The sequence below is a fragment of the uncultured Nocardioides sp. genome (genome assembly GCF_947488025.1).
Classification (GTDB): domain Bacteria; phylum Actinomycetota; class Actinomycetes; order Propionibacteriales; family Nocardioidaceae; genus Nocardioides.
Map to the genome: position 1 here is coordinate 1 of NZ_CANKYS010000012.1, position 57063 is coordinate 57063.

At 72.8% G+C, this 57063-nt stretch carries 52 protein-coding genes (1 of these 52 only partly in view); 23 read left to right on the forward strand and 29 right to left on the reverse strand.

Going from position 1 to position 57063, the window contains the following annotated elements; genetic code table 11:
* The first annotated feature begins 96 nt into the window (after positions 1-96).
* Positions 97-855 carry a VTT domain-containing protein gene (locus tag Q1B24_RS17495; RefSeq protein ID WP_299931295.1) on the forward strand — a complete coding sequence of 253 codons (759 nt, stop codon included), beginning with the start codon at positions 97-99 and terminating at the stop codon, positions 853-855.
* A 164-nt stretch (positions 856-1019) separates the two neighbouring features.
* On the opposite strand, the gene pyrE is transcribed toward Q1B24_RS17495, so the two are convergent.
* Positions 1020-1550, reverse strand: coding sequence for an orotate phosphoribosyltransferase (gene pyrE / locus Q1B24_RS17500; RefSeq protein ID WP_299931296.1), 531 nt, complete (start codon positions 1548-1550; stop codon positions 1020-1022).
* Positions 1551-1604: 54 nt separating this feature from the next.
* Here pyrE and Q1B24_RS17505 point away from each other — a divergent pair, with 54 nt between their 5' ends.
* Positions 1605-2816, forward strand: a complete 1212-nt coding sequence (locus tag Q1B24_RS17505) for a pyridoxal phosphate-dependent aminotransferase (RefSeq protein ID WP_299931297.1) — start codon at positions 1605-1607, stop codon at positions 2814-2816.
* Between the two features lie 19 nt (positions 2817-2835).
* Here the strand turns inward: Q1B24_RS17505 and Q1B24_RS17510 are convergent, their stop codons facing one another.
* Positions 2836-3666 (reverse strand): hypothetical protein, encoded by an 831-nt coding sequence (locus Q1B24_RS17510; RefSeq protein WP_299931298.1) that lies wholly within the window; start codon positions 3664-3666, stop codon positions 2836-2838.
* 35 nt (positions 3667-3701) lie between these two features.
* Positions 3702-4886 carry a hypothetical protein gene (locus tag Q1B24_RS17515; protein ID WP_299931299.1) on the reverse strand — a complete coding sequence of 395 codons (1185 nt, stop codon included), beginning with the start codon at positions 4884-4886 and terminating at the stop codon, positions 3702-3704.
* A gap of 156 nt (positions 4887-5042) precedes the next feature.
* On the opposite strand from Q1B24_RS17515, the gene Q1B24_RS17520 reads away from it, so the two are divergent.
* From Q1B24_RS17520 to Q1B24_RS17535, 4 genes are all read left to right on the forward strand, one after another.
* Positions 5043-5948 (forward strand): ATP-binding cassette domain-containing protein, encoded by a 906-nt coding sequence (locus tag Q1B24_RS17520; RefSeq protein WP_299931300.1) that lies wholly within the window; start codon positions 5043-5045, stop codon positions 5946-5948.
* On the forward strand, positions 5945-6781 hold the full coding sequence (locus Q1B24_RS17525; protein ID WP_299931301.1) for an ABC transporter permease subunit: 837 nt from the start codon (positions 5945-5947) through the stop codon (positions 6779-6781). The genes Q1B24_RS17520 and Q1B24_RS17525 overlap by 4 nt, the downstream gene beginning before the upstream one ends.
* Positions 6782-6865: 84 nt before the next feature.
* On the forward strand, positions 6866-7408 hold the full coding sequence (locus tag Q1B24_RS17530; protein ID WP_299931302.1) for an isochorismatase family protein: 543 nt from the start codon (positions 6866-6868) through the stop codon (positions 7406-7408).
* A 5-nt stretch (positions 7409-7413) separates the two neighbouring features.
* Positions 7414-8343, forward strand: a complete 930-nt coding sequence (locus Q1B24_RS17535; RefSeq protein ID WP_299931431.1) for a PfkB family carbohydrate kinase — start codon at positions 7414-7416, stop codon at positions 8341-8343.
* Positions 8344-8508: 165 nt separating this feature from the next.
* Here the strand turns inward: Q1B24_RS17535 and Q1B24_RS17540 are convergent, their stop codons facing one another.
* Positions 8509-9594 carry a YihY/virulence factor BrkB family protein gene (locus tag Q1B24_RS17540; protein ID WP_299931303.1) on the reverse strand — a complete coding sequence of 362 codons (1086 nt, stop codon included), beginning with the start codon at positions 9592-9594 and terminating at the stop codon, positions 8509-8511.
* 92 nt (positions 9595-9686) lie between these two features.
* Here Q1B24_RS17540 and Q1B24_RS17545 point away from each other — a divergent pair, with 92 nt between their 5' ends.
* The gene (locus Q1B24_RS17545; RefSeq protein ID WP_299931304.1) at positions 9687-10505 is read left to right on the forward strand and encodes a hypothetical protein; all 819 of its coding nucleotides are present in this window, start codon (positions 9687-9689) and stop codon (positions 10503-10505) included.
* 133 nt (positions 10506-10638) lie between these two features.
* Here the strand turns inward: Q1B24_RS17545 and Q1B24_RS17550 are convergent, their stop codons facing one another.
* Positions 10639-11559, reverse strand: coding sequence for a glucose 1-dehydrogenase (locus Q1B24_RS17550; protein ID WP_299931305.1), 921 nt, complete (start codon positions 11557-11559; stop codon positions 10639-10641).
* 226 nt (positions 11560-11785) lie between these two features.
* Positions 11786-13159 (reverse strand): pyridine nucleotide-disulfide oxidoreductase, encoded by a 1374-nt coding sequence (locus Q1B24_RS17555; RefSeq protein WP_299931306.1) that lies wholly within the window; start codon positions 13157-13159, stop codon positions 11786-11788.
* 132 nt (positions 13160-13291) lie between these two features.
* Between Q1B24_RS17555 and Q1B24_RS17560 the strand changes: the two genes are divergently transcribed.
* Complete coding sequence (locus Q1B24_RS17560) at positions 13292-13756, forward strand: GNAT family N-acetyltransferase (RefSeq protein WP_299931307.1); 465 nt, start codon at positions 13292-13294, stop codon at positions 13754-13756.
* On the opposite strand, the gene Q1B24_RS17565 is transcribed toward Q1B24_RS17560, so the two are convergent.
* Positions 13728-15533, reverse strand: coding sequence for a cell wall metabolism sensor histidine kinase WalK (locus tag Q1B24_RS17565; RefSeq protein WP_299931308.1), 1806 nt, complete (start codon positions 15531-15533; stop codon positions 13728-13730). The two genes, Q1B24_RS17560 and Q1B24_RS17565, sit on opposite strands and share 29 nt — an antisense overlap.
* A gap of 117 nt (positions 15534-15650) precedes the next feature.
* The gene (locus tag Q1B24_RS17570; protein ID WP_299931309.1) at positions 15651-16583 is read right to left on the reverse strand and encodes a 2-hydroxyacid dehydrogenase; all 933 of its coding nucleotides are present in this window, start codon (positions 16581-16583) and stop codon (positions 15651-15653) included.
* A 77-nt stretch (positions 16584-16660) separates the two neighbouring features.
* On the opposite strand from Q1B24_RS17570, the gene Q1B24_RS17575 reads away from it, so the two are divergent.
* The 4 genes from Q1B24_RS17575 to Q1B24_RS17590 all read left to right on the forward strand — a co-directional run bounded on the left by Q1B24_RS17575 (position 16661) and on the right by Q1B24_RS17590 (position 21473).
* Entirely contained in the window at positions 16661-17572 is a 912-nt protein-coding gene (locus tag Q1B24_RS17575; protein WP_299931310.1) for an AEC family transporter, read from the forward strand.
* Between the two features lie 53 nt (positions 17573-17625).
* Positions 17626-19068 (forward strand): FAD-binding oxidoreductase, encoded by a 1443-nt coding sequence (locus Q1B24_RS17580; protein ID WP_299931311.1) that lies wholly within the window; start codon positions 17626-17628, stop codon positions 19066-19068.
* A 10-nt stretch (positions 19069-19078) separates the two neighbouring features.
* Entirely contained in the window at positions 19079-19516 is a 438-nt protein-coding gene (locus Q1B24_RS17585; protein ID WP_299931312.1) for a hypothetical protein, read from the forward strand.
* Between the two features lie 67 nt (positions 19517-19583).
* Complete coding sequence (locus Q1B24_RS17590) at positions 19584-21473, forward strand: M12 family metallo-peptidase (RefSeq protein ID WP_299931313.1); 1890 nt, start codon at positions 19584-19586, stop codon at positions 21471-21473.
* A 31-nt stretch (positions 21474-21504) separates the two neighbouring features.
* Here the strand turns inward: Q1B24_RS17590 and Q1B24_RS17595 are convergent, their stop codons facing one another.
* The 7 genes from Q1B24_RS17595 to Q1B24_RS17625 form a co-directional block, all read right to left on the reverse strand.
* Positions 21505-22338 (reverse strand): CPBP family intramembrane glutamic endopeptidase, encoded by an 834-nt coding sequence (locus tag Q1B24_RS17595; protein WP_299931314.1) that lies wholly within the window; start codon positions 22336-22338, stop codon positions 21505-21507.
* Positions 22339-22473: 135 nt separating this feature from the next.
* Positions 22474-25056: an ATP-dependent chaperone ClpB gene (gene clpB, locus Q1B24_RS17600; RefSeq protein WP_299931315.1), complete on the reverse strand. Its 2583-nt coding sequence runs from the start codon at positions 25054-25056 to the stop codon at positions 22474-22476.
* 112 nt (positions 25057-25168) lie between these two features.
* Positions 25169-25669, reverse strand: coding sequence for a general stress protein (locus Q1B24_RS17605; protein WP_299931316.1), 501 nt, complete (start codon positions 25667-25669; stop codon positions 25169-25171).
* Between the two features lie 86 nt (positions 25670-25755).
* Positions 25756-27135: a UDP-glucose/GDP-mannose dehydrogenase family protein gene (locus Q1B24_RS17610; protein WP_299931317.1), complete on the reverse strand. Its 1380-nt coding sequence runs from the start codon at positions 27133-27135 to the stop codon at positions 25756-25758.
* A 113-nt stretch (positions 27136-27248) separates the two neighbouring features.
* On the reverse strand, positions 27249-28472 hold the full coding sequence (locus Q1B24_RS17615) for a NosD domain-containing protein (protein WP_299931318.1): 1224 nt from the start codon (positions 28470-28472) through the stop codon (positions 27249-27251).
* The gene (locus Q1B24_RS17620) at positions 28469-30343 is read right to left on the reverse strand and encodes a right-handed parallel beta-helix repeat-containing protein (protein WP_299931319.1); all 1875 of its coding nucleotides are present in this window, start codon (positions 30341-30343) and stop codon (positions 28469-28471) included. The genes Q1B24_RS17615 and Q1B24_RS17620 overlap by 4 nt, the downstream gene beginning before the upstream one ends.
* Positions 30340-31656: a glycosyltransferase gene (locus Q1B24_RS17625; protein ID WP_299931320.1), complete on the reverse strand. Its 1317-nt coding sequence runs from the start codon at positions 31654-31656 to the stop codon at positions 30340-30342. Before Q1B24_RS17625 ends, Q1B24_RS17620 begins: the two co-directional genes overlap by 4 nt.
* Before the next feature lie 208 nt (positions 31657-31864).
* On the opposite strand from Q1B24_RS17625, the gene Q1B24_RS17630 reads away from it, so the two are divergent.
* From Q1B24_RS17630 to Q1B24_RS17650, 5 genes are all read left to right on the forward strand, one after another.
* Positions 31865-32965 carry an OmpA family protein gene (locus Q1B24_RS17630; protein ID WP_299931321.1) on the forward strand — a complete coding sequence of 367 codons (1101 nt, stop codon included), beginning with the start codon at positions 31865-31867 and terminating at the stop codon, positions 32963-32965.
* Entirely contained in the window at positions 32962-34620 is a 1659-nt protein-coding gene (locus Q1B24_RS17635; protein WP_299931322.1) for a right-handed parallel beta-helix repeat-containing protein, read from the forward strand. The genes Q1B24_RS17630 and Q1B24_RS17635 overlap by 4 nt, the downstream gene beginning before the upstream one ends.
* A 276-nt stretch (positions 34621-34896) precedes the next feature.
* A complete protein-coding gene (locus Q1B24_RS17640; RefSeq protein WP_299931323.1) occupies positions 34897-35628 on the forward strand; it encodes a pentapeptide repeat-containing protein in 732 nt (243 codons plus the stop codon).
* 41 nt (positions 35629-35669) lie between these two features.
* A complete protein-coding gene (locus tag Q1B24_RS17645; RefSeq protein ID WP_299931324.1) occupies positions 35670-36515 on the forward strand; it encodes an aldo/keto reductase in 846 nt (281 codons plus the stop codon).
* A gap of 221 nt (positions 36516-36736) precedes the next feature.
* Positions 36737-37504: a lysophospholipid acyltransferase family protein gene (locus Q1B24_RS17650; RefSeq protein ID WP_299931325.1), complete on the forward strand. Its 768-nt coding sequence runs from the start codon at positions 36737-36739 to the stop codon at positions 37502-37504.
* A gap of 16 nt (positions 37505-37520) precedes the next feature.
* Here Q1B24_RS17650 and Q1B24_RS17655 read toward each other — a convergent pair whose 3' ends face one another.
* The 5 genes from Q1B24_RS17655 to dnaK all read right to left on the reverse strand — a co-directional run bounded on the left by Q1B24_RS17655 (position 37521) and on the right by dnaK (position 42110).
* Positions 37521-37790, reverse strand: a complete 270-nt coding sequence (locus tag Q1B24_RS17655) for a hypothetical protein (RefSeq protein ID WP_299931326.1) — start codon at positions 37788-37790, stop codon at positions 37521-37523.
* A gap of 117 nt (positions 37791-37907) precedes the next feature.
* The gene (locus tag Q1B24_RS17660; protein ID WP_299931327.1) at positions 37908-38321 is read right to left on the reverse strand and encodes a MerR family transcriptional regulator; all 414 of its coding nucleotides are present in this window, start codon (positions 38319-38321) and stop codon (positions 37908-37910) included.
* Positions 38321-39508 (reverse strand): molecular chaperone DnaJ, encoded by a 1188-nt coding sequence (gene dnaJ, locus Q1B24_RS17665; RefSeq protein ID WP_299931328.1) that lies wholly within the window; start codon positions 39506-39508, stop codon positions 38321-38323. The genes Q1B24_RS17660 and dnaJ overlap by 1 nt, the downstream gene beginning before the upstream one ends.
* A 44-nt stretch (positions 39509-39552) precedes the next feature.
* On the reverse strand, positions 39553-40233 hold the full coding sequence (gene grpE / locus Q1B24_RS17670) for a nucleotide exchange factor GrpE (RefSeq protein WP_299931329.1): 681 nt from the start codon (positions 40231-40233) through the stop codon (positions 39553-39555).
* Positions 40230-42110 carry a molecular chaperone DnaK gene (gene dnaK, locus Q1B24_RS17675; RefSeq protein WP_299931330.1) on the reverse strand — a complete coding sequence of 627 codons (1881 nt, stop codon included), beginning with the start codon at positions 42108-42110 and terminating at the stop codon, positions 40230-40232. The genes grpE and dnaK overlap by 4 nt, the downstream gene beginning before the upstream one ends.
* 199 nt (positions 42111-42309) lie before the next feature.
* Between dnaK and Q1B24_RS17680 the strand changes: the two genes are divergently transcribed.
* Positions 42310-42600 carry a Dabb family protein gene (locus Q1B24_RS17680; RefSeq protein WP_299931331.1) on the forward strand — a complete coding sequence of 97 codons (291 nt, stop codon included), beginning with the start codon at positions 42310-42312 and terminating at the stop codon, positions 42598-42600.
* A gap of 25 nt (positions 42601-42625) precedes the next feature.
* Here the strand turns inward: Q1B24_RS17680 and Q1B24_RS17685 are convergent, their stop codons facing one another.
* Positions 42626-43426 carry a GNAT family N-acetyltransferase gene (locus Q1B24_RS17685; RefSeq protein ID WP_299931332.1) on the reverse strand — a complete coding sequence of 267 codons (801 nt, stop codon included), beginning with the start codon at positions 43424-43426 and terminating at the stop codon, positions 42626-42628.
* A gap of 85 nt (positions 43427-43511) precedes the next feature.
* Between Q1B24_RS17685 and Q1B24_RS17690 the strand changes: the two genes are divergently transcribed.
* Positions 43512-44222: an SGNH/GDSL hydrolase family protein gene (locus tag Q1B24_RS17690; RefSeq protein WP_299931333.1), complete on the forward strand. Its 711-nt coding sequence runs from the start codon at positions 43512-43514 to the stop codon at positions 44220-44222.
* 106 nt (positions 44223-44328) lie between these two features.
* On the opposite strand, the gene Q1B24_RS17695 is transcribed toward Q1B24_RS17690, so the two are convergent.
* Positions 44329-46281, reverse strand: coding sequence for a M3 family metallopeptidase (locus tag Q1B24_RS17695; protein WP_299931334.1), 1953 nt, complete (start codon positions 46279-46281; stop codon positions 44329-44331).
* 68 nt (positions 46282-46349) lie between these two features.
* Here Q1B24_RS17695 and Q1B24_RS17700 point away from each other — a divergent pair, with 68 nt between their 5' ends.
* Complete coding sequence (locus Q1B24_RS17700) at positions 46350-47561, forward strand: MFS transporter (RefSeq protein ID WP_299931335.1); 1212 nt, start codon at positions 46350-46352, stop codon at positions 47559-47561.
* On the opposite strand, the gene Q1B24_RS17705 is transcribed toward Q1B24_RS17700, so the two are convergent.
* Complete coding sequence (locus tag Q1B24_RS17705; protein WP_299931336.1) at positions 47548-48078, reverse strand: hypothetical protein; 531 nt, start codon at positions 48076-48078, stop codon at positions 47548-47550. The genes Q1B24_RS17700 and Q1B24_RS17705 overlap by 14 nt on opposite strands.
* Positions 48079-48204: 126 nt before the next feature.
* On the opposite strand from Q1B24_RS17705, the gene Q1B24_RS17710 reads away from it, so the two are divergent.
* The 3 genes from Q1B24_RS17710 to Q1B24_RS17720 all read left to right on the forward strand — a co-directional run bounded on the left by Q1B24_RS17710 (position 48205) and on the right by Q1B24_RS17720 (position 50430).
* Positions 48205-48993: a hypothetical protein gene (locus Q1B24_RS17710; protein WP_299931337.1), complete on the forward strand. Its 789-nt coding sequence runs from the start codon at positions 48205-48207 to the stop codon at positions 48991-48993.
* 133 nt (positions 48994-49126) lie between these two features.
* The gene (locus Q1B24_RS17715) at positions 49127-49426 is read left to right on the forward strand and encodes a hypothetical protein (RefSeq protein ID WP_299931338.1); all 300 of its coding nucleotides are present in this window, start codon (positions 49127-49129) and stop codon (positions 49424-49426) included.
* Positions 49423-50430 (forward strand): hypothetical protein, encoded by a 1008-nt coding sequence (locus Q1B24_RS17720; protein WP_299931339.1) that lies wholly within the window; start codon positions 49423-49425, stop codon positions 50428-50430. Before Q1B24_RS17715 ends, Q1B24_RS17720 begins: the two co-directional genes overlap by 4 nt.
* An 11-nt stretch (positions 50431-50441) precedes the next feature.
* Here the strand turns inward: Q1B24_RS17720 and Q1B24_RS17725 are convergent, their stop codons facing one another.
* The 6 genes from Q1B24_RS17725 to Q1B24_RS17750 form a co-directional block, all read right to left on the reverse strand.
* Positions 50442-51734 carry an MFS transporter gene (locus Q1B24_RS17725; protein ID WP_299931340.1) on the reverse strand — a complete coding sequence of 431 codons (1293 nt, stop codon included), beginning with the start codon at positions 51732-51734 and terminating at the stop codon, positions 50442-50444.
* Positions 51735-51779: 45 nt separating this feature from the next.
* Positions 51780-52682, reverse strand: a complete 903-nt coding sequence (locus tag Q1B24_RS17730; RefSeq protein WP_299931341.1) for a sucrase ferredoxin — start codon at positions 52680-52682, stop codon at positions 51780-51782.
* Positions 52679-53695 (reverse strand): cupin domain-containing protein, encoded by a 1017-nt coding sequence (locus Q1B24_RS17735; protein ID WP_366916535.1) that lies wholly within the window; start codon positions 53693-53695, stop codon positions 52679-52681. The genes Q1B24_RS17730 and Q1B24_RS17735 overlap by 4 nt, the downstream gene beginning before the upstream one ends.
* A gap of 101 nt (positions 53696-53796) precedes the next feature.
* Positions 53797-54057, reverse strand: coding sequence for a hypothetical protein (locus Q1B24_RS17740; protein WP_299931342.1), 261 nt, complete (start codon positions 54055-54057; stop codon positions 53797-53799).
* Positions 54058-54154: 97 nt separating this feature from the next.
* Complete coding sequence (locus tag Q1B24_RS17745; RefSeq protein ID WP_299931343.1) at positions 54155-54925, reverse strand: sucrase ferredoxin; 771 nt, start codon at positions 54923-54925, stop codon at positions 54155-54157.
* 45 nt (positions 54926-54970) lie between these two features.
* A protein-coding gene (locus Q1B24_RS17750; RefSeq protein ID WP_299931344.1) for a helix-turn-helix transcriptional regulator crosses the window boundary here: on the reverse strand, positions 54971-57063 show its 3' portion. 823 nt of this gene lie beyond the right edge of the window; only the last 2093 of its 2916 coding nucleotides appear in the window; its start codon lies beyond the right edge, outside the window; the stop codon is at positions 54971-54973.

The following is a 57063-nucleotide window of genomic DNA, read 5'->3' on the forward strand; positions in this document are numbered from 1 at the left end:
TTCAACACGGCAGAACGCGACATGCGTCAACAATCCCGGCCATCCCCGCCGATCTTTGGGAGACACGCCCTAGGTGCGCGTTCTAGGGTGGCGCGCGTGAGCGCCTTGTGGGACCTGCAGACCATCGCTGCCTCGGGCTTCGATCCGATGCTGCTCGGCATCGAGTGGATGGACCCCAACTGGCTGCTCGACCGCTTCGGCACCGCGCTGTTCTGGATCAGCATGGTCATCGTCTTCGTCGAGTGCGGGCTGTTCTTCCCGATCCTCCCCGGCGACACGCTCCTGTTCGCCCTGGGCCTCTTCATCGCCACGGGCCAGCTCGACCTGTTCCCGGGCCCGCCCATCGTCGAGCTGATGATCGCGATGGCCGCGCTGATGGTCGCCGCCTTCCTCGGCAACGTGGTCGGCTACGAGATCGGGCGCAAGATCGGCCCGCCGCTCTACGAGCGCGACGGCCGCATCGTCAAGCGCAAGTACTTCGACCAGACCACCGCCTTCTTCGACCGCCACGGCAACAAGGCGCTCGTCATCGGCCGGTTCGTGCCGTTCGTGCGGACCTACATCACCGTCGTGGCCGGCGTGACCCGGATGGAGCGGCACCGGTTCTTCCTGTGGAGCCTGGTCGGCGCCGTGCTGTGGGTGATGTCGATCTGCCTGCTCGGCTTCTTCCTCGGCGACGCGTTCCCCACCCTCGGCGAGAGCATCGACAAGCTGATCATCGTGATCGTGGCGTTCTCGGTGATCCCGATCGTCGTCGAGTGGTGGCGCCACAAGCGCACCAACGCCCCCGGCGCCGAGGTCGGCCCGCAGGACGGTGGGCCCGACCGCGACATCACGGGCCGCGACCTCGACTGAGCGACGTACGCCGCCGGGGCGGTGCGTGAGGCAGGTTCCGGCGGCTCAGAACCTGCGTGGCTCACCCCCCGTCGTACGACCCCCGCCGGGGCGGTGCGTGAGGCAGGTTCCGGCGGCTCAGAACCTGCGTGGCTCACCCCCCGTCGTACGACCTCCGCAACGGGTCAGCCGCGTACGGCGTCCAGCTCGGCGCGGGTCAGCACGGAGCGGACCTCGAGCCCGACGTCGGCCAGCGGGTCCTCACCCTCGGGCGAGCGGTCGATCGCGCACACCACGACCTCCACGACGGCCCCGAGCTCGCGCAGGGCCCGGGTCGCGTCGCGGACCGCGCCGCCCGTGGTGATGACGTCCTCGATGATCGTGACCCGGCGACCGGCGACGTCGGGGCCCTCGGCGAGCTTGGCGGTGCCGTACTCCTTGGCCTGCTTGCGCACGAAGAGCGCCGGCAGACCGGTCCGCGCCGACACCATGGTCGCGATCGGGATGCCGCCGAGCTCGAGCCCGCCGAGGAGCTCGGTGCCCTCGGGGAGCAGGTCGACCATCTGCGCGGCCACGCGGTCGAGCAGGGCCGGCTGCGCCTCGAAGAGGTACTTGTCGAAGTAGGTGTCGGCCACCTGCCCCGAGCGGAGGGTGAACTCCCCCGTGAGGCGGCAGGTCGCGTCGATGTCGGCGGCGAGGGTCGCGTCGGTGGTCACGGCACCGACCCTAGTGGGACGCCGCCGGCCGGGCCCTCTGGGTAGCGTGGGCGGGTGCCCACCGCGAAGCCCCTCGATCTCTCCCTGGCCGCCCGGCTCGCCCACATCCCGCCGACCGTCTTCAGCGAGATGTCGGCGCTCGCGATCCGGACCGGCGCCCTCAACCTCGGCCAGGGGTTCCCCGACGTCGACGGTCCGGCCTCGGTGGTCGCCGCGGCGGAGGCGGCGCTGGAGTCCGGTGCCAACCAGTACGCCCCCGGCATCGGCGTACCCGCCCTCCGGGCCGCCATCTCGCGGCACCAGCAGCGCCACTACGGCCTCGAGCCCGATCCGGACCGCGAGGTCGTCGTGACGACCGGGTGCACCGAGGCCATCGCCGCCGCGCTGCTCGCGCTCGTCGACCCGGGCGACGAGGTCGTCGTGCTCGAGCCCTACTACGACTCCTACGTCGCGATGCTCGACATGTGCGGCGCCCGCCGGCGGCCGGTGACGCTGCGCGCGCCCGCCGGCTCGAGGACAACACCGCGGCCCGACCTCGACGAGCTGCGTGCCGCGGTCACCGGCGACACCCGGCTGATCCTGCTCAACACGCCGCACAACCCCACCGGCACCGTGCTCACGCGCGAGGAGCTGCAGGTCGTCGCCGACCTCGCGATCGAGCACGACGTGATCGTGGTGACCGACGAGGTCTACGAGCACCTGGTCTTCGACGACGCGCGCTCCGCCGAGGGACACGTGCCGATCGCGACCCTGCCGGGCATGTGGGAGCGCACGCTCACGCTCTCGAGCGCCGGCAAGTCCTACAGCTTCACCGGCTGGAAGGTCGGCTGGGCCACCGGGCCCGAGCCCCTCGTGCAGGCCGTCCTCGCCGCCAAGCAGTGGCTCACCTTCACGTCCGGCTCCCCGCTCCAGCCCGCGGTCGCGCACGCGCTCGACCACGAGCCCGACTGGCCACGCGCGCTCGCGCGCGACCTGCAGGGACGCCGCGACCTGCTCTGCGACGGGCTCGCCGCCGCCGGCCTGGTGCCGCGGGTCCCGGAGGGCACCTACTTCGCCACCACCGACGTCAGCCACCTCGGCTGGCCGGACGGCCGCGCGTTCTGCCTGGCGCTGCCCGAGCTGGCCGGCGTGGTCGCCATCCCCACACAGGGGTTCTACGACGACCGCGAGGCGGGCCGACAGCTCGTGCGATGGGCGTTCTGCAAGGAGCCCGACGTGATCAGCGAGGGCGTACGACGCCTCGCCGCCGCCGACCTGTCGCGCTGACCGACCGCCGGGGCTGGGCTCAGCGGCCGGGGTAGTCCCGCGGCGGATGCTCGGAGCCGTCCTCGTCGCCGGTGGGCCGCGGCTGGCCGTAGGGGTTGTCCTGGCTCCCCGGGCCGTAGGCGTCACCCTGGCCGTAGGGCGTGCTGCTCGGCGGCGGCGGGTACTGCGGCGAGGACTGCTGGCCGGGCTGCTGGCCGGACTGGCCGTAGGCGTTGCCGTACGGGTCGCTCGGCTGGGCGCCGTACTGACTGCCGCTGTCGCCGCCGTACTGGCCGCCGTAGGCGGGGTAACCGCCCGCGCCACCGGACGGGACGCCCTTGAACCACTCACCCGCACCGCCCACGAAGAGCAGCACGATGACGGCGATCGCGGCGATGAGCGTGACGGCCGAGACGCCGCTGGTGACGCCGAGCAGCGAGAACAGCGCGACGACCGCGCTGGAGATGACGAGCAGGATCCGGGAGACGTTGGAGCGTCGCATCACGAGGACGGCGAGCACGATCGCGACGATCGCCCACACGACGAGGCCGAGGACGACGGCGAGGATCACCCCCACGGCGGCGTCGGCGTCGATGTTGGCGTCCTGGAACTCGGGGACGCGCTCGATCTCGGTGATCACCTGGTCGCGGGCGACGAGCAGGGCGAGGCCGGTGAGGCCGAACAGCACGGCGGTGAGGGCGGAGAAGACGATGGTGATCCAGGCGGCCGCGGTCACCGTGCCGGGGCGCCGGTCGCCTGCCGGCTGCTGGCCGTAGGACGGCTGCTGGCCGTAGGGGTAGGGCTGTCCACCCGGCTGCTGACCGTAGGGGTCCTGGCCGTAGGGCTGGTGCGTCGGTCCGGGATCACTCATGCGTCTATCTCACCACGTCGGCGGTTGGCGACGCGTCAGCGCGGGTCGAGCTGGAACCAGCGGCGTACGTCGCCGCGCCGCAGGCAGACGACGGTCGCCAGGGCGGCCGCGGCCGGGATCAGGACGAGCGGGGTGTTGAGGACCAGGGCGAAGCAGGCGCCGGCGCTGAAGGCGGCGCTCACCATCAGGCCGCGGCGCGCCCACTCGCGACGCGCCATCGCGAAGCCGGCGAGCACCAGCGCGACCAGGCACCAGACGACGAAGGCCCCCGCGAGCGCGAACACGGTCGTGCGCACCTGCTCCAGGCTCAGCCCGTCGTCGAGCATCTCCGGCTGCTGCTGCTCCAGGACGCTCTGCAGGAAGTCGGGCGAGAAGCCCGCGATCGCGAGCCACAGGAGCGACAGCGTGAGGAGCCCTCCGGCCGTGACGACGGTGATGACGAACGCCGCCACCATCGCGCCGGGCCGTGCGTTGAGGAGCTGGCGACGCTGCCAGTCCGTCGCGGGAGGGGCGTACGACGCCGGCTGCTGGGACGGGGGCTGCGGCTGCTGGAGGGGCTGGCCGTACGGCGACTCGGCGGGGCGGTCGACCGGGTGCGGCGCGTGCGGGCCGGGCTCGCCGAAGGGCCTGCTGGCCGGCGGCGGGGTGTCGGCCCCACCGGCGTCGGCGGGCGGACGCGCCCACGGGTCGGCGGGTCCGGAGGCACCGGGGGCGTCCCACGGCGTGCGACCCGACGCATCGCGGTCGGCGCGCCCGGAGTCCTTCGCGGGTGCCGGGTCGGGCGGCGTCCAACGGCCGGTGGCGAACCACTCGCGCGCGGGCTGCATCCACAGCATCGCCGCTCCTGCGGCCACGAACGAGCCCGCCAGCCCGCCGGCCGGGATGCCGGTGAGGAACACGACGACCGCGAACAGGGTGAGGGCCAGGCGCGAGGAGCGGTCGGGCTTGCGGACGTACCACCCGAGGATCGCGGTGGCGCAGGCCGCGGCCGCCGCGACCATGCACGAGATTCGCAGGAGGTCGGTGGTGCTCGAGACGGTCAGGCCGAGGGAGGAGAACGGCGCGCCGGCGAGGACGTCGCGGATGGCCTCCTGCGTCTCGAGCGAGCGGAGCGAGGTGACCCGCTCCCACGCGGTGAGGAGCACCACCACCGAGGAGAACATGACGATGCCCGAGGCCAGGCTGACCTGGGGCGGGCGGTTCTTGGTGGGCTGGCTCACCCGTCCAGTGTCCCAAGTCCGGCCCAACTCTCCCCATCCGCGGCCCGACCCGGTGCTCCTTGCCCTCCGTGCGGGATTTCTCAGGGTCGTCCTCAGGGACCGGAGGGGTGCCGTCCCCGATGCGCGGAGGGGCCCCGCGCGGCGAGGGTTGGACCCATGATCAGCGTCGAGCACCTCACCAAGCAGTACGGCCCGTTCACGGCCGTCGACAGCGTCTCCTTCACGGCCGCGACCGGTCGCGTGACCGGCTTCCTCGGTCCCAACGGCGCCGGCAAGTCCACGACCATGCGCATGATGGTCGGGCTCACCCGGCCCAGCGCCGGGCAGGTCACGATCGCCGGCCGCGACTACCACGAGCTGGTCAACCCCGGCCTCGAGGTCGGCGTCCTGCTGGACGCCTCCGCCCAGCACGCCGGACGCACCGGTCGCGAGATCCTCGCGATCGCCGCGCAGACGATGGGCCTCCCGAGGTCGAGCGTCGCCGCGACCCTGGCCCGCGTCGGCCTCACCGAGTCCGAGGCCGAGCGTCGGGTCCGCAACTACTCCCTCGGCATGCGCCAGCGCCTCGGCATCGCGACCGCCCTCATCGGCGACCCGCAGGTGCTGGTCCTCGACGAGCCCGCCAACGGCCTCGACCCGGCCGGCATCCGCTGGATGCGCGACCTGCTCCGCGGCTTCGCCGACCAGGGCGGCACCGTGCTGCTGTCCTCGCACCTGCTCCACGAGATCGAGGTCATCGCCGACGACCTCGTCGTCATCGGCCAGGGCCGCATCGTGGCGCAGGGCAGCAAGGCCGAGCTGCTCGCCGCGGCCGGCACCCTCGTTCGCACCGCCGACCCCGCCCAGCAGGACCACCTCGCCCGTGCCCTGCACGAGGCGTCGGTCGTCACCAACCCGATCGACGGTGGCCTGCGCGCCGACGCCGATCCCGAGCTCGTGGGAGCGGCGGCACACCGTGCCGGCGTCGTCCTGCGCGAGCTGCGCGCCGCCGACGGCGCCGGCCTGGAGGAGATGTTCCTCGAGCTCACCGCCGAGACCGCTCGCGAAGGAGCAGCAGCATGACCACCCAGATCCAGCCCGCGACCCGCACTCCCGCGGTCGCCACCCCGCCCACGCCCGCGGCACCCGCCGCGCGCCGCGTCGTACGACCCATCCCGATGACGCGCCTGGTGGGCGTCGAGCTGCGCAAGATGTTCGACACCCGTGCGGGCTTCTGGCTGATGGCCAGCGTCGGCATCGTCTCGGTGCTCGCCACCGCCGCCGTGATCATCTGGGCGCCGGACTCCGCGATCGACCAGGAGACGTTCTCCAGCGCCATCGGCTTCCCGTTGTCGGTGATCCTGCCCATCATCGGGCTGCTGTCGGTCACCAGCGAGTACAGCCAGCGGACCGGCCTCACGACCTACACGCTCGTCCCTTGGCGGGGCCGGGTGATCACGGCCAAGATGCTCGTCACGCTCACCATCGGTGTCGCCTCGATGTTCCTCGCGCTGGCCGTGGGTGCGGTCGGCAACCTCGTCGGCTCGGCGATCACCGGTCTCGACCCGGTCTGGAACGTCACGCTCGCCGAGTTCGGGCAGATCGTGCTGGCGAACGTCCTCGGGATGCTCATCGGCTTCACCCTCGGGGTCCTGATGCGCAGCTCGGCCGCCGCGATCGTGGGCTACTTCGTCTACTCGCTCGTCCTGCCCGCCGCTCTCGGAGCACTGGCCGCGTTCCAGGAGTGGTTCCGCGACCTGCAGCCGTGGGTCGACGTCAACTTCGCCATCACCCGGCTCTTCGACCAGTCGATGACCACCGAGTACTGGCAGCAGCTCGGCGTCACCACCCTCGTGTGGCTCTGGATCCCGCTGGCCATCGGCCTGCGCGCGATCCTGCGTGCCGAGGTGAAGTAGATCCCCTCTACTCACCTCGTGCCCATCAGCGGCTGCCGGTCGGGGGACCGGCGGCCGCTGATGTTTCTCTGACAGGGTGACGGCATGCATCCCGACGCCTGGCTGGTCGTGATCGACCCGCAGCGGATCTTCGCCTCCCCGGACAGCGCGTGGGGCTCGCCGATGTTCCCCGACATCGTGGAGCCCGTACGACGACTCGCGTCCGCCGCGGGCCAGCGCACCGTGGTCACGCGCTGGGTGCCCGACCGTGACGCGCATGGCAGCTGGCGGGCCTACCTCGACGCCTGGCCGTTCGCCGACGTGCCCCACGACGACCCGCTGCTCGACCTCGTGCCCGAGGCTCAGGGGCTGGCGGACACGGTGGTCTCGCTCCCGACCTTCGGCAAGTGGGGGCCCGAGCTGGCGGCGGTCACCGGGCCGCTCCCCCACCTGGTGCTCGCCGGGGTGAGCACCGACTGCTGCGTCGTGTCGACGGCGCTGGCGGCCGCCGACGCCGGAGCGACCATCACGGTCGTCACCGACGCGTGTGCCGGCTCGACGCCCGAGAACCACGAGGCAGCGATGAAGGTCATGTCGCTCTACCCGCCGCAGATCACGCTGGCCACGACGGAAGACGTGCTCCGTTGAGCCGGGTGATCCACACCGGCCAGGCCCTCGTCGACGTGGTCGTCGAGGTCCCCGACCTGCCGGACCGCGGACAGAACGTGATGGCCGCCTCCGCCACCGACTACGCGGGCGGGACGGTCACGGTGCTGCTGGCAGCGGCCCGGTTCGGCGCGGAGTGCGTGCAGGCCGGCGCCATCGGCACCGGGCCCCACGGCGACCTGATCCGCGCAGCACTCAGCGCCGCCGGGATCGGGGTGTCGGCCCCGCCTGTCGAGGACCTCGACACCGGCATCTGCGTGGTGATGGTCGAGCCGAGCGCCGAACGGACGTTCGTCACGACGCTGGGCGCCGAGCGCCGGATCAGCGTCGAGTCGCTCGGCACCTCCGCGCCCGGCCCGGGCGACCTCGTGTGCGTCACCGGCTTCTCCCTCGCCCTCGACAGCACCCGCGACCCGCTGCTCGCGTGGCTGCCGACGCTGCACCCCGACGTGGTCGTGGTGCTCGACCCGGGGGCGGCGTTCGCCGGCCTCGACGAGGCCGTGCGTGCCGCGATGCTCGAGGTGACCGACGTCTGGTCGAGCAACGCCGAGGAGGCCGAGGACCTCCTGCGGGTCGTCGGCCAGGACGCGCCCCGCGATCTCGCCGCCCTCACCGCTGCGATCGCTCCCCTGCTGCGCGGCGACGCGGTCGCGATCGTCCGCGACGGGCCGGAGGGCTGCGCCGTCCACGTCGCCGGGGAGACGACGTACGTCCCGGGGTTCCCGCAGACGCCCGTCGACACCAACGGCGCCGGCGACACCCACACCGGCGCGCTGCTGGCGGAGGTGGCCGCCGGTACGCCGTGGGACGAGGGCTGCCGACGCGCCAACGCGGCTGCCGCCATCAAGGTCACCCGCCGCGGGCCGGAGTCCGCCCCGACCGCGGCGGAGGTCGACGCCTTCCTGGCCGGCCGCTGAGCCTAGGAGTCGCACTCGGCCCGCCCGATGAACTTCCACCCGTTCGCGCGGAAGTTCAGGCTCTCGTCCCCTTCCTCACGCTCGCTGTCCGATGAACTTCCACCCGTACGCGTGGAAGTTCAGGTTGCGCGGGGGCGGGAGGCGGGCGGCGGGGCGGCGTACGACTCAGGACGAGGAGTCGCGCCCCTGCGACTCGCGGAGCCGGCGGCCCCGCTCGATGTCCTCCTGCTCCTTGGCGGCAGCCTTGTCGGACTTGCGGGTGTCGCGCGGAGGCAGCTGCAGCTCCTCCTCGGCGGCGATGCCGGCCTGGAGCTGGCGGCCACGCTCGAGCTCGGCGTCGAGCTCGGCGCCGAAGAGCAGGGCCAGGTTGGTGATCCACAGCCACAGCAGGAACGCAATGACGCCGGCGAGGGAGCCGTAGGTCTTGTCGTAGCTGGAGAAGTTGGCGACGTAGAAGCCGAACGCGGCCGAGGCGATGACCCACACCACGATGGCCACGATCGCGCCGACGCTGATCCAGCGGAACTTCGGCTGCTTCACGTTGGGGGTGGCGTAGTAGAGGAGCGCCACGATGAGCACGACGACCGCGAGCAGCACCGGCCACTTGGCGATGCTCCACACCGTCACGGCGGCCGACTCCAGCCCGATCGCACTGCCCACCGCCTCGGCGGCGGGGCCGGTCAGCACGAGCCCGACGGCGACGACGGCGACGAGCACCACCGTCACGAGGGTGATCAGCAACATCACCGGGCGGAGCTTCCAGATCGGTCGCCCCTCGTCGATCTCGTAGATCCGGTTCATGCCGCGACTGAAGGCGTTGACGTAGCCCGAGGCCGACCAGAGGGCCGTCGCAAGACCGATGACGAGCGCCAGGCCGCCGCCCTGGCTCCCGGCGAGGTCGTTCAGGGGGCCCTCGAGGGTGCTGGCGGCCGACGAGGCGCCGATGTCGCGCAGGATCTGCAGGAGCGTGTCCACCGTCTGCTGCTGCTGGCCCACGAGGCTCACGAGCGAGAGGAGCGCGATCGCTGCGGGGAACAACGCCAGGACGGCGTAGTAGGTCAGCGCCGCGGCCAGGTCGGTGCACTGGTCGTCCATGAACTCGCGGACGGTCTTGCGCAGGGAGTAGCCCCAGGTGGGCCTCACCAGGTCGGCGGGCGAGTCGGGCTTGCGGGACGCGTCGGGCGCGGGGGCGGTCTGCTCCCGCTCGCTGCTCGTGGACTCGCTGTCTGTGGTGGTCGATCGGTCGCTCATGCCACCCAGTGCCCGCACCGGGCCGGCCCATACTTCGACGGCCCGAGCGGTCAGGACACGTCGGCGCGCACTGCGCTCGCTACGGTGGCCGGATGACCCCGGACGTGCTCCTCGTCGGTGCCGGCGACCTCGGCGCCGCCGTCGGCCTGCGCCTGGCCGACCTCGACCACGGCGTGCTGGCCCTGCGCCGCAACGCCTCGCTGGTGCCGACGCCGCTGGTCGGCCGCTCGGTCGACCTCACGGCTGAGGCGCCCGACCTGTCCGACGTACGCCCTCGTCTGCTCGTCGTCGCGCTGACCGCGCGGCCGCGGACCGAGGAGTCCTACCGGTCGACGTACGTCGACGGGATGACGCGGGCGCTCGACGCGCTGGCCGAGCCGCCCGAGCGGGCGGTGCTCGTCTCGTCGACCGCGGTGCACGGCAGCCGCGACCTGCCGGACCTCGAGGACGAGACGGCGCCGCCGGCTCCTTCCGACGGTCCCGGCCGGATGCTCGTCGCCGCGGAGGAGGCCTTCCACGACCGCATCCCGCACGGCTCGGTCCTGCGGCTGTCCGGCTTGTACGGCGGCAGCAGCACGCGGCTGCTCGACCAGGTCCGCGAGGGCCGGATCGACGACCCCCACCGCTGGACCAACCGGATCCACCGCACCGACGCCGCCGAGGCCGTCGTGCACCTGCTGACGATGCCCGCCCAGCCCGAGCGGCTCTACCTCGGCACCGACGACGAGCCCGCGCAGCTCGGCGACGTCGCGGCCTTCCTCGCCGACCGCCTCGGCGCCCCCGCTCCCCCGCAGGCCGACCCGGCCCGGGGCCACGGCAAGCGCCTCTCGAACGCGCGGTTGCGCGCGACGGGCTGGGCGCCGACGTACCCGTCCTACCGCGAGGGCTACGCGGCCGTCGGGACGACATGACGGCGTACCTGGCGGGCAAGTCCGTCACTTGTCGGGGGTTGCACAGGCCTCGAAGTGGCGGACTCCCCGCTCGAGCGGGGAGTCCCCGGCAGGGCCCCGCTGGCCACCCGGAGCCAGTGGCGGGGCCCAGTACTCACATGGTGACCGGATTGCCCCCGGTCACGGCGATGACCTCACCGGTGATGTAGCTCGACTCCGGCGAGGCGAGGAAGACGAAGGCGGTCGCCACCTCGGCCGGCTGCCCGGCTCGCCCGAGCGGCGTGTCCTGACCGAACGACGCGACCTTGTCGTCGGGCATCGTCGCGGGGATGAGCGGCGTCCAGATCGGGCCGGGTGCGACGGAGTTGACCCGGATGCCCTGCTCCGCCACCGCTCGGGCGAGCCCGCGGGTGAAGTTCACGATCGCCGCCTTGGTCGAGGCGTAGTCGAGGAGGGCCGGCGAGGGCTGCGACGACTGGATCGAAGAGGTGTTGATGATCGTCGAGCCACGCCTCATGTGCGGCAGCGCCATCCTGCACAGCCAGAACATCGCGTAGACGTTGGTCCTCATCACCCGGTCGAGCTGCTCGGTCGTGATGTCCGCGATCCCGCCGGGCTGGGCCATCTGGTAGGCGGCGTTGTTGACGAGGATGTCGATGCGGCCGAGCTCGTCGACGGCCGTGTCGACCAGGGCCTGACATGCCGACTCCTCGACGAGGTCGGTCGGCACCAGCACGGCCCGGCGGCCGGCGTCCTCGACCAGGCGGGCGGTCTCGCGCGCGTCGTCGTGCTCGCCCTCGAGGAAGGCGATCACCACGTCGGCGCCCTCGCGGGCGAAGGCGAGCGCGACGGCGCGGCCGATGCCGGAGTCGCCGCCGGTGATCACCGCCACCTGGTCGAGCAGCCGGTCGTGGCCGACGTACGTCTCTTCACCATGGTCGGGCTTCTCGCCCATCTCGCCGGTGACCGAGTCCTCGTCGCCGGGCTTCGGCAGCCGCTCCCCCTCGGTCTCCGGCTGGTCGTGCAGCTCGGTGGGGTCCTGCCGGGTCTGGTCGGCCTGTCCGTCGTTGCTCATCGTCGTCCTCCTCGCAGGTGCATGGTCCGTCCCGGCGGTACCCGGCACACGACGGTCGATGCGGGGCACCGATCCTCATGACCGCGAAGGACGCCGTGGTCGCCCGGAAGCCGTCGAAGCGGACCAGCCCGCGACCCCGCGACACGCAGCGGGTCTTCCTGCCCGCCGACTGATCGGGGACAGCCCCCGCTGGTCGAGGAAGGCGACCTCCTCGACCAGCGGGGACTCAGCCGGTCGCCATCAGCCGGGTCAGGGCCTCGAGGCCGGGGCCGGTGCTCGCCGCCAGCCGTTCCCGGACGCGGCCTAGCTCCTCGGAGGCGGCGTACGCCGGTGGGACCCGCGCCGGATTGATCGCGACGGTGTTCGCCCAGGCGGCGATGTCGGGCTCGCCGGCGAGGACCATGGTGGCCCGGGCGCCGCGGACGTTCATGTCGGCCCACTGCACGAGCGAGTTGCCGAAGCGCGAGGGCGGGCACAGCCGGTTCTTCTCCGCGTCGTCGTGCCGGGTGGCCTCGACGTAGCCGGTGACCGCCGCTCCGAAGCACGGGAACCCCGCACGGACCGGCTGGATGGTGATGTCCTCGGGCCGCCAGGCCGGCACGAGCGGCGGGTTCTTGAGTCCTTCGGCCGCGCAGTGCACGACCACCGCGTCGTCCGCGACCCGCACGGTCGTGCCGTCCGCCATCTCGAGGCGACCGCGCTCGACGTGGCGCAGGTGCCCGTGACGTACGACGTCCTGGATCGAGCGCAGCAGGTCGAGCTCCCACACTCCGAGCGTCGGGGTCTTCGCCATGGTGGGCGTGATCGAGCGGTCGATGCGCAGCATCACGCCGGCGTCCTCGAGCCGCAGGAACATCTCGTCGAGGGACGCCGAGGCCGTGGCCTCCTCGAACGTGGTCGCCGCCACCCCGAGGTAGACCGCCGGGTCTGGCTGGATGAGGGCGCGGTCGAGCATCCATGGCTCGCGGGGTCGCACCCAGCAGATCGCGTCGGGGTCGACACCCTGCCCCAGGAGCCACACGCAGGCGTCGGTCGCCGTCTTGCCCGAGCCGACGACGACGTACTGGCTCGGCGCCTCCTCGAGCCGGACCACGTCGTTGACCGTCACCACGCGCGCGTCGTCGGCGACCGAGAAGGGAGCCGACGACTCGGCGGGGATGCTGGGCGAGAGGTAGTGGGCGTTGACGACGCGGCACGACGACGGCACCTCCCAGGTCCGCCCCGAGATGCGCGAGACGACCGTGCGCCCGACGACATCGCACCCGGTCAGCACCTCGACCCGACCCGTGGCGCGGAGCCGCTCGAGCGCGCGGGCGTAGTAGTCGACGATCTCCGGCTGTGAGGCCCGCACGTGCAGCCCCGCCTCGGGCCCCTGCTCCTGGACCTGGCCGCCGAGGACCGTCGAGGCCACGCCGTAGAACGTCGAGGCCTGGTGCAGCCGGACGAACGGGTAGTCCTCTAGCCAGTGCCCGCCGGCCCCGTGGCGGCGGTCGACGATCGCGACGCGCGCGTCGGAGTGGTCGACCAGCGCGTCGGTGAAGCCCATGCCCATCGCGCCGGCACCCACCACCAGGTAGTCGACGTCCAGTGTGCGAGTCATGGACACACGCTGGCACACCTCCGGGCGTCCGCGCCCGCCTCAGCGGACAGGATCGCGGATCCTCGGGACAGTGCGGTGGCTGTGGTCCAGCGGATGGACCACAGCCACCGCGCTCTGCGCCAGACTGACGCCGTGCAGATCTCCCGCGCCGACTTCGCCGACCCGCGGCTGGAGGCCTTCCTGCAGGCCCATCTCGACGACATGGAGCCGACGGCGCCGCCGGAGAGCCGGCACGCGCTCGACCTGGCCGCGCTGCAGGCTGACGGCGTACGACTCTGGGTGGGCGTCGACGCAGACACGATCCTCGGCACGGTCGCGCTGGCGGCGGTCGCGGACGGACACGAGGAGCTCAAGAGCATGCGGACCGAGCCGCGCCTGCGCGGCACGGGGGTGGCGACCCGGCTGCTGGCCCACGCGCTGGACGACGCCCGGGCGCGCGGAGTGTCACGGGTGTCGCTGGAGACGGGGAGCATGGCGTTCTTCGAGCCCGCGCGGCGGTTCTACGCACGGGCCGGCTTCGTGCCGTGCCCGCCGTTCGGGTCCTACGCCGAGGACCCGAACAGCACCTTCATGACCCTGACGACGGCTCCGCGCTGACGTCGTCGTCGTACGCCGGCAGGGTCAGGGTCGCGGTCGTGCCGCGGCCGCGCTCGGAGGCGATGTCGACCGAGCCGCCGTGGCGGGCGGCGATCCGGGCGACGATGGCCAGGCCCAGGCCGGTGCCGGGCCGGGTCAGCGCAGCCGGGTTGGTGGAGCGGAAGTACTCGCGGAAGAGCTGCTCCTGGTCGGCCGGGGAGATGCCGATGCCCGTGTCGGCCACCGTGGCGACGACGCTGTCCCCCTCGGTGCCGACGCGGACCGTCACCCGGCCGCCGGGGTCGGTGTACTTGATCGCGTTGGAGGTGAGGTTGGTGAGCAGGCGGTGCAGCTCCTCGGGCTCGCCGGGCACCAGCACCGGCTCGTCGGGCAGCTCGGCCTCGCAGGTGACGTCGCCGGCCGTCGCCGCGGCGTTGCACTCGTCGCACACGTCGTGCACCACCCGGCGCAGGTCGACCGGGATCGGGTCGAACTCGCGGTGCGGGTCGGAGACCTGCGCCATCGTGAGCATGTCGTCGATGACGGCGCGCATCCGGGCGGCCCCACGGGCGGCGGCCGCGACGGAGCTGCGGGCGTCGTCGTCGAGGGCGCCGGTGTCGAGGAGCTCGAGGTTGGCGCTCATCGAGAAGAGCGGGTTGCGCAGCTCGTGGCCCATCGTGGTGACCACCTCGACGCGATAGCTGTCGAGCTTGCGGAGCCGGTCGGCGATGGCGCGCTCGAGCTCGAGCTGGCGCGCCTTGCCGACGGCGAGGCCCAGGTCACGACCGATGTCGCGCGCCGCATCGATCTCGATGTCGGTCCAGCGGCGGGCGTCGGAGACGCGGGTCAGGACCAGGAAGCCCACGCACTCCGGGCCGACCCCCAGCGGGACGAAGAGCACCGCGCCGAGACCGATCCGTTCGAGGAAGGCCAGCAGCCGCTCCGCGTCGTCGCGGGCCAGGCCCGGCTGGTCGAGGCTGTCACGGGAGAACGGCGCGACGTACTGGTCGGCCCAGTAGCGGTGCGCCAGCCGCACCACCACGTCGTCGATCTCGGCGAACGGCGGCGCGTCGTAGGCGTTGCCGACGGCGTACGACGTCGTGGTGGAGCCGACCCCGTCGGGGTTGAAGGCGGTCAGCCACATGCCCACCGCGTCGAAGCACGACACGACCGCGGACCGACAGGCCTCCAGCACCAGCTCGAGCGTCGGCTCGCCGAGGGCCTGGCGCACGATCGCCCGCGCCTCGGTCGCCATCCGCACCTGCTCGCTCAGCTCCTCGCGCTCGAGGGCGAGGAGGACGAGCGTGCGCGCGAGACCGGCGTAGCGCGTCAGCACCTCCATCTTCTGCGGCGACGGCAGGCGCCCGTCGTCGGGGATGTCGACCGACAGCAGGCCGAGCAGCCGGCCCTGGTCGTCGTGGAGGGGGGCGGCGAGGAGGTCGAGCGGGTGCCACGCGTCCTCCCCCTCGAGGGGTGTCACGTCCGGGATGTGGCTGTAGGCCAGCGCCTCCTCGCTCGCGCGGTCGTGCGGGACGAAGCGCCACACGCCCCACTCGTCGGCGTCGGCGAGCTCGTCCTCGATCGACCCGGCCGGCACCTGGGTGCCGACGAAGCCGTCCTCGACCCCGGCCGCGGCGACGACCTCGAAGTGGCCGTCGCGGCGCAGCGTCAGCGACGACTGCGCGAAGCCGGCGAGGGTGGCCACGCCCTCGACCAGGACCTGGAGGTGCTGGCGCGTCTGCTCGTCGAGCCACGGCGACGCGGAATGGCGTCGCCCCCGGTCCGTCTCGTCGTGCATCACACCTCCTCGTCGCGGCGCGCCCCGCGGCACCCCGACCCTAAGCCTCCGGGCCTGACGGGCGCAGGGATTCCTTGACGCTGGTGGTCAGCCGGGCGCAGCGGTCACGACGTCGGGTCAGCCGACCGGGGTCACCAGCTCGCCGCGCTCGAGGAAGGCGTCGACGTTGTCGAGCACGAGCCGGCCCATCGCCTCGCGCGTCTCGACGGTCGCGCTGCCGACGTGGGGCAGCAGCACCACGTCGTCGCGCCGCAGCAGCGCCTCGGGCACGTGCGGCTCGTCGGCGAAGACGTCCAGCCCGGCCCCGGCGATGCGGCCGGCCTCCAGCGCCGCGACCAGCGCGTCCTCGTCCACGACCGAGCCACGGGCGACGTTGACGAGGTAGCCGTCGGGACCCAGCGCGTCGAGGACGGCTGCGTCCACCAGGCCGTCGGTGCCTGCACCGCCGGGGGTGAGCACCACGAGCACGTCGCTCGCCGCGGCCAGCGCGACCGGGCTGTCGTGGTAGGTCCACGCGACGTCCTTGGGGCTGCGCGAGTGGTAGTGCACCTCGGCGCCGAAGGCCTCGAGTCGCTGCGCCGCGGCGGTCCCGATGCGCCCCAGCCCGAGCACGCCGACGACCGCGCCCCGCACGTCGCGGGTCAGCGGCATCTTCTCACCGCGGGACCACGCACCGCTGCGCACGAACCGGTCGGCCGCGGTGATGCCGCGCAGGACGTCGACGACCAGGAACGCCGCCAGGTCGGCCACCGCGTCGGTCAGCACGTCGGGGGTGTTCGAGACGACGATGCCACGGCCCCGCGCCTCGGCCACGTCGACGTTGTCGTAGCCGACGCCGAAGTTCACGATCGCCCGAAGGCCGGGAAGGGCGTCCATCTCGGCCGCCCCGGCCTTGGCGCCACCGCCGACGACCGCCACCACCACGCCGGCCGGGTCCTCGAGGTCCGCAAGCTCCGGGGCGGCGTACCGCTCGCTGAGCCACTCACGGACGAAGGGCATCAGTCCTCCGAGCTGGACGACGCGGGCCGGGTGCTGGGTGTCGGTGGTCACCACGCCATCCTTGCCGGGGCCCGGGCGCGACGTCCAAGACGACATCGCTATCGCACGATGCACGGGAAGGGGGACCCATGGGGCTGCTGATCGGCTTCACCACGATCCTGGTCGTCATCGCCGCCGGTGCCGCGCTCGCCCACGTGGGCGTGCTCGACCGCCGCTCCCAGCGCACCCTCGGCGAGATCGCGTTCTTCGTGGCCTCGCCCGCCCTCATGGTCGTCACCATCAGCCAGGTGCACCTCGAGGCCGCGGCCGCGAACCTCGTCGCCTCGAGCGTCTCGCTCGCCGCCTGCTTCGTCGCGTACGTCGTCATCGCGCGGCTGCGCTGGCGCCTCGACACCGGCGCCCTGCTGATCGGCGCGCTGTCGTCGTCGTACGTCAACGCCGGCAACCTCGGCATCGCCATCGCGGCCTACGTCGTCGGCGACATCACCGTGGTCGTGCCGACGCTCCTCGTGCAGATGCTGCTCGTGCAGCCGGCGGCCCTCATCGTGCTCGACCGCATCACCGGCCGCGGCGAGGGCGTGGCGCCCGCCATCCGGCGGCTGGTCACCAACCCGCTCACGATCGCCGCGGTCCTCGGCCTGGTCCTCGCGACCACCGGCTGGCGGCTGCCGGCGCCGCTGCTGTCGCCGCTGGAGATGCTCGCCGGCGCCGCGATCCCGCTGATGCTGATGTCGTACGGCGCCGCGCTGAGGCTGAGCCCGCCGATCGGCCGGGCCGGCCACAACGGCGAGGTCGTCGTCGCGACCGTCCTCAAGATGACCGTCATGCCAGTGGTCGCCTGGGGAGTGGGCGTCGGCCTCGGCCTGGACGACCGCGTCCTCCTCGGCGTCGTCATCACCGCGGCCCTGCCGACCGCGCAGAACATCTTCCTGCACGCCACCCGCTACCGCGTGGGGGAGGATGTGGCCCGGGAGACCATCCTGGTGACCACCCTCGCCTCGCTGCCCGCGGCGCTGATCGTCGCGGTGCTGCTGGGCTGACCTACGCCCGCGACTCCCAGACGACACCCCCAGACGAACCCCCGAGGAGAACCATGGACGACCTGCTCGACCGGCTGCGCACCAGCATCGGCGCCGACCACGTCCTGACCGAGGACGCCGACGTCGCGGCGTACGTCGTCGACTGGACCGGCACGCGCGCCGGCCGGGCCCTCGCGGTGGTGCGGCCGAGCTCGACCGAGGAGGTGGCGGCCGTGGTCGCGGCCTGCGCCGGGGCGGGCGTGCCGGTCGTCCCGCAGGGCGGCAACACCGGGCTGGTCGGCGGCGGGGTGCCGGACGCGTCGGGCAACCAGGTCGTGCTCTCGCTGGGCCGGATGCGCCGGGTTCGCGAGGTCGACCCGGTCGCTGGCACGGTCACGGTCGACGCGGGTGTCGTCCTCGCCGACGTGCAGGCCGCGGCCGAGAAGGTCGACCGTCTCTTCCCGATGTCGCTGGGCTCCGAGGGCAGCTGCACGATCGGCGGCAACCTCTCCACCAACGCCGGCGGCACCGCCGTGCTGCGCTACGGCATGACGCGCGAGCTCGTGCTCGGCCTCGAGGTCGTGCTGCCCGACGGCCGGGTCTGGGACGGGCTGCGCGGACTGCGCAAGGACAACACCGGCTACGACCTCACCCAGCTGTTCGTCGGCGCCGAGGGCACCCTCGGCGTCATCACGGGCGCCGTGCTGCGGCTCTTCCCGGCCACGCCGCGGCACGCCACGGCCTGGGTCGCCGTGCCGTCCGTCGACGCCGCGGTCTCCCTGCTCGGCCTGGCCCAGCAGCACGCCGGCGTGCACCTGTCGACGTTCGAGATCGCCAACCGCCAGGCCATCGACCTCGTCCTCGCCCACCTGCCCGGAGCCAGCGACCCGCTGGGCGAGCCGAGCGACTGGTACGTCCTGGTCGAGCTCGCCGGGTCCGCCTCCGACGACGGGCTGGACGAGACCCTGGAGTCGCTGCTCGGCGAGGCCGTCGAGGCCGGCTGCGCCACCGACGCGGCCCTGGCCGGCAGCCCCTCCCAGCGGTCGGCGCTGTGGGCCCTGCGCGAGGGCATCTCCGAGGCGCAGAAGGTCGAGGGCGCGACGCTCAAGCACGACGTCACTCTCCCGATCGCCCGGCTCGCGGAGTGGACGGACACGATGGGACCGCGGCTGCAGGAGGTCTGTCCCGGCGTCCGGCTGGTGACCTACGGCCACGTCGGCGACGGCAACCTGCACTACAACCTCAACGCACCGCTCACCGACGACGGCCGCAGCGACGACGACGCGCTGCGCGCCGCGGCCGCCGACCTGACCACGGCCATCTACGACTCGGTGGCCCGCGAGGCGGGGTCGATCAGCGCGGAGCACGGCCTCGGGCGCACCAAGGCGGCGGCAGCGGCGTCGTACAAGTCCGACGTGGAGGTCGACCTGATGCGCGCGGTCAAGCAGGCGCTCGACCCCGCGGGCCTGATGAACCCCGGCGTCCTCGTGCCGCCCGCCCCTGGGGCCTCGGCCTAGGCTGCACGGCATGAAGGCACAGACCCTCGGCCGCGTCGTGCTCGGCGGCTTCATGGTGACCGCCGGCGTGCTCCACCTGACCACGCAGCGCGAGGAGTTCCGCGCCCAGGTGCCCGACTGGTTCCCGGTCGACGAGGACCTCACGGTGCTCGGCTCCGGGGTCGTGGAGGTGGCCCTCGGCGGGGCGTTCGTCGCGCTGCCGCGTCACCGGCGCACCATCGGTGCGCTGCTGGCCGCGTTCTTCGTGGCGATCTTCCCCGGCAACATCGCGCAGTACGTCGAGGGCACCGACGCGTTCGGGCTCGACACCGACCGTGCCCGGCTCGTCCGGCTGTTCTTCCAGCCGGTGCTGGTCCTGTGGGCGCTCTGGGCGGGCGGCCTGCTGACCCGTCGCCGTCCGGCGATCGCCGAGGAGCAGCAGCGCGAAGAGGTCGAGACGGGCGAGTAGCCCGGCCCGTCCGGGTTTGGGCGGCGCCACCCGGGGCAGAGGGGTCCCCAGAGAGAAGGGGGACTCCATGTCCATCACCGTGCCCACCAGGAGCACCAGCAGGACACTCGTCGGCGTCGCCGGCCTGTGCGTCCTCGCACTGGCCGCCACCACGGCGCCCGTCACCACGGCGACCGCGTCGCAGGACGACCGCCGACCCGTCGAGCTGCTCAGCCCGGCCACGGCCGGCCGGGCGGCCACCGACGCCGAGGGCGCCGACAGCGAGCGCTCGCGTGCCGTCGACGTCGACGCGGCCGCGCTCGACGCCGTACGCACCGGCGACCGGATCAGCCTCGCGCTGTTCGACGACACGACGGTCACCGCCGCCGTGGACCAGCGCACCGACGCCGCCGGGGTCACGTCGTGGTCCGGCGGCATCATCGGCGAGAAGGGCACCGTCACCGGCGTCGTGGTCGGTGGGGTCACCCACATCAACGTCGCCTCCGTCGAGCACGGCACCTACGAGGTGCACAGCACGCCCGAGGGCGACTACGTCGTCGACGAGGCCGGCGACCCGCCGGCCGGCGACGACGTCGTGATGCCCGGCCGCCCGGGCCGCTCCGACGGCTCCGGGGCGCACGACCACGGCACCCAGCCGCGCACCCAGCGCGACACCGCGGGCACTGCGGGCACCAACCGCGCCCCTGTCGCCGCCGCCGACGCGCCCGACACGGTCGACATCGCCATCGTCTACCCCGCCCAGCTGGTCGCCCAGATGGGTCAGGCGCCGATGGAGGCCCAGTTCGCGCTGGGCATCGCCCAGACCAACGAGGCCTTCGCCAGCTCCGGCGTGGCCACCCGGGTGCGCCTCGTGGGCATCCGGCAGGTCGCCGCGACGCAGTCCGCCGACCTGACCACCAACCTCAGGGCGCTGGGCACCCCGGGCGACGGCATCTTCGACGAGGCGCAGGGCCTGCGCGAGGAGACCCACGCCGACCTGGTGAGCCTGTGGCTGGCCGGCAGCGTGCCGGGCGGCGCGTCGTGCGGCATGGCCTACCTCGGTGGCACGGACCCGCAGTACGACCCGGAGTACGCCGCCTGGTCGGTCGTCTACGCCGCGGCCTGCGCCACGCAGTTCAGGGCGTTCGCCCACGAGGTCGGCCACAACCTGAGCGCCCACCACGACGCGGGCGCCTCGCAGGCGCCGATCGACGGCAAGCCCTACGCCCGCGGCTACGTCGACGTGGCCGCCCGGACCATCACCGTGATGGCCTACTACGACCAGTGCGTCCGCGCGCAGGTCAACTGCACCCGGATCGGCTACTTCTCCAACCCCAACGTGGCCTACAACGGCCGCGCCCAGGGCACGCCCGCCACCCAGAACGCGGTGGCGATCAACGAGCAGATCGCGACCGTCGCGGGCTACCGCCAGTCGCAGATCTACCCGGGGGCGGTGAGCATCGCCGGCCGCGCGCGCTTCAAGGGCAAGGCCGAGGCCGCGTCCACCCCGTGGTCGCCGGCCGTCACGCTGAGCTACCAGTGGTGGCTCGACGGCGTCCCGGTCCCCGGCGCGACCGCCAGCACGTTCAAGCTGTCCCGGCGTGACATCGGCAAGACCCTGACGCTCCAGGTGCTCGGCTCCGCGCCGTTCTACCCGACCGTCGCGGCCCCGGACGCGTCCGTCGTCGTGGGCAAGGCGCTCTTCCGGACCAAGCGACCCAAGCTCCGCGGCGTACCCCGGGCCGGGCGGGTGCTCTCGGTGAAGGTGAAGGGCTGGAAGCCCAAGCCGGCCAAGAAGAGCGTCAAGGTCCGCTACCAGTGGCTGAAGAACGGGAAGAAGATCAAGGGGGCCAAGAAGGCGACCTACCGTGTCCGCGCCAAGGACCGCGGCAAGAAGATCTCGGTCCGGGTCACGGCCAAGAAGAAGGGCTACGAGAAGGCGCGGCGGAGCTCCAAGAAGGTCAAGATCCGCCGCTGACGTACGCCGTTGACGTACGCCGCCGGGCGGGTCACAGGGTCGGCAGCCAGTCGACCCGCCCGGCGAGCAGGGCGTAGCCCACGAACGCGCCCACGTCGAGCAGCGTGTGCGCCACGACGAACGGCATCACCCGCCCCCAGCGACGGAACAGCCAGCCGAAGAGCAGGCCCATCGCGACGTTGCCGACGAACCCGCCGAGCCCTTGGTAGAGGTGGTAGCTGCCGCGCAGCAGTGCGGCCAGCCCGATCGCGGCGCTGTCACCGAAGCCGATCTGGCGCAGCCGCACCTGCACGAAGCCGAGGACGACGAACTCCTCCAGCACTGCGGCCTCCGCGGCCGCGAGCACCAGCACGGGCACGCGCCACCACTCCCCCGGCAGCGACTGGGCCACCACCGTGAGGTTGGTGCCCAGCGCGAAGGTGGCGAGGTAGAACACCACGCCGACCGAGCCGACGCCCGCGGCGAGCCAGGCGCCGCGGCCCCAGTCGCGCCACGTGCTCCACCCTCCGTCGCGCGCCCAGACCTGCTTGAGGTTCGAGCCGGAGCGGACCAGGAGGTACGCCGCCAGCGCGACCGGCACGAGCGCGAATCCGATCCGCAGCAGCTGGTAGGTCAGGTCGAGCCACGGCCGGTCGGGGGCGAGGGAGTTGTTGAGGTTCGCGGCCTGCGCCGACAGCGGCCCCGGCGCGGTGAGCGCCGAGACGATGCTGACGACCGAGTAGATCGCGCTCCGACCGAGCGAGACCAGCAGCACGATCGCCAGCTCGGCCCACAGCAGCGCCTTCGCGAGGTCCGGCACGCCACCCGGGACGGGCGTGTCCCGGAGTCGCCACCACGGGCGTACGTCGTCGGCTGCGGTCGTCACGGGACCCAGCATCCCGCAGTCGACCTGGGCGGCGTACTGGGTGGGGCACTCTGACACTCCGAGGGGGTTGTGAGGGCCACGAAGTGGTGGAGTCCCCGCCCGAGCGGGGACTCCACCACTGGGAGGGGAAGCCCGTCAGGCGAGCACGAGCCCGTCCTCACCCACGTCGACGGTGACGGCGCCGCCGTCGGCGACCTCGCCGGCGATCAGCAGCCGGGCGAGCGGGTCGCCGATGGCCGACTGGATGAGCCGGCGCAGGGGCCGCGCGCCGTACGCCGGGTCGTAGCCGGTCTCGGCGAGCCAGGCGCGGGCCGCGTCGGTCACCGAGATGGTGATCCGCCGGACCGCGAGCCGCTGCTCGAGCAGCGCGAGCTGCAGGTCGACGATGTGCGCCAGGTCGTCCTTGGACAGCGCGTCGAACATGACGACCTCGTCGAGCCGGTTGAGGAACTCGGGCTTGAAGTGCGAGCGCACCACGCCCATCACCGACTCCTTCTTGGCCACCGGCTCGAGGATCGGGTCGACCAGGAAGTTCGACCCGAGGTTGGAGGTGAGGATCAGCAGCGTGTTGCGGAAGTCGACCGTGCGGCCCTGGCCGTCGGTGAGCCGGCCGTCGTCGAGCACCTGCAGCAGGATGTCGAAGACCTCCGGGTGCGCCTTCTCGACCTCGTCGAGCAGCACGACGCTGTAGGGGCGCCGGCGCACGGCCTCGGTGAGCTGGCCACCCTCGTCGTAGCCGACGTAGCCGGGAGGGGCGCCGACGAGCCGGGACACCGAGTGCTTCTCGCTGTACTCGCTCATGTCGATGCGCACGATCGCGCGCTCGTCGTCGAAGAGGAAGTCGGCCAGCGCCTTGGCGAGCTCGGTCTTGCCCGTGCCGGTGGGGCCGAGGAAGAGGAACGACCCGGTCGGGCGGTGGGGGTCGGCGATGCCGGCGCGCGAGCGGCGTACGGCGTCGCTCACCGCGGTGACGGCCTCACGCTGGCCGATCAGGCGCTCGCCGATGACGGACTCCATCTCGAGCAGCTTGGCGGTCTCGCCCTGGAGCATCTTGCCCGTGGGGATGCCCGTCCAGGCCTCGACCACGTCGGCGATCTGCTCGGCACCGACCTCCTCGCCGACCAGTGGCTCGAGGTCGGCGAGCTCGGCCTCCTCGACCTCGGCGATCTGCTTCTCGAGCGCGGGGATCTGGCCGTACTGGATCTCCGAGGCACCGGCGAGGTCACCCTCGCGCAGCCGCTTCTCGGCCTCGATCTTGAGCTGGTCGAGCTGGCGGCGCAGCTCGCCCTCGCCCTGCAGCTGGTCCTTCTCGCGCTCCCAGCGGGTCTCGAGCCCGCGCAGCTCCTCCTCGCGGTCGGCGAGGTCCTTGCGCAGCGTCTCGAGCCGGTCGACCGACGCGGCGTCGGTCTCCTTGGCGAGCGCGAACTCCTCCATCTTGAGCCGCTCGACCTGGCGCCGGAGCTGGTCGATCTCCTCGGGCGAGGACTCGTGCTCCATCCGCAGCCGGGACGACGCCTCGTCGATGAGGTCGATGGCCTTGTCGGGCAGCTGGCGGCCGGTGATGTAGCGGTCGGACAGCGTGGCAGCGGCGACGAGCGCGGCGTCGGTGATCCGGACGCCGTGGTGGGCCTCGTACTTCTCCTGGATGCCGCGCAGGATCTGGATGGTGTCCTCGACGCTGGGCTCGCCGACGAAGACCTGCTGGAAGCGGCGCTCCAGCGCCGGGTCCTTCTCGATGCGCTCGCGGTACTCGTCGAGCGTCGTCGCGCCGATCATGTGCAGCTCGCCGCGCGCCAGCATCGGCTTGAGCATGTTGCCGGCGTCCATCGCGGAGTCGCCGCCGGCGCCCGCGCCGACGACCGTGTGCAGCTCGTCGATGAAGGTGATGACCTGCCCGCCGGCGTCCTTGATCTCCTCGAGGACGGCCTTGAGCCGCTCCTCGAACTCGCCGCGGTACTTCGCGCCCGCCACCATCGCGGCGAGGTCGAGCGCCAGCACGCGCCGGCCCTTGAGCGAGTCGGGCACGTCGCCGGCGACCACGCGCTGGGCCAGGCCCTCGACGACGGCGGTCTTGCCGACGCCGGGCTCGCCGATCAGGACGGGGTTGTTCTTGGTGCGCCGCGACAGCACCTGGACGACGCGTCGGATCTCGGCGTCACGGCCGATGACCGGGTCGAGCCGGCCGTCCTCGGCCGCCTGGGTGAGGTCGACGCTGTACTTCTCCAGCGACTCGTACGACGCCTCGGCGCTCTCGCTGGTCACGCGGCGGTTGCCGCGGACGGCGGTGATCGCCTCCCGCAGCCCGGACGCGGTGAGTCCGGCGTCGGTCAGCACCTTCTGCGCGCTCGACTCGACGGTCGCGGTGGCGACGAGCAGGTGGTCGGTGGCGACGTAGTCGTCCTTCATCGACCCCGCGAGGTCGAGCGCCTGCGCCAGGACGCGGGTCAGGGCAGCGGACGCGCTCGGCTGCTGGACGGTCGAGCCGGTGGCGCGGGGCAGCTGCTGCTGCACGCCCTCGGCCTGCGCGAGCAGGGTGGCGGGGTCCACGCCGGCCTTCTGCACGAGGCTGCGGGTCGCGCCGTCCTCCTGCTTGAGCAGGGCGACGAGCAGGTGGATGGGCTCGGTGGTGGTGTTGCCGCCGGCGGTCGCGGCGAGCTGGGCAGCCTCGATGACCTCGCGGCTGCGGGTGGTGAACTTCTCGGCACCGAACTGGCTCAACTCTTCCTCCGTGTGCGTGGTGGTGGGGACCACTGTGGTCCCACTCGCTCCAACGCGCCAGAAGTTGAGTCGATTCCCCTCAACTTTGCCTTTTTCGCGGCCGCACGACCCGTCAGGCGAACGGGTCCGGCAGCGCGCCCGGCAGCCCCGCGAGCAGCTCGCGGGCCCGGGCCGCGTGCGTGTGCTCGACGAGCACCTCGTACCTCGTCGCCACCACCTGGGTCACCGAGGAGAAGTCGCGCTCGCCGCGGGTGAAGGCATAACCGATGAGCGCCCACACCAGGCCGAAGGTGGCACCCATGAACGCCGTGCTGAGCAGCACCTGCCACAGGTCCTCCTCGGTGAACAGCGCGAAGATCAGCCCGACGAAGACCCCCAGCCACAGCCCGGACAGGATGCCGCCGACCGCGACCTTCGACCAGGTGAGCCGGCCGGTGACGCGCTCGATGCGCTTGAGGTCGGTGCCGACGATCATCAGCTGGTCGACCGGGAACTCGGCGTCGGCGAGGAAGTCGACGCTCTTCTGCGCCTGCGCGTAGTCGTCGTAGACCGCCAGCGACTGCGGGAACTGGAGCTTGAGCGGGGAGGCGGGGGTCAGGCCCGGGGTCGACATGCGGCCACGATACGACCGGGAGGAGGGGGTGACCGGGCCGGCCGATGGGGGATGGGGCGGCCGGCCCGGTCAGCTTTGGGGGGACGTCAGGCCGTACGACCCAGCGCCCGATAGCTCCAGCCCGCGCCGCGCCATGCCGCGGCGTCGAGGGCGTGGCGTCCGTCGACGACGTGCGGCTGCGCCACGACGTCGGCCAGGGTGGCCGGGTCGATGGCCCGGAACTGCTCCCACTCGGTGAGCAGCGCGACCACCCGGGCGTCGCGCGCCGCCTCCATGGCGCTGTCGGCGTAGGTGAGCTCGGGGTAGGCGCGGCGCGCGTTGTCCATCGCCTCGGGGTCGTAGACCGACACGATCGCGCCTTCCTGCTTGAGCATGCGGGCCACGTCGAGGGCGGGAGCGTCACGGATGTCGTCGGAGTTGGGCTTGAACGCGGCCCCGAGGCAGCACACGCGGACGCCCTCCAGGCTCCCACCGGCCTCCTCACGGATCAGGTCGACGGTGCGCTCGCGTCGCCGGCGGTTGATCGCGTCGACCTGGCGGAGGAACGCCACCGACTTGCCGACCCCGAGCTCCTCGGCACGGTGGATGAAGGCCCGGATGTCCTTGGGCAGGCAGCCGCCGCCGAAGCCGAGGCCGGGCTTGAGGAAGCGCCCACCGATGCGGGAGTCGAAGGACAGCGCCGTCGCCAGCATCTGGACGTCGGCGCCGGTCGCCTCGCAGACCTCGGCCATCGCGTTGATGTAGGAGATCTTGGTGGCCAGGAACGAGTTCGCGGCGACCTTGACGAGCTCTGCGGTGGGGAGGTCGGCGTGCACGACCGGGACACCGGCCTCGAGGAGGGGAGCGAACGCCGCCTCGAGCTGCGCGGTCGCCCACGCCGACTCGGTGCCGAACACCAGGCGGTCGGGGCGAAGGGTGTCCTCGACGGCGAACCCCTCGCGCAGGAACTCCGGGTTCCAGGCCAGCTCCACGTCCGTGCCGGCCGGTGCGTTGTCCTGGAGGATCTGGGTCAGCCGGGCCGCGGTGCCGACGGGCACGGTCGACTTGCCGACGACGAGGCACCGGCGGCGCAGGTAGGGCGCCAGGTCGCGGGTGACGCCCTCGACGAACCGGAGGTCGGCGCCGGCCGAGTCCGCGCGCTGCGGCGTGCCGACGCAGATGAAGTGCACGTCGCCGTGCTCGCCCGCCTCGGCGAGGTCGGTGGTGAACCGCAGCCGACCGGAGTCGAGCGCCTTGGCCAGCATCTCGGGCAGGCCGGGCTCGAAGAAGGGAACCCGGCCCGAGGCGAGGGCCTCGATCTTCGACCGGTCGGTGTCGACGCCGAGGACGTCGTAGCCGAGGACGGCCATGCAGATGGCGTGGGTGGCACCGAGGTAGCCGGTGCCCAGGACGGTCAGGCGGGGCAGCTCCGCCGGGGCGGCCGACGAGGTGTCGGTCGCGGTCTGCTCGATGGTGTCGTAGGACATGGGTGACTCGCTTTCCGGCCCGGGGGCCGCGTTGAGGACGCGCGCCATGGCAGCGCGACGACGGATGTGAGTGGTGACTGGTGCCGTGCGTGTGTGCGGGCGTGGTGCCGTGATCAGGTGCAGTCGATGTTGCTGAGTCCCTCGGCCGCGTCGCCGAGGTCGTTGGAGCAGTCGACGACGTTGCTGCCCTCGGGCCACGACGCGATGCCGTAGCCGGACCCGTCGACGCTCCCGGAGTTGTCGCGGAAGACATTGAAGTCGCCCCAGCCGGGGAGGATGTCGTGAGTCTCGAAGCCGTTCTCCGACGCCGACGTCCCGCGGTTGCCCTCCACCAAGTAGTTGTTGCCCTTGAGGTTGACCCAGGTGTCGGCCTCGGTCATGGACGATCCGTCGAAGACGTTGTCCATCAGGGCGCCTCCCGTGGTGCCCTCCTTGATGTCGACGGGCTCGGAGGTCGTCGCGGAGATGGTGTTGCCCTTCACGACGTTGCGGTCGCTCCGGTCGGGCTCGCAGTCGGTGTAGGTGCACCAGTTGCTCACCGCGGACCCGATGTAGATCCCCTCGCCGTAGTCCTGCTCGCGCAGCCCGGTGTCGCTGATCGTGTTGTCGAGGACGAGGTTGTCGGTGCTGTTGCTGCGCAGGTGGATCGCCTCGTCGCCGACACCGGCCACCGTCAGGCCCTGGATGACCGAGCCCACGGTGTTGTCGGCCATCACCCCCTTCTGCCCACCGGTGACGCTGAACCCGACGAGCCTCCAGTGCTGGGCCCCGTCGAGGTGGAAGGTGTAGCCGTCGTCCTCGACGGACCCGCCGTCGAGCACGGCGTCGGGAGAGCCGCACAGGAAGACCGGCTCCGAGGCGGTCCCCGACTGCGTGGTCACGAAGTGACCCTCGTAGCGGCCGTCGGCGAGGACGATCGTCTCGCCCGGGCCGGCCATGTCCAGCGCGGCCTGCAGGGACGAGGCGTCGGTGACGTCCATCGTGGCCTCGGGGCAGTCGACCGGCTCGTCGGACGGGAGCGGCCCCTGTCCCGCGGGCCGGGCGTCGGGCAGCAGCGCCGCCTCGGTGGGCTCCTCCTGCTCCTCCTCCTCGGGATCCTCCGTCTCGTCTGGCTCGTCGGTCTCCTCGGGGGTCGGCGAGGTCTCGGTCGGGAGCTCGGTGAGCTCCTCCAGCGGCGCCACCTCGGGGGACGCCGGCACGGACGGCACGGTCACTGCGACCTGGTCGGGGGCCGGCTCCGGCCAGACGAGCACGAAGACGGTCGCCGTGACCACCACGCCCGCGACGAGGGCCGCCGCCACGTGCACCCAGGTGGGCTCCTTCCAGCGTGGGTTCACAGCAGGGCCTCTTCGCGACGGACCGCGCGAGCCGGTACGCCGTCGGAGACCGGCAGCTTGTCGGCGTAGGGGTGGCCCTTGTGCCGCCGTGACCGGGCCCCGTGCACCGCGGTGAAGACGAGCAGGGCGCCGAGGAGCAGCCACATCAGCGTGAGCGGCTGCAGGAACCGCTTGAGCGTCACGAGGAAGGGCGTGGTGTCCTGCCAGCCCGACGTGTCGTTGGTCCAGGTCGACCGCTTCACGTCGGGCGCCCGCTTGGCGTCGATGGCGCTGGGGCCGCGACCGCTCATCTTGTTCTGCTGCAGCGCCGTGGCACCGACGGTGCCCACGAGGCTGACCGCGTGGTTGAGCGCGTTGGTGAAGGTGTTGCTCTCCACCGTCGCGGAGGAGTCGCGGATGTAGAGGCTGGTCTCCCCGCCGGTGACGATGTTGCCCGTCACGGCGGCCCGGGTGACGCCGTCGCGCACCGCGATCCCCTGGCTGACCGACTCGTCGACGCGGTTGCCGACGACATCGACCGACGTGGCCTCGGCACGGACCACGACGCCCATCCGGTTGCCGTCGACGTCGTTGGCCAGGACGGCGACGTTGCGTCCTCCCAGCACCTCGACGCCGTACCTCCCGTTGTCGGAGGCCTCGCTGTTGGCCAGCGAGTTGTTGCCGTAGCTGTCGACGCTCATCCCGGTGGCGTTGGGGCCGTCGGCGAGCGGCTGGCCCGAGATCGTGACGCCGTTGCGGCCGTTGTCGTTGGCACGGACCTCCGAGAGCACGATGCCGGTGGTCGCCCGGGACAGCACGACACCGTCCTGGCCGTTGCGCAGGGCTTCGGTGGCCTCGACGACCGCGTTGACGACGTAGCGGTGGAGCACGATGCCGCCCACCAGGTTGTCGGAGAACGAGCTCTCGCGGATGTCGAGCCCGTTGGCGCCGGACACGAAGATGCCGAAGGCGTTGTCCTGGACGGTGGTGTCGCTGATGGCGGCGGAGACGAAGCTGTACTCCGGCGACTCCATGTCCAGCATCGGCACCGGCAGCTCACCGGACGGCAGCACCTCGCCGAGCGCCGAGCCGCGGTTGCCCTCGACCTCGGGACGCTCGTCACCGGACTTCGCGACCGGGTCGCGCTCCCCCAGGTCGAGCGAGCGACCGAGCGAGTCGAGCGCGCCACCGGTCGGACGGTCGGTGCCGGTGAGGGACAGGCCGCCCGTGCGGCCGCTCCAGAAGCCGAGCGACGAGATCTCGGCGTGCTTGATCGAGATCTGCCCGCCGATCGAGCGGATGTAGGCGCGTCCGTCGTCGGTCACGTCGTCGGGCTTGCCCGACTGCCGGTCGAAGCTGCTGATCTCCGCAGGGGCGCCGGTGGTGCCCTGGACGTTGAGCCGGCCGCCGTAGTTGACGATCGAGACGAACCCCTGCTCGTCGCTGGCGAGCTTGAGCCGGAGCCCGCCCGCTGCTCCCAGGTTGAGGGTCGCGCCGAGGTCGATGACGATGTTCTCCGAGAGCAGGTAGGACCCGTCGGGCTGGCGTACGAAGGTCTGGGGCGCGAGGCCGAGCAGGTCCTCCGCGGTGTAGGGCTCGCTGCGCGAGGTGAGGACGAGGGTGTAGGCGGCACCCGTCGCGAGCCGGTAGGGCGCCTTGATCGGCGTGTCGCTCCAGCTGGACAGGGAACCGACGGTCCTGACCTCCAGCAGCCGCTGGTCCTCCGCGGCGACGTACTCCGCCTCGCTGGACGGGTCGCCGGGATACTCGGTGCCCGTGACCGGGGGCGTGCCGATCGACTCCGCCGCCCCCGCTGCGCCGGCCAGGCCGAGGCTCTGGCCGAGCACGAGGACGCCCAGCGCGAGCGCGCGCCAGCTTCCGCGGCGCCTCATCGGGCGTCGCCGGCGAGGTCGAGGTGCGCCTCGGCGCGCGGAGCCGGGATGACCCGGGGCTCCGGGTCGCCGACCAGGGTGGCCCGGGTCTGGCCCTCGCCGCCGACGGAGTCGGCCGTGCGGGTGAGCCAGCCCTGCTTGTTCATCGTGGCGAACGCGTAGAACTTGATCGGCAGCGCCACGAAGATGACCACGAGGGTGAACAGGGGCAGCAGCAGCACGTCGGACGGGTGCCGGCGCAGGTGGGAGAACCCGCGGATGCCGCGACCTGCCATCAGCCAGATGGCGGCCAGCGCGATGCTGGTCTGGGTCAGCTCGAGCCGACTGAAGACGAGGTAGCCGAGGGTGATGCCCATCGTGACCGGCGTCAGCAGGATCTGCAGCACCGTCACCTTGGTGACGAAGGGGACCCGCCACAACCAACCCTTGTACGCGGCCGTGAGGTAGCACCGGTAGGAGTTGCGGCTCCACCGGACGCGCTGCTTGACGAATGCCCGGAAGGTGTCGGGGAACATCGACAGCGCGCGGGCCGAGGACTGGTGCACCGCCTTGTAGCCGGAGGCGAGCACCAGCCAGGTGAGGCGGCCGTCGTCGCCGGCCACGCACCGGCGACCGAGGAAGAACTCGTTCTCCAGGTTGTCCAGGACGGGCATGACCACCGAGCGCCGGTAGGCGGCCGTCCGGCCCGACACGCACGCCACCGCACCCGCGCGGCCCATGGCCGGGACGTAGTTGTAGTAGCGGAGGTTGACCATCCAGTCCGCGACGCGGCGCCAGACGCTGGTGCGGCGCTGGTAGACGTTCTGCTGGGTGCTGACCGCCCCCACGTCGGGGTCGAGGAAGGGACGCTGGACGGCGAGCAGCAGGCCGGGCTGCCACCTCGTGTCGGAGTCGGTGAGGACGAGGAGGTCCGAGGTGGCCATCTTGATGCCCACGCCGAGGGCGGAGCGCTTGCCGGCGTGCTTGAACAGCACCGGCGTCACCCGCGGGTCGCCGATCGCACGGATGCGGTCGTAGGCCTCGGTGTCGGCGAGGTCGAGCACGACGATGATCTCGTCGGGATCCTGCGAGCGCCAGTTGTGCAGGCAGTCGAGCAGGATGTCCGGGTCCTCCCGGAAGGACGGCACGACGACGGAGGTCGTCGCGGTGTGGTTGTTGACGATGGGCTCGGCACGGGCCGAGAGGATGACCCTGTAGAGCCAGAGGCCCCACACGATCACGCCTGCCAGGGCGAGCGGGAAGGCCGCTCTCATCTGGGCGAGTGTTTCCGCCGACAACGACAGGTCGGCAGGCAGCAGCAAGGTGTTGAGCACGAGTGATCCCCCCACGGAATCAGCCGTCCGAGGGACGGCTTGAACGATGATCGGTACGGCCCCACTGCCGCACCGGGGTCAACCCTGTGCGTCAATCAGTCCTTGACCAACACCCTTCGGTCAATCCTCGACAAAAGTTCGGGGAAGGCTGGTCCCACCCTGAGACTCCTTACTCTTCCCACCCCCGATGCTGAGAAAGACTGAACCCATGAAGACCCGTTCGGGCACCCTGCAGAGGGCTTTCGTGATGACCGTCACGGCGTGCGTCCTGGGGGCGTGCAGCGATGCCGTGTCCCCGCAGACGGACTCCCCGACCACCTCCCCCGCCACCCCGTCGAGCACCCCCACCGCGCCTCCCTCCGACGCCCCGGCGGACCTCCCGACCTCGGTCGTCGCCCCCGAGTGCGAAGAGGCGCCCGGACGCACGGTGGAGCAGCTGGAGGACGTCACCGTCCCGGCGACCGTGGTCCCGGCCGTGGTCGACGCCTCGGGCCAGGAGGTCGCACCGGCCTCCGAGGTGCCGGCACAGCTCGTCGACGCCGGTTGCGTGATCCGCTACGACGCACCGGGCGGCTGCCTCGGTGCCGTGGAGGTCACGGCCGCGACCATCCCGGCGGCGACCATCCCGGGGGTCGAGCTGACGGGCGTGGAGCTCCCTGCTGCCACCACCGACACCGTCACCCAGCCCGGGGACTACGCGCCCGAGGTCTGCCAGCTCGAGCGCGACGGCCGGATCGAGACCGTCTCGCGCGCGGGCGTCGTACGCGAGGGCTTCTCGCGCGACGGTGTGGCCCGGCCGGGCCGCACCCGTCCCGAGCGGTGCGACGACGACGGGTGCACACCGGCCCTCGAGGTGCCGACGGTGCGGCTCGAGCCCGTGCGGCTGCCCGACGTCGACATCGACCCCGGACGGCTCGAGTCGCGCACCATCGCACGCGACGTCTCCGTGGTCTCCGGCGAGGATCGGGTGTCGTACGTCGCCCCCGGAGCGGTGCTCTTCGAGCTCGAGCGGGCCGACCTCCGGCCCGCCGCCGAGGAAGCGCTGCGCACGATCCTCGACACCATCGTCCCGACCGCCGACACCCGCCTCCTGGTCGAGGGGCACACCGACGACCTCGGCTCGGCGAGCTTCGGTCGACGGCTCTCCCGGCAGCGGGCCCAGACGGTCGCCGACTGGCTCGTGGACCGGGGACTGCGCCGCTCGCAGGTGACGGTGGCCGGGCTCGGCGAGTCCGCGCCGGCCGTGCCCAACACCTCCGAGGCCAACCGGGCGCGCAACCGCCGGGTCGTGATCACGGTGCTGCGATGACGACCTCCCTCCTCTCCCGCGCGGTCACCCGCACGGTCGCCGCGCTGCTCCTGCTCCTGGCGCTCCCCTTCGGCCCGGCCCCGGCCGCCCCCATCGCCGCCAGCGCCACCAGCGCCGCCTCGGCGGACGACCGGGCCGCTGCGGAGGTGCCGCGGCGCATCGACGAGCGGTTCGCCCGGCCCGGCCGGGTCCGTCGCTTCGACGTCGCTGGTCCCGGCCGCTGGCAGGTCAGCGACGGCCGTCTCCGGCTGGAGGCGTCGCGCCGCCCGGCCGCGCGCGACCGCGTGCCGACCGCGCTCCACCGGCGTACGGTCCGTGGCTCGGACTGGACGCTGCGCGTGGACGTGCGCGCCGAGGGCCGCTCGGGTGACGCCTCGGTGCTCGTCGACCGGACGGGTCCGCGAGACCATGTCGAGGTGCACCTCGACGCATCGCGACGACGCAGCGGTGTCTATGCCGTGCGCGCCGGCGACCGCACCCGCATCGCCTCCCTCGGCCTCGCCGCGCGGCCGGGGGTCCGGCACCGCGTCCGCGTCGCCCACGAGGGGAGCACAATGACTGTCACGGTCCGACGGCCCGGGCTGCGGCGCACCGTCGTGGTCGGCGTGCCCCTCCTCACCTCGAGCCGCGTCGGCCTGGGCTCGCGCGGCGGGTCGGCGTCCTTTGACGACCTGGCCGTCGTCGAGCAACGGCCCGCCCGGGCGACCTCGGTGGCGACCTCGGCCCAGCTCGCGGCGGCCCTCGCCGACGCGCGCCCCGGCGACGTGATCACGATGGCCGACGGGACCTACACGACCAAAGGCCTCGAGGCCGACCTCTCGATCGGCGACCAGCGCTACTACGGGACCTTCGTGGCCTCGCGGTCCGGGACGGCCGCCGCACCGATCGTCCTGCAGGGCAGCCGCGGGGCGATCATCGACGGCGCCCCGGGCGGCGACGGCACCTCCACCCAGTACGGCCTCTACCTCGCCGGCGTGGAGCACGTGCGGGTCCAGGGCATCACCGTCCGCAACGTCTCCAAGGGCATCGTCGTCGACCGCTCGGCGCACGTGACGATCGGCTCGGTGCTCGTCGAGGACGTGGGCCAGGAGGGCATTCACCTGCGCGCCGGCACCCGGCACTCCGAGGTCGCCGACAGCGTCGTACGCCGCACCGGCCTCGACAACGCGTCCTTCGGCGAGGGCATCTACGTCGGCAGCGCGGAGTCCAACTGGTCCACCTACAGCGACGGGAGGCCTGACGCCTCGGACCACAACCGGATCCTGCGCAACACGATCAGCCAGACCGGCGCCGAGAGCGTCGACATCAAGGAGGGGTCGTCGCACGGCGTGCTGGAGGGCAACGTCTTCGACGGCGGCGCGATGAGCGGCAGCTTCGCCGACTCGTGGGTGGACGTGAAGGGCAACTCCTGGCTGGTCCGGGGCAACCACGGCACGACGGCGCTCGAGGACGGGTTCCAGGTGCACGTCATCCTCGACGGGTGGGGACGGGACAACGTCTTCCTCGGCAATGTCGCCGACGTGCGGGGTCCGGGCTACGGCTTCTGGGTCCAGGACGGGGCGGTCGGCACCGTGGTCGGCTGCGACAACGTCGTGCGGGCCGCCGGCTTGGGCTTCAGCACGCTCCCGACGTGCGACGCCCGGTCGCGCCAGTAGCCGACGGCCTCTACCCACGCTGGGTGAATCTTTACCGTCCACCTGTTTCATTCCGCGAACAAGCGGGCAGAGTGGGTGCTATGGGCAAGCTGATCTTCGACAACCGCTTCGTCGGGGTCGTCTTCGTGTTGCTGCTGTTCGTCAACGCGTACGCGATCACCAACGGCTGGTACGCCTGAGGACCCACCGGGCTCCTCACCACCGGCGTGCAACGATCCCCGGGTGGCGACACCCGCGTTGAGCTCTGACTGCGCGCGCTGCTTCGGCCTCTGCTGCGTGCTCCTCCCCTTCTCCGCCTCTGACGGCTTCGGCGTCGACAAGCCCAGCGGGCGTCCGTGCCTCAACCTCCTCGACGACGACGGCTGCCGCATCCACGCCACCCTGCGGGAGGACGGCTGGCCCGGGTGCACGGTCTTCGAGTGCTTCGGCGCCGGCCAGCAGGTCTCCCAGGTCACCTACGCCGGCACCTCCTGGCGCGAGCAGGACAACCTCGCGGAGATGGCCGCGGTGCTGTCGGTGATGCGCCAGCTGCACGAGATGCTCGTCCACCTCGTCGAGGTGGCGCGGCGCTCGCCCGACCCCGCTGCCGACGTCGTACGCGCCGAGATCGAGGCCCTCACCACGGCCGACCCCGAGACGCTGCTGCGCGCCGACGTCGACGCCCTGCACGAGCAGGTCGGTGGGCTGCTCGCCGAGGCCAGCGCGCGCGTACGACGTCCGTGGGCACGGGCCCGCGACCGGACGCGCGCCGACCTCGCCGGACGACGGCTCACCGGCGACCACGCCGGCTGGTCCTTCCGCGGCGCCCTGCTGATCCGCGCGGACCTCCGGGGCGCCGACCTGCGGGAGGCCGACCTGCTCGGCGCCGACCTGCGCGACACCGACGTACGCGGCTGCGACCTGTCGACCACGCTCTTCCTCACCCAGCCCCAGGTGAATGCGGCGATCGGCGACGCGACGACCACCCTTCCGGACGGTTTGTCGCGCCCGGCACGCTGGGAGTCGTGAGCCGGCGGAATACCTCCCGGACCGGTCGCGCTGTGCCCGGCATGACCGTTCCCCGCATCCAGCTCCATGACGGCACGTCCATCCCGCAGCTCGGCTTCGGCGTGTTCCAGATCGACCCCGCCGACACCGCGGAGGCGGTGGCCCGGGCCCTCGAGGTCGGCTACCGCCACATCGACACCGCCGAGATGTACGGCAACGAGAAGGAGGTCGGTGAGGCGCTGACGGCCTCCGGGCTCGCGCGCGACGACGTCTACGTGACCTCCAAGCTCAACAACGGCTTCCACGAGCCGGCCGAGGCCGAGCGCGCCTTCGAGAGGACCCTGACCGACCTCGGCCTCGACCGCATCGACCTGTTCCTCATCCACTGGCCGCTGCCGACGCGCTACGACGGCGACTTCGTCTCGACCTGGCGCACGATGGCGTCCTTCGTCGAGGACGGCCGTGCCGCGTCGGTGGGCGTCTCCAACTTCCAGCCCGCCCACCTGAAGCGGCTCGTCGACGAGACCGGCGTCGTGCCGGTCATCAACCAGGTCGAGGTGCACCCCTACTTCACCAACGAGGCGGTGCGCGCGGCCAACGCCGAGCACGGTGTCGCCACCGAGGCGTGGTCCCCGATCGCCAAGGGCACGGTGCTCGACGAGCAGGTGCTCACCGAGATCGCCGAGGCCAAGGGCCGCTCCACCGCGCAGGTCACGCTGCGCTGGCACGTCGAGCGGGGCGACATCGTCTTCCCCAAGTCGGTGAACCCCGTCCGGATGAAGGAGAACTTCGAGATCTTCGACTTCTCGCTCACCGACGACGAGGTGGCGCGCATCTCCGGTCTCGACCGTGGCGAGGACGGCCGCACCGGCCCGAACCCCGACACGTTCGACTACATCCCCGACTGACCGCGCCGCACCTCTGCAGCGAGGAGGCCCGACCCCGCCCCGGGGTCGGGCCTTCGCCGCGTCCGGTGCGAGCACCATGCAGGCAGTTCGCCCGGCTCCTCGCGACCCTGAGCGTGGCGACCGGCCCGCCGCTCGCGAACTGCCTTCATGGTGCCGTCGGATCGTCGACCTGAGTGCTCATACGCACGCGCGGCACGACCTCGGCGCCCCACACTCGCCCCATGGACCCCAGCACCTGGCAGCGCCCGGGCCTCCGCGCCGCCCTCCTCTACGCCGTCGCCGCCGGCCTCCTCGGCAGCCTCGTCTCCGTGGTCAGCCGCCTCGAGCTCACCCGCCGCGCGGTTCCGACCGCCCAGCTCCCGGACGGGCCGCTCATCGTCGTCGCCAACCACACCAGCTTCGCCGACGGCATCCTGCTGGCCCTCGTCGGTCGCCGCCTGGGTCGCTCGCTCCGGTTGATGGCGACCGGCGGGGTCTTCCGCTCGGCCCTCGTGGGTCCGGTCGTACGCCGCCTCGGTTTCATCCCCGTCCTCCGCGGCACCGACGCGGCCGCCGGTTCGCTCGACGCCGCGGCCACCGCTCTTGCGGCCGGCGAGGCGGTCGGGCTCTTCCCGGAAGGCCGGATCACCCGCCATCCGCAGCACTGGCCCGAGCGCTCGAAGACCGGCGCCGTCCGCCTCGCGCTCCGCTCGGGCGCGCCGGTCGTCCCGGTGGCACTGGTCGGCGCCCAGCAGGTGGTCGGCAAGACAGGCATCATCGCCCGGCTGCTGCGCAACACCGTCCTGCGCCCGCGGGTGCGCGTCGCGGTCGGCGAGCCCATCGACGTACGCCGTCTGGCGGGCGTCACCGACGACCACCCGGTCGACGAGGCGACCGTCCGCCGGGTGGCCGACGAGGTGATGACCGCGCTGGTGTCGCAGGTCGCCGAGCTGCGCGGGGTGCCGGCGCCGCACCCGGCCGGCGTACCGGCCGAGGAGCTCAGTGCGTGACCCCAGGGGCTGGAGGTCAGGAGTAGCGGTGGCTCTTGGCCGCGTGGCCTGCCTCGCGGGTGCAGGTGCGCCCGCTCATGTTGCGGTGGCCGCACAGCTCCTCGGTCGCCGACTGCTCGGACTCGACCTTCGTCGGCGCTGCCGTCCTGGTTGCCTTCTTCGCAGCCGGGGCCGGCGGGGCGACGGGCGCCGCCGCCTTGGCTCGGGCCGGGGCCGAGCCCGCGCGCTTCTGGGCCTCGGCGTACTTCGCCTCACGCATGGCACGCAGGTTGTCCATCTTGCTCATCGTTCGATCACGCCCTGACCCTACGTGGCCGCGCCGACAGGGGACGTACTCAGCCGTCGAGCCCTGCTGCTGCGGCGCCGGCCGGTAGTCCAGTGGACAGTGGCTGCCCCAGGCGGGCTAGCGCGAACGACGCCAGACGACGAGGGACTGCCCGACGGACTGGTGCAGCACCGGCAGCTTGTTGGTCGGCTGGACGGCGGCCCGGGCGGCCAGGCCGGCGCGCAGCGCCTCGAGCTCGGCCATCAGCTCCTCGTTGCGGGCGCGAAGGGCGTCGACCTGCAGCTCGAGGTCCATGATCCGCCGCACCCCCTCGATGCCGATGCCGGCACTGGTGAGGTCGGCGATCTCGCGCAGGCGCTCGATGTCGCGGTGGGAGTAGCGGCGACCGCCGCCGCCCGTGCGGCCCGGCTGGATGAGCCCCATCCGCTCGTAGGCACGCAGCGTCTGCGGGTGCAGGCCGGTCAGCTCCGCGGCGACCGAGATGACGTAGACCGCGGCGTCGGGGGACGGTGGCCGGAACATCCCGCTCATTACTCAAACAGTCCTGCGCGGAGGGGCTTGCCGGCGGTGGCCGCCCGGTAGGCCTCCAGGGCCTCGCGGGCGGTCGGGTCGAGGTGGGCCGGGACCTGCACCTCGACCGTGGCGAGCAGGTCACCCTTGCTGCCGTCGCGCTTGGTGGCACCCTTGCCGCGGACCCGGAAGGTGCGGCCGTTGGGGGTGCCCGGCGGCAGCTTGAGGGTCACCGGCGCACCGCCGAGCGTCGGGATCTTCACCTCGCCGCCGAGCGCCGCCTCGTCGAAGGAGACGGGCACGTCGATGGTGAGGTTGTCGTCCTTGCGACCGAACACCCGGTGCGGGGTGACCTTGACCTTGACGAAGAGGTCACCGGCCGGGCCGCCGTTGTCGCCGGGCGCACCCTTGCCCTTCAGCCGGATCCTCGCGCCGTCCTTCACCCCGGCCGGGATCCGGGCCTGGATGGTGCGCGCCGAGGTGCCGCGGCCGCTGCCGTGGCAGGTCGGGCAGGCCTCGTCGTACACGAGCTGTCGACCGCCACACCGCGGGCACGTCTCGTTGATGGAGAACGCTCCGCCGGTGCCCGCCACGATGAAGCCGGCGCCCTCACACTCGGGGCAGATGTGCGGACGGGTGCCGGGCTTGCCGCCGGTGCCCTGGCAGGTCGGGCAGGCGGCGTCGGACGTCAGCCGCAGCGATACCGTCACGCCGTCGAGGGCGTCGGTGAACCCGATGGTCGCCGTGCTCTCGACGTCGGCGCCGCGACGCGGCCGGGCCTGCTGCTGGGTACGCCCTCGCGGGGCGCCGCCGAAGAGGTCGCCGAACATGTCGCCGAGTCCGCCACCGGCGGCGCCGCGGTCGCGCAGCAGGTCGTCGAGGTTGAACCCGCCGCCGCCGAAGCCACCGCCGGCGCCACCGACGCCGCCGCCCATCCCGGGGCCGAAGCCGCCCCGGGCCTGCAGCGAGCGGAACTCGTCGTACTTCTTGCGCTTCGCCTCGTCGCCCACGACGTCGTAGGCCTCGGCGACGGCCTTGAACCTGTCGTGCTTGGCGTCGTCACCGGGGTTGGAGTCGGGGTGGTTCGCCCGGGCCAGCTTGCGGTAGGCCTTCTTGATGTCGGCCGCGCTGGCGTCCTTCTGGACGCCGAGGACCTGGTAGAAGTCCTTCGTCGCCCAGTCGTTGCGGAAGCCTTCAGTCTCAGCCATGGGGGAACCCCCTCTCCGTCTGCTCGGTCATCGAACGGGTGTGCTCAGGCGTCGGCCGGGTCGACCACGAGCACCTGGGCGGCGCGCACGACGCGGTCGCCCATGCGGTAGCCGCCCTTGGCGACGTGCTTGACCGTCGTCACCTGGACCTCGGGGTCGGTGCCGAGGTGGCTCAGCGCCTCGTGGAACGTCGGGTCGAACGCGTCGCCCGGCTCGCCGAAGCGGACCAGGCCGGCGCTCGCGACCACGCGCTCGAGCTGGTCGGCGACGGCCTTGAAGCCGCCGTCGAGCTCGCCGTGCTCCCTGGCCCGGTCGATGGTGTCGAGCACCTCGACGACCGGGGCGAGCGCCTTGTAGGCCGCGGTCTCCGCGACCAGCTGCCGGTCGCGGTCGACCCGCTTGCGGTAGTTGGCGTACTCGGCGGAGAGACGCTGCAGGTCGTTGGTCAGGTCGGCCAGCGAACCCTTCATGGCAGCGAGCTCGTCCTCCTCGGTGTCGACGTCGGTGTCACCGGAGCCCAGGTCGGGGCGCTCCTCGGCGGTGCCGGGCGCGTCGCCGGCGACGGCGTCACCGGCGACCTGCTCCTCGACCTCGGTCTCGTTGGCCATCTCGCCGGCGGCGTCACCGAAGCCGGAGCCCCCCGGAGGGGGAGCCACGGTGGGCTCCCCCTCCGGCAGGTCGGTCGCCTCGGCGCCCGCGGCGGGGTCGACGGGGCGATCGGTCACTTGGACTCACCCTCGGCGGTCGCGTCACCGTCGGTCGAGCCGTCGGCCTGCTCGTCGACGATCTCGGCGTCCACGACGTCGTCGTCGGACTCGCCGGTCGCCCCGGTGGCACCGCCCGCAGCGGCCTGGTCGGCCTCCGCGGCGGCGTACATCGCGGCACCCATCTTCTGGCTGGACTCACCGAGCTTGGTGATGCCGGCGGTGATGTCCTCGGGGGACGCGTCCTCCTTGGCCAGCGTCTCCTTGAGCGCGTCGACGTCGGCCTGGACCTCGGTCTTGACGTCGTCGGGGAGCTTGTCGGCGTTGTCGGTGAGGAACTTCTCGGTCGTGTAGACGAGCTGGTCGCCCTGGTTGCGGGCCTCGACGGCCTCGCGACGCTTGGCGTCCTCCTCGGCGTACTGCTCGGCCTCCTTGACCATGCGGTCGATCTCGTCCTTGCCGAGCGCCGAGCCACCGGAGATGGTCATCGACTGCTCACGGCCGGACGCCTGGTCCTTGGCCGAGACGTGCACGATGCCGTTGGCGTCGATGTCGAAGGTGACCTCGATCTTCGGCACGCCGCGCGGGGCCGGCGGGAGGCCGGTCAGCTCGAAGTTGCCGAGCGGCTGGTTCTGCGACCACATCTGGCGCTCGCCCTGCGCGACCTTGATCTCCACCGACGGCTGGTTGTCGTCGGCGGTCGTGAAGATCTCCGACCGCTTGGTGGGGATGGTGGTGTTGCGCTCGATGAGCGTGGTCATCACGCCACCCTTGGTCTCGATGCCGAGGGAGAGCGGGGTGACGTCGAGGAGCAGCACGTCCTTGACCTCGCCCTTGAGGACGCCGGCCTGGAGCGCGGCGCCGACGGCGACGACCTCGTCGGGGTTGACCCCCTTGTTGGGCTGCTTGCCGCCGAGGAGCTCGGTCACGACCTCGGTCACGGCCGGCATGCGGGTCGAGCCGCCGACGAGGACCACGTGGTCGATGTTGGCGACGGCGACGCCGCCGTCCTTGAGCACCGACTGGAACGGCGCCTTGGTGCGCTCGAGCAGGTCGGCGGTGAGCTTCTGGAACTCGCTGCGGGTGAGCTTCTCCTCGAAGTGCAGCGGGCCCGACTCGCCGTGCGTGATGTAGGGCAGGTGGACCGTGGTCTCGCTGGAGGACGAGAGCTCGATCTTCGCCTTCTCCGCGGCCTCCTGCAGGCGCTGCTTGGCGATCTTGTCGGCCGCCAGGTCGACGCCGTTGGCGTCCTTGAACTTCTTGACCATCCACTCCACGACGCGGTTGTCCCAGTCGTCGCCACCGAGGTGGTTGTCACCGGAGGTCGCCTTGACCTCGACGACGCCCTCGCCGATCTCGAGCAGGGACACGTCGAACGTGCCGCCACCGAGGTCGAAGACGAGGATCGTCTGGTCCTCGCCCTTGTCCAGGCCGTAGGCCAGCGCGGCCGCGGTGGGCTCGTTGACGATGCGGCTGACGTTGAGGCCCGCGATCTCGCCAGCCTCCTTGGTCGCCTGGCGCTGGGCGTCGGAGAAGTAGGCCGGGACGGTGATGACCGCGTCGGTCACCGTCTCGCCGAGGTAGGCCTCGGCGTCGCGCTTGAGCTTCTGGAGCACGAACGCGCTGATCTGCTGGGGGGTGAAGGTCTTGTCGTCGATGTCGACCTTCCAGTCCTCGCCCATGTGGCGCTTGACGGACCGGATGGTGCGGTCGACGTTGGTGACCGCCTGTCGCTTGGCGACCTCGCCGACGAGGACCTCGCCGGACTTGGTGAAGGCGACGACGGACGGGGTGGTCCGGGCGCCCTCGGCGTTGGCGATGACGGTGGGCTCGCCACCCTCAAGGACGGCGACGACGGAGTTCGTCGTGCCCAGGTCGATGCCGACCGCTCGAGCCATGGTGTGTTCCTCCTGCTGCGTATCTGCTGCGTATGGATGACGTGAGTCTGCTGCCATCCTGCCGCGCTTCGGCGGAGGAGGCAAAACAGTTGAGCCGATCCGGCTCAAGTCTGTTCATGGGTTACAACGCAGGTACGCCGCCAGTGTTCCCGATCCGGACAGAAATCTTCCGTGACCCGGCTCCGCCTAGCCTTGCGGCATGATCCGCCACACCGTCGCGTTCCGGCTCCACCACGCCCCCGGCTCCCCGGAGGAGGCCGACTTCCTGGCCGCCGGCCGGGCGCTGGCCGACATCCCCGGCGTCACGGCGTACGAGCAGCTGCGCCAGACCAGCCCGAAGAACGACTTCGCCTTCGGCTTCTCGATGGAGTTCGCCGACCAGGCGGCGTACGACGGCTACAACGAGCACCCCGTGCACACGGCCTTCGTCGCCGAGCGCTGGGTGCCGGAGGTCGCCGACTTCCTGGAGATCGACTACACGCCGCTCTGATCCCTCTGCGAGACGGGACGGCGACTCAGCGGGACCAGACGTACGGCGTCGTCGTGGTCACGGCCTCCAAGCCGGAGCGCTCGAGGATCGGGCGGGACATGTCGGTGCAGTCGGAGTGGATGAACCGGATCCCGCGTGCCACCGCGGAGCGGGCTCGGGCAGCGACGAGCGCGCGGTAGATGCCCCGGCCGCGGTAGTCCGGCAGCGTGGAGCCGCCCCAGATGCCGGCGAACTCGGTGCCCTCGACCGGGGTGAGCCGACCGCCGCAGACCACCCGGTCGCCGACCTCGGCGACCCAGAACTCCGAGCCGCCCGACTCGAGCTCGGCCAGTGACGACGCCACCGAGGGTCCGCGCCCGGTGCCGAAGACCGACTCCTGGGCGTCGAGCATCCGCGTGAGGTCGTCGACGGCCGTCGGACCCGGCTCGAGACGGCGTACGACGACGGGGCCCTCGGGCGTCTCGGCGAGGGGTGCGTTGACGGCGAGGCGGGAGGCCTCCCCGATCATCACGGTCTCGCGCGGCTCGGCGACGAACCCGTGCGCGACGAGCCGGTCGCCGAGGTCGGCGGGCAGGTCGTGCCCGCGCGACTTCCACTCGAAGGACGCGACGTCCGTGTCGTCGCGGAAGTGCGCGACGGTCCGCTCGACCAGCGCGTCGAGCGCCTCGCCCTCGGCGCCGCCCAGGTCGCGGTAGGACACGAACCCGCCGTGGTCGAAGACCGCCCACAGGAGCGGCCCCTCGCGCACCACCTCGTGGGCCCGCGCCATCTCGGCGTCGGTGCGCAGCTGCTCGTCGTAGGCCGCCAGGAGGGCGTCGGTCGTCATGGGCGGCAGCCTAGGTCCCGAAGTCAGGGGAATCTCAGGGGTTTTCGCCTGCGCGGAACCGCCTGGAGGACGCACACTTGTCCACGTGCTCCATCGGGGGAACCTGCGCCGGGTCGTCGGCGCCTCGACCATCGCGCTGCTGATCGCTGCCCTGATGGCGTTCTACCTCGCCGACATCGCCGACGCCGGCCCGACCCGCTGCCAGCAGCACCGCCTCGACGCGCGCGAGCGCGCCGCGGTCGTGACCGGTGAGGGACAGCGGGTGCTGGTGATCGGCGACTCGTGGTCGGTCGGGCTCGGCCAGGACGACCTGTCCCGCTCCTGGGCCGCGCGGCTCCCGGGCGAGGTGCACGTGCGCGGGTTCTCCGGGTCGGGCTTCAGCGCCGGCGCCAGCGGCTGCGGCCGGGTGTCGTTCCACGACCGCGCGCCGACCGCGGTCGGCGTACGTCCACGGCTCGTGGTGGTCGAGGGCGGGCTCAACGACTTCGACCAGCCCGTCCGGGCCATCGACCGCGGCTTCCGCAACCTGATGGCCGACCTCGCCGGCCAGCACGTGGTGATCGTCGGGCCCGCGACCGCGCCGCTCCGGGCCCGCGCGGTGCCGCGCGTCGACGACCGGCTCGCGGTGCTCGCCGACCGCTACGGCGTGCCCTACGTGCGCACGAGCGACCTCGACCTCGACTACCTCGACGACCGCCTCCACCTCACCGAGGACGGCCACCGCGAGTTCGGTGACGCCGTGGCCGAGCGCCTCGCCGGCGTGACGCCGACGCGACCGGTCCTGGTCGCCCACTGAACCGCTCGCACCACCAGGTGCGCGCAGTCTGAATTGACGTCAAGTCAGATCGCGCACGGGGTGCGTGCGGCCCGTCAACACCGTGGGGCCCGGTCCTGCCGATCGCTCACTCTGCGAGCCAGGCAGCCCAGCTGTCGAAGGAGTATGGCCGGCCCAGGAAGTCGGCGACCAGGTCGGCGGCGTCCTTGCGCCCGCCCATCGCGAGGACCTTGTCGCGGTAGGCCAGCGCGACGTCGGCCGCGAAGAGGTCGTCGGGGTCGAACGCGGAGAACAGGTCCTTCGCGATGACGAGCGACCACATGTAGGTGTAGTAGCCCGACGAGTAGCCGTCGAGGTGGCCGAACGCGCAGTGCATGTGGGCGCCCTCGAGCGGCGGGAAGACGGAGTAGCGGCGCTGGAGCTCGTCGCCGTAGGACGTGAGGTCGTCATGGGCCGCGGCGTGGAACCAGTAGGACCGCGCGGCGTACGACATCTGCTGCACCGCGTAGAGACCCTTGCCGAACTGCTCGGCCCGGCGCATCGCCGCGACCAGGTCGGCAGGGATGGTGTCGCCGGCCTCGTTGCGCGCGAAGGTGGCCAGCACGTCCGCGTCCCACGCCCACTCCTCGAGCATCTGGCTGGGCGCCTCCACGAAGTCCCACTCGGTGGCGACGCCGGAGAAGCGGGCCCACCGGCCCTGGCCGGCGAGGACGTGGTGGATGAGGTGGCCGAACTCGTGGAAGAGGGTGACGACCTCGTCGTGCTCCATCAGGCCGCGGTTGAAGTTGCACACCAGGACGCCCTCGGGGAGCTGCTCGCCGGCGATGCCCTTGACCATGTCGAACTGGGCGGCGTGCTTGAACTTGCCCTCGCGCGGATGCAGGTCGAGGTGGATCCGCCCGATCCGGGCGCCGTCGAGGCCGACGTCGTAGCTGGCGACCTCGGGGTGCCAGGTGCCGGCGTCGCCGTGCGGGACGGGGGTCCACTCGAGCCCGAAGAGCCGGCCGGTGACGTCGAGGAGGCCCTGGCGGACCTGCTCGAAGCCGAAGTAGGTGCGCACGACCTGTCCGTCGACGTCGTACTGCTCGCGCCGGACGAGCTCGGAGTAGTAGCGCGAGTCGTAGGTGGCGACGGTGTCGGCCGCCGGGTCGTCGACCCGCTTGCGCTCCAGGAGCACGCCGACCTCGTCGGCGGCGCGCTCCTTGGCCGCCTCGCCCACCCGGTCGATGAAGTCGGCGACCGCCTGGCCGGTGCCGATCATCTTGACCTCGGTGTCGTAGTCGGGCCAGGAGTCGTGGCCGAGCAGCGACGCGGTCTCGCGGCGCACCGCCAGGAGGTCCTGGAGGACCTGGTCGTTGGCGGGCCACGCGACGTTGTTCTGCGCCAGCGCCAGCTCGTGACGGGCCTCGGCGTCGACGGCGAAGGTGATGAAGGGAACGAGGTCCGGGTAGTCCGTGGTGACGGTGACGAGACCGTCCTCGTCGGGCGCGTGGGCGTCGCGGTAGTCGTCGGGCAGGCCGGCCAGCCGCTCGGGCGTGACCCGGATCGAGCGCACGTCGTCGCGGATGTTGCGACCGAAGTCCTGGGAGAGCTTGACGCCCCGCTCGCTGAGCTCGCGCAGGCGGTCGCGGGTGGCGTCGTCGCGGTCGACGCCGGCGCGGCGGAAGTCGCGCAACGTGTGCTCGAGGACCCGGCGGCCGTCGGCGTCGAGATCGGTGAGGTCGGAGGAGGTCGCCAGGCGGTCGAGGACGGCGTAGAGGTCGCGGTCCAGGCCGAGCTCGGTGACGTACTTCTGCACCTGCTGGCTGAGGTCGTCGGCACGGTCGCGGACGGCGGCGTCGGGGTGCACCTCGGCCCACAGGGCGACGGCCTCGGCGTTGGCGAGGGCGGTCTCGGCCTTGTTCCACGCGACCAGGACGACGGGGGCGTCGGAGGAACCGGCCTTCACCAGCCCGACCTGCTGCTGCGCCTCCTCGAGCTGGTCGTGGCAACGCTGCGTCACCCAGTCGAGCCAGTCACCGCCGCCGGGGAGGTCGATGGGGCTGGGCCGGGCGTCGGTCGTGCGGGGTTCGGGAGCCACGTCGTGGAGCCTACGGGCGGGGTGGGACATGCTCCACCGGTCCGGACCGCGGCTGGGAGGATGGGCCGGTGACCTCGGGGACCACGCAGGACTTCCGCTTCCGCGACATCTGGCTCGTGGCGTACGGCCCCTCCATCGTCTCCGCGATCGGCCACGGCGCGATGCTGCCGGTGCTGGCGCTGCGGGCGCGCGACCTCGGCGCCGACGTCAGCGTGGCCGCGGCGATCGTCGCCCTGCTCGGCGTCGGGCAGCTGCTCGCGAGCCTGCCGTCCGGCGCCCTCATCGCCCGGATCGGCGAGCGACGGGCGCTCGTCGGCGCGGGGCTGGTGGACGCGTGCGCGATGGCGTTCGCGGCGCTCACCGACTCGGTCCTGGGACTGGCGGCCGGGGTGCTGCTCAGCGGGGTGTGCTGGACGCTGTTCCTCATCGCCCGGCAGGGCTTCATGATCGACGTGGTCCCCGAGACCCACCGGGCGCGGGCGATGTCGCTGCTGGGCGGCTCCTACCGGGTCGGCGTGCTGGTCGGCCCGCTCATCGGGGCCGGGCTCATCGCGGTCTCGGACCTCACGAGCGTCTTCTGGCTGGGTGCGGCGATGTCGGTGCTCGCCTCCCTGCTCGCGGCCACGATGCCCGACCTGGGCGAGGAGAAGCGCGCGGCGGCGCGGGCCAGCGGGCATCTGGGCGTGTGGACCGTGATCGCCGCCCACCGCCGCCTGCTGGCCACGCTGGGCACGGCCGTCGTCATCCTCGGGGCGAGCCGCTCGCTGCGGCTCAGCCTCCTGCCGCTGTGGGCCGACCACGTCGGGCTGTCGGCGTCGACGACGTCGCTCATCTTCGCCGGCGCCGCGGCGATCGACGTGGCGTTCATGTGGCCCGGCGGCTGGCTGATGGACACCCGTGGCCGGATGGTCGTCGCCGTGCCGGTGGTGCTCTCGATGGCGGTGGCCTGCCTGCTCCTCCCGCTCGCCACCAGCGCCGCCTCGGTCGCCCTGGTGATGGCGCTGATCGCGTGCGGCAACGGCCTCGGGTCGGGCATCGTGATGACGCTCGGGGCGGATGCGGCACCGGTCGAGGGGAGGTCGCAGTTCCTCGGCGCCTGGCGGCTGTGCGGCGACATCGGCAACACCGGCGGACCCCTCCTGGTCAGCGCGGTGGCCGCCGTCGCCCCGCTGGCGGTCGCGTGCGTGACCGTCGGCGTGCTCGGACTGGCGGGCGCCGGCTGGGTGGGCTACTGGACCCGCCGCGTGGACCGGGACCGGGCGGCGCTCAGCCGACGGTGACCGTCACCTCGTTGGACACGACGTCGGAGTCGGTGTCCACGACCCGGAACTCGTTGGGGCCGGTGCGGCTCGTCTGGACGTACGTCGCGAAGGTGCCGCCGCTGACCGACATGGTCACCGGGAAGTCGGACCACGCGCCGTTCTCCATCCGCTGCACCTGCAGGATCGCGCCCTCGCCGGCCTGGTAGGTGCCGGTCAGGTCGATCTGCTGCATCGGGCTGACCGACTGCTGCGAGGCCGACAGCGAGATGCCGGTCGCCGGCGCCTCCGAGGTGGGCTCGGCGCCCGCGCTCGGCTCCGTCGCCTCCTCCGGCACGGTCTCGGTGCTGGTCTCGCTCGGCTTGGGCAGCCGGAAGGTCGCCGAGGCGCTCGGGTCCGCGCTGGCCCCCGTGCTCTCGCCGATGCCGGTGACCTTGACGCCGACGAGGACGGCCAGCCCGCCCAGCAGGCCGATGGCCACGGCGACGCCGACCAGGGCGACGAGCCCCGTCAGGACGGGGCGGTTCTCGGTGTCCATGTCGGTGTCGGGGGACCTTTCGCGAGGATGCGGTGACCTCGTCATTGTCCAAGACGGGCGGGTGCCGGGCCAACTGACCCGCCCGGGCGGCGAGCCGGCCACCCCTCGTCGGACAGGATAGGGGCCATGCAGTCACCGTTGCGACACGGCAGGGCCGCCATCGGCACGACCCTCGCCGGCGGCGCGCTCGCCGCGCTCTCCCAGGCCCCCGAACGCGCCTCCCGCCTGCTGCGGCACCGCTACCCGACGGTCGCCGTCACCGGCATGACCGGCGTCGGCAAGACCCGCCTGGCCGACCGGCTCTCGAAGCGGGCCAGCGCGGAGTCGGCGGCCGGACCCGACGTGGGCTCGGCCGTCATGGAGCGCCGTACGCGTCGCAACGCACGGCTGCGCGGCTACCGCTTCCGCGTCGTCCCGGGCGAGAACGCCGCCACCCGGCTCGGCGCGCTCGACGAGGTCTTCCACGACGAGCCCGTCGACGGGGTGCTGCACGTCGTGGCCTGGGGCCACGCCACCCCCCGCCGCACGGGCGGCACCACCGGGACGGCGCTCGCCACCCGCGAGGAGCAGCTGGCCGCCGAGCTCGAGGACTGGTCGATCACGGCGCACCGGATCGCGAGCATGGCGGTACGCCGCGACCGGCCGACGTGGCTGGTCGTCGCGGTCACCAAGGCCGACCTCTTCGCCGACGACGTCGACGCCGCGGTGCACTACTACTCCCCCGGCAGCGGTACGCCGTTCGGCGACAAGCTGGACGAGCTGCGTGCGCTCGCCGGCGGCGCCAAGCTCTCCATCGACGTGCTGCCCGTGTGCGCCCGCGGGGGCGACAAGCGCTCCGCGATGCCCGAGAAGGCGTGCAACGACCTGCTCGGCCGGCTCGAGCTGCGGATGGCGCAGCTCAGCGGCCACGTCTGAGCCCGCTCGCTGCGGGTCGGAGCGGTGCGTCGGGGCGGTGGGTCGGGGCGTGCCGGTCCAGACCGGATGACCGCGTAGTTCACAGTTCCACGACTTCTGGTTTCGACGCCGTCCATCGGGGCAGAAGAGCGGGATGAGGCCGATCGCGATCAACCAGCGGGCGCTGCGGGGCGCCAAGGAGGAGCTCGACTCCGCCCGCGAGGACCTGCGGTCCGCGCTCGGCGACATCGAGCATCCCGCCGACGACTTCCCCTGGCGCGACCTGCTGGTCGAGGGGGTCCGCAGCCTGATGGACGACGCCGAGCAGGTCGCGAAGAGGTGCCGCACCCTCGCCGGCGCCATCGACGACTCGATCATCGACTTCGACGAGCTCGACTCCATGGTCGGCGAGGCCGCGACGGTCGCCGCGCAGCTCGACCGGGTGACGCCATGACGCGGGTCGCCGTCGACCGGATCGAGACCCAGCAGGACACGCTCCGGTTCGGTGACCCGATCGGCTGCCACTACCACTGGCTCGAGCCCGGCAAGGTCGACTCCTACGGCGACTCGGTGCGCCGGATCGCGGGCAAGGTCGAGCTCGCCGTCGACGCCTTCGAGCGCACCGCCACGCTGCCGGAGGACGTCTTCGCCGGCGAGGCCGCCGACACGCTGCGCGAGCGGGCCGGCCGCCGCCGGGAGGAGTCGGCGAGCGTCCGCGACGGCCTCCGCGGCCTCGGCCGGGCGATCAACGCCTACTCCGAGGTCCTGCGGCGTCACCGCGAGGGCCTCGAGCAGCTGCGCGACCTGGCCGTGACCCGGGGCCTCGAGGTCCGCGACAACCGCATCTGGCCGCCCGTCGAGACGCTGCCCGGTGACGCCACCCAGAAGCAGGCCGACGCGTGGGAGGCCGGCTGGAAGGCCTACCAGGCGTGCTTCGAGACCAAGCTCGAGCTGCGTGACGCCCGCCGGGCCGCGACCCGCGAGCTCGTCACGGCCCTCGCCGAGCACGCCGGCGTCCACCCCGACCAGGACCGCGCCGGGCTCGTCCCGGCCGGTGCCCACCAGGTGAGCTTCGGCGAGCTCAGACGCGAGGCCGCCGAGGAGGCGCTCGATGCCGTGCAGGCAGGTGACACCTCCGAGTCGGCCCGCGGCACCGTCGACGCGCTCAGGCGCCGCGAGCAGACCGCGCTCGGCCGGCTCGAGGAGCTCGTGCTCGCCGAGGCCCCGCCCGAGGAGATCGCGGCCCAGGCCGCCAAGGTGCAGACGCTGCACCGCGAGCTCACCGACGCGAGGCTCGACCTGCGCGAGGCCGAGGCCGTCGCCGGGCGCGAGCAGGCGCAGGCCGACCGCGCCGCCCGCGACCTGCAGGACGCCGAGGCGGGACGCCCCCGACTGGTCGTCGAGCGCCCCGACCTGCAGCCCGACCGTCCGACCGACCTCCGCGACCGCCTCGGCTGAGGAGGGGTCGGCTAGGCGGACGTCGGCCCTGCTGCCCGCCGCTCGCGCTCGGCGACGGCGTGGGCGTCGGTGCGCGAGTCGTAGGACCAGAAGTCCCGCAGCGCAGCCGCAGTGAGCAACACACCGCCGACGCATGCCACGCCACCGCTGACGATCGCGCCTCGCACCGACCACGCGTCCGCCACGAACCCGGCGCGGGCCTCACCGACCATCGGCCCGACCGAGTAGGACAGCATCTCGATGCCGGCCAAGCGCCCGCGCATGGTGTCGGGGATCGTCTGGTTCCACACCGTCGACCTGAAGACCGCCGACACCATGTCGGCCGCGCCGGACAGCGCCAGGAACAGGCACGCCAGCCAGAACGACGGCATCAGCCCGGCCAGCGCGATGCAGGCGCCGTAGAGGCTGGCGGCGATCACGATCGCACGGCCGTGGTGGTGCACCCGGCCGACCCAGCCGCTGAGCGCGGTCGCGACGAGGGCACCCACCGTCTCGGCCGAGTAGAGCACTCCCAGCAGCTCGGGGCGGTCGAAGACCTCGTGCGCGAGGGCCGGGAACAGCACGACCGGGATGGCCAGCATCATCGCCGCGATGTCGACGAGGTAGGTGCCGAGCAGGTCGCGGCGGCGCACCGCGTACGTGAGGCCCTCGTGGATCCCGCGCAGGCTGGGCGGGGTGGTCTCACCGTCGTGCGGGTAGGGCCGCATCGCCGCGAACAGCAGTGTGGCGACCGAGTAGCCGACCAAGCCGGCGACGAAGCACCAACCGACGCCGACGTAGGCCACCAGCAGGCCGCCGACGAGCGGGCCGAGGAGGACGCCGAACTGCATCGCGAAGCTGCTCAACGCGTTGGCGGCGGCGATCTGGTCGTGCCGCACGGTGCGCGGTTCCAGCGCCTCGCGTGACGGGCGCTGCATCGAGCTCACCGCGGCGTAGAGCGCGGCGATGACGAAGATGAGCCACACCCTCGGCTGGGCGGAGAAGGCGTTCCAGGCGAAGGCACCCATCAGGGCGACCTGGGCGACCCCGGTGGCGACGAGCAGGCGACGCCGGTCGACGTGGTCGGCCAGCGCACCGCCGTACAGGCCGAAGACGACGAGCGGTCCGAGCTCGACGAGCCCGACCAGGCCGACCATGAGGTTGGAACCGGTGAGGTCGTAGATCGCGAACGGTACGGCGACGTAGGCCACCATGCTGCCGAGGTAGAACACGCTGCCGGCAGTGAAGAGCAGGCGGAAGTCACGCGACTCCCGCAGCGGGGTCACGTCCATCCGCATCGCGCGGAACCGGTCGGTCCAGGTCACGAGCGCCCAGTCTCCCACCCGCGGCCGGCCTGCGCGCGCGGGTTTTCAGGAGGCCCCGCGGACCTCGATCACCTCGTGTCGCGGCACCGCGCTGTCGCGCACGGCGGAGCAGGTCAGCCGGTGCAGGTCGGCGCCGAGCACCCGGCGTACGACGACGTCGACCTCCCCGTGACCGACCACCGCGAACCGGGCGGTGGTGAGGTCGTCGGCGACCTGCACGACGCCGGGACGTAGGTCGTCCAGCCCGAGGAGTCCGTGCTCCCTGCGCAGCGCGACGTCGGCGGCCTGGACGGCCATCGGCAGGTCGGAGCGACCGCGGAAGAACTCGAGGAGCACCTCGCCCCTGGCCGTCGCGGCGGCGACCTCGTGGGCGGAGTCCGGGTCGAGCCCGCCGTAGTAGAGCCCGCGAGGCAGCACCACGAGGTTCCCGGCGAAGCGGTCGCCACCGACGTGGGAGGTCTCCCACACGGCGGCGGCCTGCGGCCCGTCCGCCAGGGCGGAGGCGACCGGACGCCCGAGCTCGGCGCAGCAGGCGTCGTGGCGCCCGTGGGTGCAGACGGCGAGGACCGGGTCACCCTGCGGCTCGAGACCGACGGACCGGCCGGCGCCGAGGGCCGCCAGGTCGACGTCGCGCACGTCGTCGATCCGGTCGAGGTCGGCGCCCTCGGCCCACGAGGCCGGCCCGGCCGCCCGGGCGGCGACGACGCGGGTCGGCCCGGCGCCGGCGCGGCGGCCCGGCCTGCGGACGAGCAGCACCCGGACCCGGTGCCGGCGCGCCTGCTCCTGCAGGTGGGCACCGAGGCCGTCGGGCAGCCGGGCGTCGCGCAGCGCGTCCACGCCCCACGGCCCGAGGTGCTCCAGCAGCAGGAAGCTGCGCACGGTCGAGGCGGTGCCGGCCAGCTCGTCGCCACGGGCCCGACTGGCCGCCGCGCAGCGGAAGGCGGTCACCGGACGACCTCGAGCAGGCCCTCCCGCACCAACCGTCGGCACAGGACCAGCGCGCTCTGCTCGTCGACCGGGAGGTCACGCGGCGCGAGATCGGCGTGCGCGGCGACGTGCTCGAGCGCCGGGCGGACCCGCGCGGGCACCCGCAGGACGCGGTCGCCGATCATCACGCGGACCGCGTCACCGTCGTCGACGAGCACGCACGGGTGCCCGCGGCGGCGCCGCAGTCGCGTGTGGGGGTCGAGCCCGCCGGCCAGGGCGTGGCGGTCGAGAAGGGTGCCCGCCAGCCGCGGCGGGCGTCCGCTGACGAAGCCCTCGGCCTGGCTCGCCGCGAGCGCGGCGGGGTCGAGGCGGCGTACGGCGTCGGCGACCGCGGCGAGGTGGTCGGCGAGGCCTTCGGTGAGCCGGCCCGGGTCGTCGAGGTAGCCCGCGGGCACGTGGTCGTCGGGCACGTCGGCGAGCAGGCGGCCGACCTCGCGCGTGACCAGGCTGCGCCACGTCAGCTGGTTGATGCCGATGGTGAGGTGCAGCGACACCGACTCCTGCGCGCGGGCGGCGTGGGGAGTGCCGGTCGGCAGGTAGGCCACGACGCCGGGCTCCAGCAGCAGGTCGCCCGGACCGCCCTCGCCGTGCACCTCCCACATCTTCGTGCCGTGGGTCTGCATCACGAACACGTCGTGGGAGTCGGAGTGGACCGCGAAGCCCTGGGCGCCCGGCGGGGTGAGGTAGGCGTTCGCCTGGCAGGGGTGGCCGAGCTCGAGCTCGAGCTCGGCGACGAGGTCACCGACGGGCGAGAAGTAGCGCTGCAGCCCCTGCAGCACGATCGTGGCGCCCTCGTCGTGCAGGCGCATCAACCGGACCGGGTCGACCAGCCCGGTGAGCGGCTTGCCGGCGAGGCTGCCGCCGCGGGTGAAGGCGGACTCGGGCAGCACGGAGCCGTTGCGGGCCACACGGACCGCCGGGGCGCGGATCGCGGTCTCGGTGAGCAGGTGGTCGACGTCGGCCAGCGACAGCACCTCGGCGCCGTACGACGGGTCGGTGCGGTGGACGTGGACCGACGACGCCCAGACCTTGTCGAGGAAGGTCTGGGCGTCACCGGTGAGGCGGTCGAGAGCGCTCAGAGCGAAGACCCGTCGGTGCCGTCGGCGTCGGTGGAGTCACCGTCGGTCGCGTCGGTCGAGTCGCCGTCCGTCGCGTCCGCGTCGGTGCCGTCGGCGTCGGTGGAGTCGCCGTCGGTCGCGTCGGTCGAGTCGCCGTCCGTCGCATCGGCGTCGGTGCCGTCGGCGTCCGTGGTGGGTCCGGCCGCGACCCCGGTCGGGTCGACGCCCTCGGTGGTCATCTCGTCGTCGCCGAGGGGGTTGTCAGGAGTCGTCGTCATGGATCCTCCTACTCGCGCCGCGACGGACGGTCCGCCCCGGATCTGCGTCGAGTCTGGTGATGGCGAGCTCCACGGTCCCACACCCCTGGGGACGGGGTCAGCCCTCGACGGGTCGCGTCGCGCGGACCTCGAAACGGGTGGTCGCCTTGACCTTGTCGTCACCGCAGGACTGCCGCCGTCCCGGGCCGGGGACCGCGACGACCTCGTCGGCGAGGTCCCCGCCCGCCAGGACGTGCAGCTCGTGGGCCTGCTGCACCGCGGGCCGGCCCGCGCGGCCGCGGGTCCACGGCAGCGGGACCTCCCCCCGCGTGAGCGCCGTGCAGGCCTCGACGGCGGCGTCGGGGTCGAGCCGGCCCAGGGTGATCCCGGTGGGCAGGGCCAGGAGGGTGCCGGAGAACCGGTGCCCGCCGAGGTGGGTGGTCTCCCAGGTCCCGTCGGGCCACGTCTGCGCGAGCCGTCCGGCGATCGGACGGCCGATCTCGGCGCAGCAGCGGTCGCGCTTGCCGTTGGTGCACACCAGCCAGAGCGGGTCGTCGTACGACGGCAGTGCGGCGAGGTCGAGGTCCAGGAGGTCCTCGACCCGGTCGAGGACGGTGGCGCGGACGTCGTAGCCCGTCGCGGTGGCGCGGGCGTGGAACACGTGGGTGCCGGGACCGCTGCTGCCGTCGGGTCGGCGGAGCAGGAAGACCTTCAGGTCCACCGATCCGAGGTGGTCGCGCACCGCCTCGGGCAGGCGGTTGTCGCTGATCGCGTCACGTCCCCACGGTCCGGGGCTCTCCACCAGCAGGAGCTCGGGGTCGGTCGGGGCCGTGCCGCCCATCGGCTCGTCGTCGACGAGGCTGGCGATGGAGCACCGGAAGTCAGGCATGGCGAGAAGTGTGGCCGACGGGGCCGCACCGTCCCCGGGCGGGACTCAGAGCAGTCCGCGCCGGCGTGCGACCGCGGCCGCCTCGGTGCGTGAGGCGGCGTCCAGCTTGGCCAGGATGTTGGAGACGTGGACCGACACGGTCTTGGTGCTGATGAAGAGCTGCTTGCCGATCTCGCCGTTGGAGCGGCCCTCCGCGACCAGGGCGAGGATCTCCGCCTCGCGCGGGGTGAGCGTCGCCGGGTGGGCGGAGGTGGCGGGCACGGGCGCGGAGCCCTGGGCGGTGAGCTCGTCGAGCATCGGCCGCGCACCGAGCTCCCGCGCCGCCTCGCGCGCCTGGTCGGCAACGGTCCTGGCGCCGGTGGTGTCGCCGACGGCGCGCAGCACGCCGGCGAGCCGGACGCGGGTCTGGGCGACCTCCGGGACGCTGGCGTAGGCGACGGCGGCCTCCTCGGCGGCGCGCCAGGACGAGACGAGCTCGTCGGCCGAGGGCGGGTCGACCTGCGCGAGCCAGCGCCAGCGGAGGTGCTCGGCGGCGCGACGGGCCACCCACATGCGGTACTCGGGGCCGTGGCTGCCGTCGTAGGGCGCGTAGAAGTCGATGACCCGGCCGCCGTCGGAGACCAGCCGCTCGACGTCGTGGGCCGCCGACCCGCGCTCGTCGGCCGACTGGTGCGCAGCCGCGGCGGCGAACGCGGCGATCGTGAGGGTCGCGAGGCGCAGCCGCGCCTGGAACCACTCGTGCCACAGCGGCACGACCACCGCGACCAGGTCGTCGTACGCCGACAGCGCGAGCGCCGCGTCACCGGCGGCGGCCGCGCGCATGATCTCCGCGCCGCCGGAGGAGATGGCGGTCAGGCCGTCGGTGCCCCAGTGGTCGCGGAGGCGCTCGAGGGCCGCCTGCTTGGGCTCGCCCCGGATGCCGATCGTGATGAACATCTGGTGGGCGAAGTAGAGCCACTCGAAGACCATGGGCGGGTTCTGCCCGCTGACGTCGAGGAGGTGCCACGCCTCGTCGAGCCGGCCCTGGTGGGTGAGCGCGACCGCCAGCAGCAACCGGGCCTCGGCGGGGTAGGGCGACCAGGTCAGCCCGCCGACCTCGCTGCGCGCGATCACCTCGCGGTAGACCGCCACGGCCGTGTCGAGGTCGCCCTCGTCGTGGTGGTGCCGACCGAGCAGGTAGAGCGCGCGGAGCTCGGGCTCGATGAGCCCGGCCCGCCGGGCCCGCTCGGCCGCGGCCCGCCAGCCGGCGCTGGGGCTCGCGCCGCCGGCCGGGTCGAGCCCGGCGACGGTGGCGTGCAGCTCGACGGCCAGGCTGGTGAGGTCGTTGCGCTCGGCCAGCTCGAGCGCCTGCAGCGCCACGCTCCGTGCCTCGTCGGCGTGCCACCCGCCCAGGCTCTGGGCGTGCACCAGCAGCGCCCGGGCCAGCAGCTTGGGCGGGCCACCGCGGAGCAGCTCGACGGCCTCCGCCGCGATCTCGCGGGGCGAGTCGGTGGTGTCGGTGAGCAGCAGGGCGGACGCGAGCGCCGTGAGCAGCTGGCCGCGGTCGACGGCCGCACCCTCGGCCGGCAGGGCGGCCAGGCGCGCCCGGAGCACCTTGACCGCCTTGGGCACCCGACCGGAGGCGACCAGCGCCTCCGCGCACCGACGGGCCAGTGCGAAGGCGTCGATGTCGGGCAGCGGCTCGCGGGTGGTGTCGACCAGCTCGAGCGCGTCGAGGAAGTGGGTGGCGGCCTCTGCCGGACCACCCACGGCCAGTGCCTCCTCGCCCGCCTCGATGGACGCGCGGACGGCGACCGGGCGGTCGTCGGCCCGTCGGGCGTGCTGCGCGAGCTCGGCCGCCGTACCGACGGCGCGTCCCTCTCCCAGCGCGGCGACGAAGGCGGCGTGCAGCCGCATCCGCTCCCCTGGCAGCAGGTCGTCGTAGACCGCCTCGCCCAGCAGCGCGTGGCGGAAGGCGTAGGTGCCACCGCGCGAGGCGACCAGGACGTGGGCGTCGACGGCGGTGCGCAGCGCGCCCTCGAGCTCGGCGGAGCCGAGGTCGGACACGGCGGCCAGCAGGCCGTGGCCGACCTGGCGGCCCGCGACCGAGACCAGCCGCACGACACGGCGGGTCGTCTCGTCGAGGCGGTCGAGATGGA

Coding starts and splice junctions, on each gene's coding strand:
- Q1B24_RS17510 (WP_299931298.1), bottom strand. CDS start 3,666: ATGAGTGATCCCGGACCGACGCACCAGCCCTACGGCCAGGACCCCTAC.
- Q1B24_RS17520 (WP_299931300.1), top strand. CDS start 5,043: ATGATCAGCGTCGAGCACCTCACCAAGCAGTACGGCCCGTTCACGGCC.
- Q1B24_RS17525 (WP_299931301.1), top strand. CDS start 5,945: ATGACCACCCAGATCCAGCCCGCGACCCGCACTCCCGCGGTCGCCACC.
- Q1B24_RS17530 (WP_299931302.1), top strand. CDS start 6,866: ATGCATCCCGACGCCTGGCTGGTCGTGATCGACCCGCAGCGGATCTTC.
- Q1B24_RS17540 (WP_299931303.1), bottom strand. CDS start 9,594: ATGAGCGACCGATCGACCACCACAGACAGCGAGTCCACGAGCAGCGAG.
- Q1B24_RS17545 (WP_299931304.1), top strand. CDS start 9,687: ATGACCCCGGACGTGCTCCTCGTCGGTGCCGGCGACCTCGGCGCCGCC.
- Q1B24_RS17550 (WP_299931305.1), bottom strand. CDS start 11,559: ATGAGCAACGACGGACAGGCCGACCAGACCCGGCAGGACCCCACCGAG.
- Q1B24_RS17555 (WP_299931306.1), bottom strand. CDS start 13,159: ATGACTCGCACACTGGACGTCGACTACCTGGTGGTGGGTGCCGGCGCG.
- Q1B24_RS17565 (WP_299931308.1), bottom strand. CDS start 15,533: ATGCACGACGAGACGGACCGGGGGCGACGCCATTCCGCGTCGCCGTGG.
- Q1B24_RS17575 (WP_299931310.1), top strand. CDS start 16,661: ATGGGGCTGCTGATCGGCTTCACCACGATCCTGGTCGTCATCGCCGCC.
- Q1B24_RS17580 (WP_299931311.1), top strand. CDS start 17,626: ATGGACGACCTGCTCGACCGGCTGCGCACCAGCATCGGCGCCGACCAC.
- Q1B24_RS17585 (WP_299931312.1), top strand. CDS start 19,079: ATGAAGGCACAGACCCTCGGCCGCGTCGTGCTCGGCGGCTTCATGGTG.
- Q1B24_RS17590 (WP_299931313.1), top strand. CDS start 19,584: ATGTCCATCACCGTGCCCACCAGGAGCACCAGCAGGACACTCGTCGGC.
- Q1B24_RS17605 (WP_299931316.1), bottom strand. CDS start 25,669: ATGTCGACCCCGGGCCTGACCCCCGCCTCCCCGCTCAAGCTCCAGTTC.
- Q1B24_RS17610 (WP_299931317.1), bottom strand. CDS start 27,135: ATGTCCTACGACACCATCGAGCAGACCGCGACCGACACCTCGTCGGCC.
- Q1B24_RS17620 (WP_299931319.1), bottom strand. CDS start 30,343: ATGAGGCGCCGCGGAAGCTGGCGCGCGCTCGCGCTGGGCGTCCTCGTG.
- Q1B24_RS17630 (WP_299931321.1), top strand. CDS start 31,865: ATGAAGACCCGTTCGGGCACCCTGCAGAGGGCTTTCGTGATGACCGTC.
- Q1B24_RS17635 (WP_299931322.1), top strand. CDS start 32,962: ATGACGACCTCCCTCCTCTCCCGCGCGGTCACCCGCACGGTCGCCGCG.
- Q1B24_RS17645 (WP_299931324.1), top strand. CDS start 35,670: ATGACCGTTCCCCGCATCCAGCTCCATGACGGCACGTCCATCCCGCAG.
- Q1B24_RS17650 (WP_299931325.1), top strand. CDS start 36,737: ATGGACCCCAGCACCTGGCAGCGCCCGGGCCTCCGCGCCGCCCTCCTC.
- Q1B24_RS17655 (WP_299931326.1), bottom strand. CDS start 37,790: ATGAGCAAGATGGACAACCTGCGTGCCATGCGTGAGGCGAAGTACGCC.
- Q1B24_RS17660 (WP_299931327.1), bottom strand. CDS start 38,321: ATGAGCGGGATGTTCCGGCCACCGTCCCCCGACGCCGCGGTCTACGTC.
- dnaJ (WP_299931328.1), bottom strand. CDS start 39,508: ATGGCTGAGACTGAAGGCTTCCGCAACGACTGGGCGACGAAGGACTTC.
- dnaK (WP_299931330.1), bottom strand. CDS start 42,110: ATGGCTCGAGCGGTCGGCATCGACCTGGGCACGACGAACTCCGTCGTC.
- Q1B24_RS17680 (WP_299931331.1), top strand. CDS start 42,310: ATGATCCGCCACACCGTCGCGTTCCGGCTCCACCACGCCCCCGGCTCC.
- Q1B24_RS17685 (WP_299931332.1), bottom strand. CDS start 43,426: ATGACGACCGACGCCCTCCTGGCGGCCTACGACGAGCAGCTGCGCACC.
- Q1B24_RS17705 (WP_299931336.1), bottom strand. CDS start 48,078: ATGGACACCGAGAACCGCCCCGTCCTGACGGGGCTCGTCGCCCTGGTC.
- Q1B24_RS17710 (WP_299931337.1), top strand. CDS start 48,205: ATGCAGTCACCGTTGCGACACGGCAGGGCCGCCATCGGCACGACCCTC.
- Q1B24_RS17715 (WP_299931338.1), top strand. CDS start 49,127: ATGAGGCCGATCGCGATCAACCAGCGGGCGCTGCGGGGCGCCAAGGAG.
- Q1B24_RS17720 (WP_299931339.1), top strand. CDS start 49,423: ATGACGCGGGTCGCCGTCGACCGGATCGAGACCCAGCAGGACACGCTC.
- Q1B24_RS17740 (WP_299931342.1), bottom strand. CDS start 54,057: ATGACGACGACTCCTGACAACCCCCTCGGCGACGACGAGATGACCACC.
- Q1B24_RS17745 (WP_299931343.1), bottom strand. CDS start 54,925: ATGCCTGACTTCCGGTGCTCCATCGCCAGCCTCGTCGACGACGAGCCG.